This window comes from Nostoc sp. S13, assembly GCF_029379315.1.
Lineage (GTDB): Bacteria > Cyanobacteriota > Cyanobacteriia > Cyanobacteriales > Nostocaceae > Nostoc.
Genome location: NZ_JAQYWQ010000026.1, coordinates 1 through 57671 on the forward strand (window position 1 = coordinate 1; position 57671 = coordinate 57671).

At 42.0% G+C, this 57671-nt stretch carries 54 protein-coding genes and 5 pseudogenes (1 of these 59 running past the window's edge); 38 read left to right on the top strand and 21 right to left on the bottom strand.

Going from position 1 to position 57671, the window contains the following annotated elements:
- The 4 genes and pseudogenes from PUQ00_RS11020 to PUQ00_RS11035 all read left to right on the top strand — a co-directional run.
- Nucleotides 1-517: pseudogene (locus tag PUQ00_RS11020) on the top strand (hypothetical protein); the annotation flags it as partial.
- Between the two features lie 410 nt (nucleotides 518-927).
- Entirely contained in the window at nucleotides 928-1629 is a 702-nt protein-coding gene (locus tag PUQ00_RS11025) for a conjugal transfer protein TrbI (RefSeq protein ID WP_300416035.1), read from the top strand.
- A 1647-nt stretch (nucleotides 1630-3276) separates the two neighbouring features.
- A pseudogene (locus PUQ00_RS11030) lies at nucleotides 3277-3915 on the top strand (S-layer homology domain-containing protein); the annotation flags it as partial.
- Nucleotides 3916-4511: 596 nt separating this feature from the next.
- A complete protein-coding gene (locus PUQ00_RS11035) occupies nucleotides 4512-5756 on the top strand; it encodes an S-layer homology domain-containing protein (protein ID WP_300416037.1) in 1245 nt (414 codons plus the stop codon).
- A 104-nt stretch (nucleotides 5757-5860) separates the two neighbouring features.
- Here PUQ00_RS11035 and PUQ00_RS11040 read toward each other — a convergent pair whose 3' ends face one another.
- A complete protein-coding gene (locus PUQ00_RS11040) occupies nucleotides 5861-7216 on the bottom strand; it encodes a GAF domain-containing sensor histidine kinase (protein WP_300416039.1) in 1356 nt (451 codons plus the stop codon).
- Nucleotides 7217-7500: 284 nt separating this feature from the next.
- On the opposite strand from PUQ00_RS11040, the gene PUQ00_RS11045 reads away from it, so the two are divergent.
- Nucleotides 7501-7818: a DUF3155 domain-containing protein gene (locus PUQ00_RS11045; protein ID WP_041566316.1), complete on the top strand. Its 318-nt coding sequence runs from the start codon at nucleotides 7501-7503 to the stop codon at nucleotides 7816-7818.
- 447 nt (nucleotides 7819-8265) lie between these two features.
- Here PUQ00_RS11045 and PUQ00_RS11050 read toward each other — a convergent pair whose 3' ends face one another.
- Together PUQ00_RS11050 and PUQ00_RS11055 are read right to left on the bottom strand one after the other, a co-directional pair.
- Nucleotides 8266-8796 carry a cofactor assembly of complex C subunit B gene (locus PUQ00_RS11050; protein WP_300416041.1) on the bottom strand — a complete coding sequence of 177 codons (531 nt, stop codon included), beginning with the start codon at nucleotides 8794-8796 and terminating at the stop codon, nucleotides 8266-8268.
- A 289-nt stretch (nucleotides 8797-9085) separates the two neighbouring features.
- Nucleotides 9086-9433 (bottom strand): PadR family transcriptional regulator, encoded by a 348-nt coding sequence (locus tag PUQ00_RS11055; protein WP_300416043.1) that lies wholly within the window; start codon nucleotides 9431-9433, stop codon nucleotides 9086-9088.
- 758 nt (nucleotides 9434-10191) lie between these two features.
- Here PUQ00_RS11055 and PUQ00_RS11060 point away from each other — a divergent pair.
- The 5 genes from PUQ00_RS11060 to rpsN all read left to right on the top strand — a co-directional run bounded on the left by PUQ00_RS11060 (nucleotide 10192) and on the right by rpsN (nucleotide 14608).
- Nucleotides 10192-10770, top strand: a complete 579-nt coding sequence (locus tag PUQ00_RS11060) for a DUF3611 family protein (protein WP_300416045.1) — start codon at nucleotides 10192-10194, stop codon at nucleotides 10768-10770.
- A gap of 236 nt (nucleotides 10771-11006) precedes the next feature.
- Nucleotides 11007-12287 (top strand): serine--tRNA ligase, encoded by a 1281-nt coding sequence (gene serS / locus PUQ00_RS11065; RefSeq protein ID WP_300416047.1) that lies wholly within the window; start codon nucleotides 11007-11009, stop codon nucleotides 12285-12287.
- A gap of 124 nt (nucleotides 12288-12411) precedes the next feature.
- Nucleotides 12412-13512, top strand: coding sequence for an RIP metalloprotease RseP (gene rseP, locus PUQ00_RS11070; RefSeq protein WP_300416049.1), 1101 nt, complete (start codon nucleotides 12412-12414; stop codon nucleotides 13510-13512).
- A gap of 45 nt (nucleotides 13513-13557) precedes the next feature.
- Nucleotides 13558-14229, top strand: a complete 672-nt coding sequence (nth, locus tag PUQ00_RS11075) for an endonuclease III (RefSeq protein WP_300416051.1) — start codon at nucleotides 13558-13560, stop codon at nucleotides 14227-14229.
- 76 nt (nucleotides 14230-14305) lie between these two features.
- Nucleotides 14306-14608 (top strand): 30S ribosomal protein S14, encoded by a 303-nt coding sequence (gene rpsN / locus PUQ00_RS11080; protein WP_300416053.1) that lies wholly within the window; start codon nucleotides 14306-14308, stop codon nucleotides 14606-14608.
- Between the two features lie 77 nt (nucleotides 14609-14685).
- Here rpsN and PUQ00_RS11085 read toward each other — a convergent pair whose 3' ends face one another.
- Nucleotides 14686-15015 (bottom strand): hypothetical protein, encoded by a 330-nt coding sequence (locus PUQ00_RS11085; protein ID WP_300416055.1) that lies wholly within the window; start codon nucleotides 15013-15015, stop codon nucleotides 14686-14688.
- Between the two features lie 103 nt (nucleotides 15016-15118).
- Between PUQ00_RS11085 and aat the strand changes: the two genes are divergently transcribed.
- The 8 genes and pseudogenes from aat (at nucleotide 15119) to PUQ00_RS11125 (ending at nucleotide 22029) form a co-directional block, all read left to right on the top strand.
- Nucleotides 15119-15694, top strand: a complete 576-nt coding sequence (aat, locus tag PUQ00_RS11090; protein WP_300416057.1) for a leucyl/phenylalanyl-tRNA--protein transferase — start codon at nucleotides 15119-15121, stop codon at nucleotides 15692-15694.
- Nucleotides 15695-15764: 70 nt separating this feature from the next.
- The gene (locus PUQ00_RS11095) at nucleotides 15765-16934 is read left to right on the top strand and encodes a toll/interleukin-1 receptor domain-containing protein (protein ID WP_300416059.1); all 1170 of its coding nucleotides are present in this window, start codon (nucleotides 15765-15767) and stop codon (nucleotides 16932-16934) included.
- 141 nt (nucleotides 16935-17075) lie between these two features.
- The gene (locus PUQ00_RS11100) at nucleotides 17076-17354 is read left to right on the top strand and encodes a BrnA antitoxin family protein (RefSeq protein ID WP_300416060.1); all 279 of its coding nucleotides are present in this window, start codon (nucleotides 17076-17078) and stop codon (nucleotides 17352-17354) included.
- 136 nt (nucleotides 17355-17490) lie between these two features.
- The gene (locus PUQ00_RS11105) at nucleotides 17491-17742 is read left to right on the top strand and encodes a DUF3349 domain-containing protein (RefSeq protein WP_300416061.1); all 252 of its coding nucleotides are present in this window, start codon (nucleotides 17491-17493) and stop codon (nucleotides 17740-17742) included.
- 140 nt (nucleotides 17743-17882) lie between these two features.
- Nucleotides 17883-17981 (top strand): annotated as a pseudogene (locus PUQ00_RS11110) (type II toxin-antitoxin system HicB family antitoxin); the annotation flags it as partial.
- A 596-nt stretch (nucleotides 17982-18577) separates the two neighbouring features.
- Nucleotides 18578-20032 carry a glycoside hydrolase 100 family protein gene (locus PUQ00_RS11115; RefSeq protein WP_300416063.1) on the top strand — a complete coding sequence of 485 codons (1455 nt, stop codon included), beginning with the start codon at nucleotides 18578-18580 and terminating at the stop codon, nucleotides 20030-20032.
- A 161-nt stretch (nucleotides 20033-20193) separates the two neighbouring features.
- Entirely contained in the window at nucleotides 20194-21549 is a 1356-nt protein-coding gene (locus tag PUQ00_RS11120) for a 16S rRNA (cytosine(967)-C(5))-methyltransferase (RefSeq protein WP_300416064.1), read from the top strand.
- Between the two features lie 57 nt (nucleotides 21550-21606).
- Complete coding sequence (locus tag PUQ00_RS11125) at nucleotides 21607-22029, top strand: TerB family tellurite resistance protein (RefSeq protein WP_300416066.1); 423 nt, start codon at nucleotides 21607-21609, stop codon at nucleotides 22027-22029.
- A gap of 99 nt (nucleotides 22030-22128) precedes the next feature.
- Here PUQ00_RS11125 and PUQ00_RS11130 read toward each other — a convergent pair whose 3' ends face one another.
- Both PUQ00_RS11130 and PUQ00_RS11135 read right to left on the bottom strand, forming a co-directional pair.
- Complete coding sequence (locus PUQ00_RS11130; protein ID WP_300416068.1) at nucleotides 22129-22359, bottom strand: hypothetical protein; 231 nt, start codon at nucleotides 22357-22359, stop codon at nucleotides 22129-22131.
- A 115-nt stretch (nucleotides 22360-22474) separates the two neighbouring features.
- Nucleotides 22475-24754: a transglycosylase domain-containing protein gene (locus PUQ00_RS11135; RefSeq protein WP_300416070.1), complete on the bottom strand. Its 2280-nt coding sequence runs from the start codon at nucleotides 24752-24754 to the stop codon at nucleotides 22475-22477.
- A gap of 318 nt (nucleotides 24755-25072) precedes the next feature.
- Between PUQ00_RS11135 and folK the strand changes: the two genes are divergently transcribed.
- From folK to PUQ00_RS11160, 5 genes are all read left to right on the top strand, one after another.
- Nucleotides 25073-25612 carry a 2-amino-4-hydroxy-6-hydroxymethyldihydropteridine diphosphokinase gene (gene folK / locus PUQ00_RS11140; RefSeq protein ID WP_300416072.1) on the top strand — a complete coding sequence of 180 codons (540 nt, stop codon included), beginning with the start codon at nucleotides 25073-25075 and terminating at the stop codon, nucleotides 25610-25612.
- A gap of 74 nt (nucleotides 25613-25686) precedes the next feature.
- Nucleotides 25687-26235, top strand: a complete 549-nt coding sequence (locus PUQ00_RS11145) for an NUDIX hydrolase (RefSeq protein ID WP_300416074.1) — start codon at nucleotides 25687-25689, stop codon at nucleotides 26233-26235.
- 7 nt (nucleotides 26236-26242) lie between these two features.
- Nucleotides 26243-26872, top strand: a complete 630-nt coding sequence (locus PUQ00_RS11150) for an ADP-ribosylglycohydrolase family protein (RefSeq protein WP_300416076.1) — start codon at nucleotides 26243-26245, stop codon at nucleotides 26870-26872.
- Nucleotides 26873-26876: 4 nt separating this feature from the next.
- The gene (locus PUQ00_RS11155; RefSeq protein ID WP_300416078.1) at nucleotides 26877-27089 is read left to right on the top strand and encodes a hypothetical protein; all 213 of its coding nucleotides are present in this window, start codon (nucleotides 26877-26879) and stop codon (nucleotides 27087-27089) included.
- 525 nt (nucleotides 27090-27614) lie between these two features.
- Nucleotides 27615-28424 carry a prohibitin family protein gene (locus tag PUQ00_RS11160; protein ID WP_300416080.1) on the top strand — a complete coding sequence of 270 codons (810 nt, stop codon included), beginning with the start codon at nucleotides 27615-27617 and terminating at the stop codon, nucleotides 28422-28424.
- Nucleotides 28425-28608: 184 nt separating this feature from the next.
- On the opposite strand, the gene PUQ00_RS11165 is transcribed toward PUQ00_RS11160, so the two are convergent.
- Nucleotides 28609-29070, bottom strand: coding sequence for a hypothetical protein (locus PUQ00_RS11165; RefSeq protein ID WP_300416082.1), 462 nt, complete (start codon nucleotides 29068-29070; stop codon nucleotides 28609-28611).
- A 500-nt stretch (nucleotides 29071-29570) separates the two neighbouring features.
- Here PUQ00_RS11165 and PUQ00_RS11170 point away from each other — a divergent pair, with 500 nt between their 5' ends.
- On the top strand, nucleotides 29571-29843 hold the full coding sequence (locus PUQ00_RS11170) for a hypothetical protein (protein ID WP_300416084.1): 273 nt from the start codon (nucleotides 29571-29573) through the stop codon (nucleotides 29841-29843).
- 150 nt (nucleotides 29844-29993) lie between these two features.
- Here PUQ00_RS11170 and PUQ00_RS11175 read toward each other — a convergent pair whose 3' ends face one another.
- The 4 genes and pseudogenes from PUQ00_RS11175 to PUQ00_RS11190 form a co-directional block, all read right to left on the bottom strand.
- On the bottom strand, nucleotides 29994-30488 hold the full coding sequence (locus PUQ00_RS11175; protein WP_300416086.1) for a DUF6174 domain-containing protein: 495 nt from the start codon (nucleotides 30486-30488) through the stop codon (nucleotides 29994-29996).
- Between the two features lie 304 nt (nucleotides 30489-30792).
- Nucleotides 30793-31560, bottom strand: a complete 768-nt coding sequence (locus tag PUQ00_RS11180) for a phosphatase PAP2 family protein (RefSeq protein ID WP_300416088.1) — start codon at nucleotides 31558-31560, stop codon at nucleotides 30793-30795.
- Nucleotides 31561-31596: 36 nt separating this feature from the next.
- Nucleotides 31597-32838, bottom strand: a pseudogene (locus tag PUQ00_RS11185) (hypothetical protein).
- 233 nt (nucleotides 32839-33071) lie between these two features.
- A complete protein-coding gene (locus PUQ00_RS11190; protein WP_300416090.1) occupies nucleotides 33072-33806 on the bottom strand; it encodes a glutathione peroxidase in 735 nt (244 codons plus the stop codon).
- 377 nt (nucleotides 33807-34183) lie between these two features.
- On the opposite strand from PUQ00_RS11190, the pseudogene PUQ00_RS11195 reads away from it, so the two are divergent.
- Nucleotides 34184-34810 (top strand): annotated as a pseudogene (locus PUQ00_RS11195) (Uma2 family endonuclease).
- Between the two features lie 90 nt (nucleotides 34811-34900).
- Nucleotides 34901-35482, top strand: coding sequence for a restriction endonuclease (locus PUQ00_RS11200; protein ID WP_300416092.1), 582 nt, complete (start codon nucleotides 34901-34903; stop codon nucleotides 35480-35482).
- A gap of 142 nt (nucleotides 35483-35624) precedes the next feature.
- Here PUQ00_RS11200 and PUQ00_RS11205 read toward each other — a convergent pair whose 3' ends face one another.
- The 4 genes from PUQ00_RS11205 to PUQ00_RS11220 all read right to left on the bottom strand — a co-directional run bounded on the left by PUQ00_RS11205 (nucleotide 35625) and on the right by PUQ00_RS11220 (nucleotide 38811).
- Complete coding sequence (locus PUQ00_RS11205; RefSeq protein ID WP_012407317.1) at nucleotides 35625-35975, bottom strand: DUF1257 domain-containing protein; 351 nt, start codon at nucleotides 35973-35975, stop codon at nucleotides 35625-35627.
- 142 nt (nucleotides 35976-36117) lie between these two features.
- On the bottom strand, nucleotides 36118-37629 hold the full coding sequence (locus PUQ00_RS11210; RefSeq protein WP_300416094.1) for an AAA family ATPase: 1512 nt from the start codon (nucleotides 37627-37629) through the stop codon (nucleotides 36118-36120).
- Nucleotides 37630-37728: 99 nt separating this feature from the next.
- On the bottom strand, nucleotides 37729-38082 hold the full coding sequence (locus PUQ00_RS11215; RefSeq protein WP_300416096.1) for a hypothetical protein: 354 nt from the start codon (nucleotides 38080-38082) through the stop codon (nucleotides 37729-37731).
- Between the two features lie 351 nt (nucleotides 38083-38433).
- Complete coding sequence (locus tag PUQ00_RS11220; protein WP_300416098.1) at nucleotides 38434-38811, bottom strand: FHA domain-containing protein; 378 nt, start codon at nucleotides 38809-38811, stop codon at nucleotides 38434-38436.
- Between PUQ00_RS11220 and PUQ00_RS11225 the strand changes: the two genes are divergently transcribed.
- The 5 genes from PUQ00_RS11225 to PUQ00_RS11240 all read left to right on the top strand — a co-directional run bounded on the left by PUQ00_RS11225 (nucleotide 38738) and on the right by PUQ00_RS11240 (nucleotide 44900).
- On the top strand, nucleotides 38738-39268 hold the full coding sequence (locus PUQ00_RS11225) for a hypothetical protein (RefSeq protein WP_300416100.1): 531 nt from the start codon (nucleotides 38738-38740) through the stop codon (nucleotides 39266-39268). The genes PUQ00_RS11220 and PUQ00_RS11225 overlap by 74 nt on opposite strands.
- A gap of 361 nt (nucleotides 39269-39629) precedes the next feature.
- Nucleotides 39630-40784 (top strand): NAD-dependent epimerase/dehydratase family protein, encoded by a 1155-nt coding sequence (locus tag PUQ00_RS11230; RefSeq protein ID WP_300416102.1) that lies wholly within the window; start codon nucleotides 39630-39632, stop codon nucleotides 40782-40784.
- A 41-nt stretch (nucleotides 40785-40825) separates the two neighbouring features.
- Nucleotides 40826-40954, top strand: a complete 129-nt coding sequence (locus PUQ00_RS32790; protein WP_366145955.1) for a hypothetical protein — start codon at nucleotides 40826-40828, stop codon at nucleotides 40952-40954.
- Between the two features lie 64 nt (nucleotides 40955-41018).
- Nucleotides 41019-42170 carry a glycosyltransferase family 1 protein gene (locus tag PUQ00_RS11235; RefSeq protein ID WP_300416104.1) on the top strand — a complete coding sequence of 384 codons (1152 nt, stop codon included), beginning with the start codon at nucleotides 41019-41021 and terminating at the stop codon, nucleotides 42168-42170.
- A gap of 108 nt (nucleotides 42171-42278) precedes the next feature.
- The gene (locus PUQ00_RS11240; protein ID WP_300416139.1) at nucleotides 42279-44900 is read left to right on the top strand and encodes an adenylate/guanylate cyclase domain-containing protein; all 2622 of its coding nucleotides are present in this window, start codon (nucleotides 42279-42281) and stop codon (nucleotides 44898-44900) included.
- A gap of 85 nt (nucleotides 44901-44985) precedes the next feature.
- On the opposite strand, the gene PUQ00_RS11245 is transcribed toward PUQ00_RS11240, so the two are convergent.
- Complete coding sequence (locus tag PUQ00_RS11245; RefSeq protein ID WP_300416106.1) at nucleotides 44986-45249, bottom strand: hypothetical protein; 264 nt, start codon at nucleotides 45247-45249, stop codon at nucleotides 44986-44988.
- A 679-nt stretch (nucleotides 45250-45928) separates the two neighbouring features.
- Between PUQ00_RS11245 and purC the strand changes: the two genes are divergently transcribed.
- The 7 genes from purC (at nucleotide 45929) to PUQ00_RS11280 (ending at nucleotide 55038) form a co-directional block, all read left to right on the top strand.
- Nucleotides 45929-46666: a phosphoribosylaminoimidazolesuccinocarboxamide synthase gene (purC, locus tag PUQ00_RS11250; protein WP_300416108.1), complete on the top strand. Its 738-nt coding sequence runs from the start codon at nucleotides 45929-45931 to the stop codon at nucleotides 46664-46666.
- A 141-nt stretch (nucleotides 46667-46807) separates the two neighbouring features.
- A complete protein-coding gene (locus tag PUQ00_RS11255) occupies nucleotides 46808-49312 on the top strand; it encodes a BamA/TamA family outer membrane protein (protein ID WP_300416110.1) in 2505 nt (834 codons plus the stop codon).
- A 228-nt stretch (nucleotides 49313-49540) separates the two neighbouring features.
- On the top strand, nucleotides 49541-50455 hold the full coding sequence (gene lpxC, locus PUQ00_RS11260; RefSeq protein ID WP_300416112.1) for a UDP-3-O-acyl-N-acetylglucosamine deacetylase: 915 nt from the start codon (nucleotides 49541-49543) through the stop codon (nucleotides 50453-50455).
- Nucleotides 50456-50547: 92 nt separating this feature from the next.
- Complete coding sequence (gene fabZ, locus PUQ00_RS11265) at nucleotides 50548-51078, top strand: 3-hydroxyacyl-ACP dehydratase FabZ (protein WP_300416114.1); 531 nt, start codon at nucleotides 50548-50550, stop codon at nucleotides 51076-51078.
- A 311-nt stretch (nucleotides 51079-51389) separates the two neighbouring features.
- Entirely contained in the window at nucleotides 51390-52208 is an 819-nt protein-coding gene (gene lpxA / locus PUQ00_RS11270) for an acyl-ACP--UDP-N-acetylglucosamine O-acyltransferase (RefSeq protein ID WP_300416116.1), read from the top strand.
- Between the two features lie 104 nt (nucleotides 52209-52312).
- Nucleotides 52313-53479, top strand: coding sequence for a lipid-A-disaccharide synthase (gene lpxB, locus PUQ00_RS11275; protein ID WP_300416118.1), 1167 nt, complete (start codon nucleotides 52313-52315; stop codon nucleotides 53477-53479).
- Nucleotides 53480-53784: 305 nt separating this feature from the next.
- Nucleotides 53785-55038, top strand: coding sequence for a DNA cytosine methyltransferase (locus tag PUQ00_RS11280; RefSeq protein ID WP_300416120.1), 1254 nt, complete (start codon nucleotides 53785-53787; stop codon nucleotides 55036-55038).
- Nucleotides 55039-55381: 343 nt separating this feature from the next.
- Here PUQ00_RS11280 and PUQ00_RS11285 read toward each other — a convergent pair whose 3' ends face one another.
- The 5 genes from PUQ00_RS11285 to PUQ00_RS11305 all read right to left on the bottom strand — a co-directional run.
- A complete protein-coding gene (locus PUQ00_RS11285; RefSeq protein WP_300416122.1) occupies nucleotides 55382-55759 on the bottom strand; it encodes a nuclear transport factor 2 family protein in 378 nt (125 codons plus the stop codon).
- Between the two features lie 162 nt (nucleotides 55760-55921).
- The gene (locus PUQ00_RS11290) at nucleotides 55922-56767 is read right to left on the bottom strand and encodes an aldo/keto reductase (RefSeq protein ID WP_300416124.1); all 846 of its coding nucleotides are present in this window, start codon (nucleotides 56765-56767) and stop codon (nucleotides 55922-55924) included.
- Between the two features lie 22 nt (nucleotides 56768-56789).
- Complete coding sequence (locus PUQ00_RS11295) at nucleotides 56790-56996, bottom strand: hypothetical protein (protein WP_300416126.1); 207 nt, start codon at nucleotides 56994-56996, stop codon at nucleotides 56790-56792.
- Between the two features lie 70 nt (nucleotides 56997-57066).
- On the bottom strand, nucleotides 57067-57309 hold the full coding sequence (locus tag PUQ00_RS11300; RefSeq protein ID WP_300416128.1) for a hypothetical protein: 243 nt from the start codon (nucleotides 57307-57309) through the stop codon (nucleotides 57067-57069).
- A 281-nt stretch (nucleotides 57310-57590) separates the two neighbouring features.
- A protein-coding gene (locus tag PUQ00_RS11305; protein ID WP_300416130.1) for a hypothetical protein crosses the window boundary here: on the bottom strand, nucleotides 57591-57671 show its end. Its footprint extends 441 nt past the window's final position; the window shows 81 of its 522 coding nt (coding positions 442-522); its start codon lies beyond the right edge, outside the window; it ends in the stop codon at nucleotides 57591-57593.

The following is a 57671-nucleotide window of genomic DNA, read 5'->3' on the forward strand; positions in this document are numbered from 1 at the left end:
TTTGACTTTGCCACTCTTCAGATGTACGGAGCTTGTTCAAAACTCAAATAGGATTTTTATAGCTCTTACCCTTGTATGTGATGTTGACGACCACCTTACCCTTACACTTAGTGACGGCTATGAGTTTAATCTTTTCCTTACCCTTGCTATTGATCTAGCCCGTATCTTGTTTAGCCTTACTCTTGAGCCTAAAATGCAACAATCACTCCAACAACTTAAGGCTCAACTACCTTATGTAGATGGTGGCATAGAAATATTTAAACAATGGTGGAAAATCAAGGGACAGTCTTGGATTAAGCAATTGAGAACTGTGATGATTAAGTCTCGTAATATTGGTCATGATTGGCAGTTCAGCCAACACCAGAAGGAATTGCTTCAGCAGTATTATGATGCCAATAAATTACTGGTAGATTGCCTAAATAGCGATTGTTATGTCAGCCGTGAAGTGCGACAGCAAATAGAAGACACTTTGCTATTACCGATCGCAGAGATTAAACAGCGTCAGCAGCAATCTTAAATACACATATAGCAGATAGTTGATCTTTCAGTTCCACAGGTAAATAATTCGTTAAGAAAACGAAAATATTTCTCAAGTCCTAGCAAATCAATCTAGAATAAAAGTAAGAGTTCGCACTTAGCCCATTCGCCTCGATTCAATGGCTTAGATATGGGGACATAAGTAATAAAACAGGATTTGGGAACAAGATGATACTCGTTTTGCGTCCTACGAATGTCTCGCCTCTGATTTTAGTAACGCACATTAGCAAAATACAAATTCTGAGGAGTGATGTCTACGATGGTCACTGACTTGTACTCAGCGGAGTCGAAGTGCGGAATACGCCTATAGACAGGTTCAAAAACAGTCAGAAACAAACTCAGTGAATCATCGTCATTACATACATCACATACACAAAGGACAACCCTCTTATGACTCGCCTACATCAATGGAAATCTGGAACTGCTGCACTTATGGCAATAGCAGTTACTACAAGCGTCATTAGCCCCCTATTGGGCTTTGCTCCTGCTAATGCACAATATAGAAGTGGGCAATACGGAAACGTGACCATTCCTTCTGGGGTTACTTTTCCTGTCACCTACGAAAAACAGACAATTACTATTGCTCCTGGAGAAAGTAAATCTCTAACCTTGAGAATAGCGAACGACATTATCGACAGAAATAGAAATGTCTTAATTCCGGCTGGTACTAAAGTAATTGGACGCCTAGAATCTGTTGACTTAAATGATAGTTATTCAAGAGATACAGATGATAACAAAGGAAAAGGCGTGCGGTTTGTAGCTCAAGAATTAGAATTTTCCAATGGTCAGCGTCAGTCAATTAATGCAACTTCTCGGACATACACCAGAACTGAAAAAGTTACACAGGGTCCCAGCACAAATCAGGTTTTAACTGACGCAGCTATTGGTGGGGGTGCTGGTCTTTTAGGTTCACTAATTACTGGCAACCACAGAATTGACGATTTAAAACCTATTATTGGTGCGGGTGCGGGTGCGGGTGCGAGTATCCTGTTGCGGAAAAAACAAGTAAATGCCTTTGTCCTCAGACCTGGACAGGATTTGAAGCTGACACTGAATTCTAACTTGAATTTAGTACCACCATCCCGCTACTAGATTTAACTCAATTTAAGTCGTGACTTTAATCATCCCCCAGAGGCGATCGCCACTTTAAATATAGTGTGCGATCGCCCTCATTTTTAATCATAAAAAATTCTATTTAACAGCAACTATTCTATCTCTGTATCGTCTGACTCGATATCCATATTTATTGGAATACTTGTTTAATTATACTATGAGGGAGCTAGGAAAGTTGGCTCTATTGTATTACGTATTCAAAAAAGTATTCAAAATTTCTGAATATCCTGATACTTTTATTAAAGAGTACCGATAAAGGAGTATTTTATTGTGGTAATTCAAGGTTTTAGTTTCAGCGCATATCTGGCAATTCCCGTGGCGTTAAGTCTTTTGCCTCTCGGAGAAAGGATAAAAGTATCTTTAGTTGAAAACGTTCATCAGGTATCCACTACCAGCCGTGAACTAATCAGCACTAATGCGACTCCGAAAACATACTATGTTAGTGGTACTGGAAACGACAAAAATAGTGGAATTTCTTCTTCATCCGCCTTTATGACAATTCAAAAGGCGGCAGATATGACTAACCCTGGCGACACAGTATTGATTATGAACGGAGTATACACAAATTCACCTAAAGCTGGGAGTGTAGTAAATATTAAACGTTCTGGAAATGCAAAAGCATGGATTAAGTATAAAGCATATCCTGGGCATTTCCCAAAAATTCAGCACAATACATGGAACGGTATCGTAGTTTCAAATGGAGCTTCATATATCGAGATAAATGGGCTGGAGGTCATAGGAAACAATGCCAATGTAACTCTTGATTATGCGATGAGTCAAAAGACTAATACACAAAACCCACTGACGAACGGAAACTGCATAAGTCTTGATGGACGAACCAATGGTCATGTTCATCACATCCGTATTTTGAACAACAAAGTACATGACTGTGGAGGAGCAGGTATTTCAGCAATTCAGTCAGACTATGTGACAGTAGATAATAACGTGGTGTTCAATAATGCCTGGTACTCAGTTTTTGGTACTAGTGGTATTTCGATGTTGAACAATTGGAATTTTGACAACAACCAGGGATACAAGATGTTCGTGACCAACAACAAGAGCTACAACAATCGCATGTTCATTCCTTGGATTGCAGTCGGAAAGATTACAGACGGTAATGGCATTATTATCGATAGTTCTAGAAATAGTGATAAGCCAAATTTGGGTGCATATAAAGGACGTACTTTAGTAAAAAACAATCTGACATTTAATAATGGTGGTTCAGGTATTCATGCATTTTTAAGTGAGCATGTTGATATTGTAAATAACACTGCTGTTTTAAATAATCAGAGTCCAGAAATTAAAGGTGGGCAAATCTATGCTCATACGTCATCTGACATCAAGATTCTAAATAACATTCTCTATGCTTTTCCTGGTAAGGATATTAATATTAACATTAGAAATCAAAACGTTACTTATGATTATAATATCTACCTGAATAGTTCTAAGATAAGTGTTAAGGGGCCTCACGACATTGTTGCAGACTCAGAGTTTTTAAGTAAATATCCGACTCTAAAAAAAATATCTGATGATTGGAAATCGCGGCTAGATAAACAAAATCCGCCAAAGCAGCCTTATGTAGAGTCTAACTCAGCAGGTTTTGTTTGTGGAACACTGACTTATCGTTTGCAAGGGAAACTCATCAAAGTGGGATGCTCCCCGCAATCTTTGGCTCAAACGGCTCAAACTACTTTTTCTGATGTTTCATCTAACTATTGGGCAGCAGAATTTATTCAACAATTGTCACAGCGAGGAGTAATTGCTGGATTTCCTGATGGTAGCTTCCGCCCTGAAGAACCGGTTACACGCGCTCAATTTGCCGCTATGGTCAATAAAGCTTTCCCAAAAACACAGCAACGACAGGCGATCAATTTTACTGATGTGCCTAGCAACTATTGGGGATTCAGTGCGATTCAGCAAGCTTATAGCATTGATTTCTTATCAGGATATCCTGGTAATCGCTTTGAGCCTTACCAAGCTATTCCTCGCCAGCAGGTTTTGGTTTCCCTCGCTAACGGTCTGAAATATACTGCTGGCGGGAATACCGAAAGGACTCTGCAATATTTCAACGATGCCTCTAAGATCGCTAGCTATGCCCGTAGTCCAATCGCCGCAGCAACTGAAAAGCAAATTGTGGTCAACTATCCGAATGTGAAGTTGCTGAATCCAACTGCAAATGCTACTCGCGCCCAGGTAGCAGCTTTTATCTATCAAGCGTTGGTTAGTTCTAATCAAGCCTCAGCAATTAACTCGCCCTATATCGTGCCAAACCCCAGCAATTAACTCGCTCTATGTCGTGGTTGTCGGCTCTACTACCCCAACACCTGTATCAGCAAGTCGTGACTTTTATCACTCCTGATAGGCGATCGCCATTTTAACTATAGTGTGCGATCGCTTTCATTTTTAACCCTAAAAATTCTATTTTCCGGCAACTATTCTATACTTTGTATCGTCTCACTCACTATCTATCTTTATTTGAATATTTGTTTAATTGTGCCAAAAGATAATACGGTGATTAGACTAGTTCTATTGCCTAAGTAAAGCGGCGTAAATGATCGTATGTTTGTTGAGAAAAATTTGGTTCTCAGTTGTTCATGTAACGTTTCGTTGGCGCAGCCTCTCGTAGAGAATGAAGGGCTTCAGCCCTTGCTACAAAATAATCTCAAGACTTTTTATCTTACTTAACTTACTTTGTTTTATTCTCGCCTACTTACCTACTTACTTTGACAGATATTTTTTAAATGTGACTGTATATCCAAGGTAGTATTTTTTACAAAAAAATAAATAATTGGGAACCTAAGACTTTAGCAAATGTCTAGTTATTTAACAGCAATAATAGTAATTATACTGAAGCAAAAATAATGTTTACATTAAATCGTTGGCAATCTCGAACAGCTGCACTCATGGCTTTGAGCGTCACAGTCGGTACTGTAGCGCCTTTGATTACAGCTTCGCCATCTTTGGCTCAAACTACTTTTTCTGATGTTTCATCTAACTATTGGGCAGCACAATTTATTCAACCGTTGTCACAGCGAGGAGTAATTGCCGGATTTCCTGATGGTAGCTTCCGCCCTGAAGAACCGGTGACACGCGCTCAATTTGCCGCTATGGTCAACAAAGCTTTCCAAAAAGCACAGCAACGGCAGGCAATCAATTTTACTGATGTACCCAGCAACTATTGGGCATCCAGTGCCATTCAGCAAGCCTACACTATAGGTTTCTTATCTGGTTATCCTGGTAATCGCTTTGAGCCTAACCAAGCTATTCCCCGCGAGCAGGTTTTGGTTTCCCTCGCTAACGGTTTGACATATACTCCTAACGGTAATACCGAAAGCACTCTCCAATATTTTAACGATGCCTCTAACATCGCTAGCTATGCCCGTAGCCCGATCGCCGCAGCAACTGAAAAGCAAATTGTGGTCAACTATCCGAATGTGAAGTTCCTAAATCCAACCGCAACTGCTACACGGGCGCAGGTAGCAGCTTTTATTTACCAGGCGTTGGTTAGTTCTAATCAAGTCTCAGCAATTAACTCGCCCTATGTCGTAGCGGCTGTCGGGTCTACTACCCCAACAGTTGCATCAGTCACAATTTCCCAAGGGACTGCTATTGCTGTTAAATATGACAAAGCAGAAAAAATTCTGGTTACAAAGGATGAAACAGCGCCTTTGACATTGACAGTATCCCAAAATGTAGTTACGCAAGACGGAACTGTAGTGATTCCTGCTGGTAGTCAGGTTATTGGTCAACTCAAACCTGCTACAGGCGGTTCTCAATTCGTTGCCCAGAAACTAGTTTTGGCCAGTGGTCAAGAGTATCAGCTTAACGCTACTTCTGAAGTGATTACCAAAACTGAAACCGTCAAGAAGGGTATTAGTACTAGTGCAATTATCAAGGATACTGTATTGGGTGCAGGTGCAGCCACTGCGATATCTGCTGTCACTGGCGATCGCGCCATTGCCACAGAAGAAGTTTTGGGTGGCGCTGGTATCGGTGCATTGGTTGGTCTGTTCTTCGGTAAGAATAGTGTTGACTTAATTGCCATTGACCCAAATACCGATTTACAAATGACAATCAATCAGAATTTGTTGGTTTCACTTAGATAGTTATTGGGCATTGGGCATTGGGCATTGGGCATTGGGCATTGGGCATTGGGAATTAGTATTTACAAATGACAAATGACAAATGACAAATGACTAATGACTAATGACTAATTTCCAACTTCAGGCAACCAAATAATAAATGTGGTTCCCGACGCATTAGGTGAAGTAATAGCAGAGTTGATTGCGGGGCTGAAAACCTCGATTTCGCCCTGCATTTGTTCGATTAATTGTTTAGCGATCGCTAACCCCAAACCTGTACCAGGGATTTCTGTTTGCGCTTGTACACCCCGATAATGCCGTTCTCCAAGATGCTCTAAATCTTGAGGTGGAATGCCAGGCCCGTTGTCACTGATGACAATTCCCTGAAAATTAGCTTTTTCTCGCCCCGCCTGAATCAAAATTTTGCCACCAGTGGGAGTATATTTCAATGCATTATCGATGATGTTAGTTAACACCTCTCGTAATGCTTTGACGTTGGCACGTACTAGGGGTAAATTGTGTTGAATTTCAGTTATTAGTTTTAGCTTTCGCTCTTGGGCGATCGCTTTAGCTGATATTAATAATGGTTCTAATATATCTGCTAGCGAGCAGTCAACTGCTTTATCTCCTGTTCCGGGCAATAATAACAGTGGTTTAGCGTCTTTTTGAATAGTTGCTTCTACAAATACTTCATCTTCGGCCAAATGTAGTGGTGCTAAATCTGCCTCTGTCAAGTCGATTACTTGCTCAAATTGTTGCAGCAATTCTTGGAGGCGATCGCTTTCCCGGACAATACTATTTGCCACATTTCGGTTAGGGTCTGCTGGTCTTAGTCGTTTCAATAGCAGTTTACCAAAAGTCCGCAACGCTGTTAATGGGTTACGAAACTGATGCAACAGGTTATCCAGCAAATCGCGCTGTTTTTCTTGAAGAATTTGTTGCTCACGTAACTGCTGCTCAAACCATGCTCGCCGTTGATCTAAAATACAAGCGATCGCTAATGTTTGGGCTATCCGTTGAATCTGACTTTCTTCGTGTTCATTCCATGCGCGGTCTTCCCTACCTGTCACCAGTAACCCCATCATCACACCCTCATAAATCAGAGGTAAAACAATTTGGTTGCCACTAAATAAATATTCCTCATTTAGATAGGGTTGAGACGCATCTGGTATCTCCGACTCCCGTGACGAAGTTGGAGATTCTGACCCTCCTGTCAATAACCTTCTCTGACGATTGGGTAATACAAACACATTTCCAACTTGAAGTTGCTTGTGTACTCTCGCTTCAGCAGTCTCCTCCCCTGGCGGTAATAATGCTGTTTCCGGGTAAATCACCACAGGAATCAGTTTAGCCTCACCTGAAGGAGTCTCTACCAATTCTTGTGTTAGGTACACAATACTTAAAGTTGCTCCCAGCCCTTGGGTTAGCAGCGCTATTTGCTCTCGACACAGAGCAAGAAAATCGGAACTGGCAGACATTAACATTTTTTAGCTCTTGCTCAAGATTACAGATTTTGAGGCATGATTAAGAGAAGATTCTTAGTTTTTACCTCAGTCATTTAATAAAGCTTAACTAAAATCTTCTTACTGATGGTTTGTACTAAGGGATTATATCCTTAGCTGCTTTTGTTTTATTTATCTTCAAAGATATTAATTTTCTTATATTAAAAGCTGAAAACCTATTGATATTTTGAACTAGAACTTATATAATGGCGACGGATTTTGTAGCTACCACTACAATCTATAGCTTGAAAGAGGAGGACAATAGATTGGCAAGGAGACGCAAAAGGAAAAGTCGTCGTCGTCAGGAAGGACGGCGGATTCTGGAACATGTGCCTCAATATAGCATCGAAAGTGGCGAAGAAAAGCCTGTGACAGCAGCGAGAAGATTCATTCAAGCTGAAGGTATTTTGCCACCGGCGTTGCTACTTGTAAAGCGAAATGAACACACAACAGATCGTTATTTCTGGGCAGAAAAGGGACTGTTTGGTGCTCAATACGTAGAGGAAAACCATTTCTTGTTTCCTAGTTTGAGGGTGTTAGAACCTTCGCCAGGTCAAGAACCTCTTGCTTTAGCTAGTCGGTGAAGCAGAGATGGTCATTTTAGGCATTGAATGTAGCTCCTGACTATCATTAACTGGCAAAATTGCTAAGTTTATGCCAAATTTAATTTTTTTTTAGTTTGTAGCTGATTTGCCAGTAAATCTAGTCCAGGTAGTTGGAAAGTAAACTTGTCTCAAACCACGCTAGATTGCATGGGTTGATGCTATTTTGATGATGCAGAAGGGAGTGGTATAGAGCCAAGCGCGTCAAAAGCGCTAGTGGAATTGCGCTCTTATGCCGTAGATTGTTAAGTAAGCTCTGTCAACAAGTTTAAGTTAAGAAATTTAAATTTTTCCCCACGCCACAAGTTGTGGGGAAAATTGACAAAGCAGCAGCATTGATTTCCTCTTTCCTACTTTCCATTGCCTAAAGAGTAGGTCAGGACAGAAGTCTGCATATCATAGTTAAAAGATCATTACAAAAATCAACAATTATTCACCAGACTTTAGGTGTAGAGTCGTCTGTAACTCACTGAGTTCATCTCGATGAGCAACTACAGTTATCTTACTTGAGGAGGTTTGTTCGCTCTGAGTTGTTTCTACTTTGAGCGACACCTTTTCAAGTCTTCCAGATTTTTGCCAATAAAACAGACCGCTTAAAGGCGACAGCAGTACCATAGCCAGAACAAGGGTACTAAGGCTAGGAAAAAGCATGGACACAACCAGAGATAGACAAACAATACCAGTAGCTGCTAGTAAAGTTAGAAATATAGCTAAGAACCAGCTGGGGCGAACATTACCTTCAAAAGTCACCTGGTTTAGTTCTCGGTTTACCGCTACCACTCGGTAAGACCGCGATCGAAAATACTCTTTTAATTGAGGCATTAAAGCAGCTTCACTTTGCTCAGATACCAGTTGTGCTGTTTCTGTGCGGTCTTTAGTTGAGGCACGAATAAAGAAAAACAGCCCAACCGATAACAACAAGGTTAGCAGGAACGTAGATGGCAGAATAGCAGTATCCATAACTAATTGTTAGTGTTTGACTGGAGGAGACTTATTCATTATCAATTATTCGTTATACCAATTTGAACAATGATTGCGACAAATGGAGCGCCAAAAAGCGATTACCAGGGACTCTTCCACAATCCAAAATCTAAAAGCGTTCGACTGACTTGTACTGAGCTTTGTCGTTGGCGCAGCCTAAGAAGAGAAATAGCGCTTACGCCGTACTCCTTCTCTACGAGACGCTCCGCGAACACACAAGCAAGCTACGCGTAGCGTTCCGCAGGAAAGTCTAAAATCTAAAATGCTATTACTTTGTCCTCCCGTTAATGTAGTCTTGCCAAAGAAAAGCTAAATTCTGGGCTTGAACTTGCCATTCTGGAGAAACTTGGTACATCCGCCTGGGGCGTCCCCGTCCTTCGAGTTTCTTCCAATATCCACTGATTGCCTTTTGGTCTTCCAGAAATTTGATTGCACTATAAAGTACGGTATCTGAAAGCCTATAGGTGGAATATTCAGTTTCTAATTGCTCAATCAACTCGGTTCCGTAGGATTCATTTTGTAACAAAACAGACAGTATGTAACAAACTGCTACTTCCTGACAAAGGTAAGTTGGCGGAGGATTTTCAAAGAATTGATATATATCCTCAAGTTTCATGGTTAGTGAATGGCTAAAAAAATGCCTTAGGGTAAAATATACAATCCTTGTAGTCAGTATACAGTGCTACTGCTAAGTGAGTAATATATATAAAGCTACTTAGACTAAATTTCCAAAGCGTAAACACCAAGTAATTACCCACGCCTGTGAAGTTGTGGAACGAGTTTGCGAGTTTTAGGGACACACAATAGTGTACCCCGACCCAAGCTCGATACGGTGTAGTGAGGAGCGAACAGACAGTGGCGAAGTCACTATCTTGGTGTTAAGTGATGCCGAGGTGGTTAGAACTGCTTAAGCAATAAAATGCCATCGAAGAAATTTTACAGGTAAAATGCTATTTTGTCTGCAAAACTTAATAAACACTTTGTTTTACAGTGATTTTCCCAATGCAGATTCTCAAAGCTTAGGCTAAAGGATATATCTGAGTTAAAGCTGCTACGCCTGTGGATACACCTAAGCAGTAAGCATTTCTGATTTCCTCGACAAGAGAATTTCTTGTCTTATTTGGTAAGTGTGATAGTAAATTTATCAAAGAAGACGCAAAGATTAGGAAAGGAAGAGACGCAAAGTGCGATACTTCTCAACAAGGCTTTCCGTATCCCCCGTACCCCTACGGGGAAGCAAGCTACGCGTAGCGTCTCCCTGAGGAGAAGTTCTGTTCGGTTCGGTGTCAGCCGCCGCACCCTGCGGGATCTTACTACAGACTTCTCTCCCTGTTTTTGTGTCCTTTGAAAGCGCCCAGCACATTGGTTCACAGTATGTCACAAACTCCCGATGCCCCATCATCTTCCTCAACTCTTAGGGCAATTGCCCAAACTTTTCGCCTTACAGGTTGGATTAGCTTCTGGATTCAGCTAGTGCTAGGCGTTGTGTCTAGCATAATTGTGCTGCTATTCGCCATCTTTAATCAGAGAACTGGCAGTTCTAGCAATAATCCTGGGACTGGCTTTGGCGTATTTTTAGCAATTTCTGGACTGGTTATTTTGGGTGGGGGCATTTATTTAGCTTACCGTTACACAAGGATTGGCAAGCAATTGGAATCCTCCAATCCCAGCAACCGCCCTCGGAAAAGCGAGACTGTGCAAGTATTACGCTTAGGGCTGTGGGTGAATTTAGGAGGAACGCTGGTGACTCTTTTGGGGGCGCAAGCGATCGTTGGTACACTGGTAGCAAGATCCATATCTCCTCAAGCTATAACTACCCAATTTTTTGACCCTACCCGGATTATTAGCGGTCTAGATATGCTTGTGGTACAGGCAAACACCAACACTGTATCAGCGCACTTTGCAGGGCTGGTGGGGTCGCTTTGGCTACTTAATCGCATCAACAGACCCTAGAAACAAGAGTCCCAAGCAAAAGATCAGCCAAAAATCAGTACTTCTTTTAACTTATCGTCAAATAAAGCGTTTAAGACCACACGTCTATACGTAGCTACAGTTTCAGTGCGGGTTTAAATGCCCGACTGAAACTCTTTTAAATTTTTTATGTTTGCTTTTCTGCTAATGGCAAGCCAAAATCAGTATATGCTGATGTGTTGGCAGGTAGATAATAGGCTAAAAACTGAGAATAATCTGTGCTGGATATCAAGCAAATACGGGAAAACCCGCAATTAGTTCAAGAACGATTGAGTAGTCGTAGTGGTAAATACGATATTGAACCGATATTACAGTTAGATCGGCAACAACGAGAACTTGAGGGGACACGTAGTCAACTCCAAGCTCGTAGCAACGAAATCGGTAAAATTGTCGGGCAAAAGATAAAATCTGGGATCAATCCTCAAGACCCAGAAATTCAAGCTTTGCGGGATGAAGGTAACTCTGTCAAAGCTACGTTGAGCGAACTGGAACCTCAGGAAAAAGAACTCAAAGCTGAAATTGCCCAACTTGTGTTGGCACTTCCCAACTTACCAAGCGACTCTACACCCCTTGGTAAGAATGAGGAAGATAACGTAGAAGTGCGCCGTTGGGGTGATGAGTACATTCCCCAAAATCCGAATATTCTCCCTCACTGGGAAATTGGCGAAAAACTAGGTATTCTGAATGTTGAGCGAGCTGTAAAAGTGGCCCAAAGTCGCTTTGTGACATTAATAGGCGCTGGTGCGGCATTGGAGAGAGCATTAATTCAATTTATGCTGACTCTCCATACTCAAGCTGGGTATGTGGAAGTCAGTCCGCCCCTGTTAGTGAATACCGAGTCTTTGACGGCGACCGGTCAGTTACCCAAGTTTGCTGAAGAAAGCTTTAAATGTGCTGATGACGACTTGTGGCTGATTCCTACGGCAGAGGTTCCAGTTACAAATCTCTACCGGGGTGAAATTCTCGCTGCTGAAAACTTGCCTATTTACCACTGTGCTTTTACTCCTTGTTTTCGCCGCGAAGCTGGTAGTTATGGGCGCGATATGCGAGGATTAATTCGCCTGCATCAATTTAACAAGGTGGAAATGGTGAAATTTGTCGAACCAAGTACGTCTTTTGATGAACTGGAGAAATTGGTGGGGAATGCAGAAGCAATTTTACAGGCGTTGCAGTTGCCTTACCGAGTCGTAAATTTAAGTACTGGGGATTTGGGATTTGCCTCTACCAAAACTTATGATTTAGAGGTTTGGTTGCCCTCTTCTGACAAATATCGCGAAATTTCTAGCTGTTCCAATACTATAGATTTCCAGGCGCGACGGGCTGATATTCGCTTCAAAGAGGCGGGGAAAAAAGGTACCCAGTTCGTACATACTCTGAATGGTTCGGGTTTGGCGGTGGGAAGGACGATGGCAGCAATTTTGGAGAATTATCAACAACCTGATGGGACGGTGAGGATACCAGAAGCGCTGCAAGCTTATTTGGGACGTGAAGTTTTGTAATTTGTAATTTGTAATTTGTCATTTGTTATTTACCAATGACCAATGACCAATGCCCAATGCCCAATGCCCAATGCCCAATTAGAATGGAGATAACTATAGCTTAATATCTTCACTAATTTACTCTATGTCAGTTTTAGCAGCGATCGCAGTCTTGGCTGTTTTGATTTTGGTACACGAGTTGGGACATTTTGTTGCAGCACGTTCTCAAGGCATTCTGGTTAACCGTTTTTCTTTGGGTTTTGGCCCGGTTCTTTTGAAGTACCAAGGTTCACAAACCGAATATGCTATCCGCGCCTTTCCCTTAGGCGGCTTTGTGGGCTTTCCCGATGATGACCCCGATAGCGATGTTCCACCCAATGACCCAAATCTGCTGCGTAACCGTCCAGTTTTAGACCGGGCGATTGTTATAAGTGCCGGAGTGATTGCAAATTTAATATTTGCCTACTTGGTGTTGGCTCTGCAATTGGGTATCGTTGGCATTCCCAAGGAATTAAATTATCAAGCTGGTGTGCTTGTACAGCCTGTTAATCAAGAATCTGTTGCCTATCAAGCCGGAATTCGAGAAGGAGATATTATTCTGGCTGTGAATGGTCAGGAACTTCCTGCTTCTGATAAGTCAACTCCTTTGCTGACAAAAGAGATTCAAACTCATCCTAATCAGCAAATCGAACTGAAAATTCAGCGTGAAAACCAACAAAAAACCCTGAAATTAACACCAAAACTGGGGGCCGATGGCAAAGGTGTAGTTGGTGTGGCACTCAGTCCAAATGCTACAGCAATTTATCGCCGTCCTAATAGTCCTTTTGAAATTTTCGCCATTGCTGCTAACAGATTTCAACAACTATTTGTTGGCACACTCGCCGGTTTTGGGCAGTTGATTACTAACTTTCAACAAACTGTTGGACAAGTTTCTGGGCCAGTTAATATTGTCAAAATAGGGGCAAAATTAGCTGAGGACAATAGTGTAAATCTGTTGTCTTTTGCCGCAATTATCAGCATTAACTTGGCTATTATCAATATTTTGCCTTTACCAGCTTTGGATGGTGGACAACTCGCTTTTCTGCTGATTGAAGGTTTGCGCGGTAAGCCTGTGCCTGCACGCATTCAAGAAGGTGTAATGCAAACTGGTTTGGTGTTACTCTTAGGGTTAGGAATTTTTCTGATAGTCAAAGAAACTACTCAATTAACTAGCCAGTTGGAATGGGTGCAAAGATTGTTTCAGTGAAAATAGGGAGGGGAGAGACGCGATTAATCGCGTCTGTACTAAGGAATGGGGAGTAGGGAAAAGAAACTTTTACCTTTAAGGAAGCGATCGCTAGAAATTTTAGCTCGTCTGAAGCGTCTTTATCCAGATGCTACTTGCTCTTTGAAGTACTCAACACCAGTACAATTATTGGTGGCAACGATTCTCTCCGCTCAATGTACTGATGAGCGGGTGAATAAGGTGACACCAGCTTTATTTGATAAGTTTCCCGATGCTGCTAGTTTAGCGATCGCTGACTTAGTAGAATTAGAAAACTTGGTACGTTCAACTGGGTTTTATCACAATAAAGCTAAGAACATTCAAGCCGCCTGTCGGATGATTGTCACTGAGTTTAACTCTGTTGTCCCCAACCAAATGGAACAGTTATTAAAGCTTCCAGGTGTGGCGCGGAAGACAGCAAATGTAGTCCTGGCTCATGCTTATGGCATTCATGTTGGAGTGACGGTAGATACTCACGTCAAGCGCCTCAGCCAACGTTTGGGTTTGACTGAAGCAAAAGACCCCGTTCGGATTGAGCAAGATTTAATGGGTTTATTACCGCAGCCTGATTGGGAAAATTGGTCAATTCGGTTGATTTATCACGGTCGTGCTATTTGTAAAGCCCGCTCTCCCGTCTGCATTGCTTGTGAGCTTGTTGATTTATGTCCTGCTGCTAATAAGCCAGTGATTGTAGGGTAAACGAAACGAGTAACCCCAGAATTGATGGGGAGACTGTAGAATGGAGAACGGTGTCTTTAAATAAGTTAGAGAATATATGGCAAAAAAGAGCTTGATTGAGCGCGAAAAAAAGCGCACCAGGTTGATAGAAAAGTATGCTGACAAGAGAGAAGCTCTTTTGGAAGAGTTCAGAAGTGCACCATCTCCTCTGGATAAGCTGGAAATCCACCGGAAGATTCAACAGCTACCCCGGAATAGTGCGCCCACCCGCCACCGCAACCGTTGCTGGTTAACTGGTCGTCCTAGAGGTGTTTACCGCGATTTTGGACTGTCTCGGAATGTGCTGCGAGAATGGGCGCATGAAGGTCTTTTGCCTGGAGTCGTTAAGTCTAGTTGGTAGTCAAGAGTCACGTAGAGACGCGATTAATCGCGTCTGTACAATGGTCATTGGTAAAGAACAAATGACAAAGGACAAATTTATTGACCACAACATTTATCAATTCCCAGACTTTCTAAGAGTAGATCGCTGACGGCGTTGGCGATCGCAAACTCTCCATAGAAACTATTGGAAAAATCATACGACTGCATCTCTGTGACAATGGCAATTACCAGAGAACCAAGGTCGTTTTCTCCTTCCATCCGTTGACGCATAAAAATCTGTGCGGCTCGTTGGGCAATATTTTGGTTGACTGCTTCGGGGATAAATTCGGTATCTAGCCAACGTTGTAAGCGCTCTCGTAACCATTCACCTTCGAGCAAAGGATTTTCAGGCGGTGGTAGGGTGATGGGTGGTATTGGTTGAGTCATGTTTTTTAAACGCAGAGGGAGGCGGAGGGAAACGCAGAGGAACGCTAAGGTTGACTGTTAGCATCAAATTGCGTTTCTAAGAGTGTTTTTTTTATATTTATTTATGCAATATGATATCGCCGCTATTGTTGAGGGTTATGCACAAGGCTATTTTCTCATGGCTGATGAGCGCGATCGCCTGAGTTGGTACGGAAGTCGCGATCGGACTTTTATTCCTTTGGATGAGCGATTTCGTTACCCCAAGTCTTTACAGCGCGTTCTGAATCAAGAACGGTTTACTGTGGACATTAATCGGGACTTCCAAGCTGTGGTAGCTGGGTGTGCTGACAGAGAGACAACTTGGATTTCACCGGAATTGCAAAAGATTTATTGGCTACTTTACCAGAATGGTTATGCTTATAGTTTTGAAACTTGGCAGGGTGACGAATTAGCTGGGGGAATTTTAGGGATTATCATTGGTGGCGCTTTCATTGGCGAGTCGATGTTTTACCGCATTCCCGAAGGTTCAAAGGTAGCGATGGTGAAGTTGGTGGAAAGATTGCGTCAGAGGGAATTTGTGTTTTTTGATGCCCAAATGATGAATCCCCATTTAGAAAGATTTGGTGCTTATCGGGTTGGGGATAAAGAATATCAAGTTTTACTCAAGCAAGCGTTGCAATGTCGTTGTAACTTAATATAAAAAGTAGATACAAAACTTTTAACTTGATATAACTGAATCAAAAGTAATACACCTTTTAGCAGATATGCGAGTGGAATCTAAAGAAGTTTTTCTTTCCTATGCTTGGGGCGGTGATAGTGAGGAATTTGTCAATCGATTAGATCAAGCATTTCAGGGAAAGGGCATTACTATTGTCCGTGATAAACGTGACTTAGGTTATAAAGGGCTGATCAAAGAATTTATGAAACGTATTGGTTGCGGTAAATGTGTAATTGCAGTAATCAGCGATAAATATTTGAAGTCACGCAACTGTATGCTTGAACTCCTAGAAGTCTCAAAAAACGGTCAATTTTACGATCGCATTTTCCCAATTATCTTCCCAGATGCCAAGATTTATGATCCTGTTGATCGAGCAGACTATATCATTCATTGGGATAGTGAAATTAACAAACTAGATTCCAAACTCAAAATGTTGGTTTTAAATGCTAATTTGGCTAGCTTTCAACAGGCAGTAACTCAATATACAGAGTTCAGAGCAACATTTGATATCATCATTTATATGCTTCAAAATATGAATACATTAACTCCAGATATTCATAGTGACTCAAATTTTGAGGCATTATTTGAGGCAGTTGAGCACAAGTTATCAGATTCAGATCTAACTCCCAATGCGGTTTGTTCAAACTCAAGCGGCTTAACTGCTAAGACGTTAAGTACAAGTGGCAGAATTACAGACCAACAATTTGTTGGCAATCAGGCTACTATTGTCGATCAGCTTGCCTTTTTCGTTCAGCAGATTGGCTTTCAAAGCCCAAGGCAAGATTATACTAGATCCCAATTTGAGGCTTATTGCAATACTTGGAAAAGCCTAAAAAGATTGCGATTAATAGGAGATGACCTATGGGCCAGAGTGAGTGAGGATACCCTTATTAAGTTTGCTGAACAACTAAAACTAACTAAACAAGTAGCGCATGAAAATGAAATTTTCTTTGAAGAATTAGATCGTACACAGTTGTTTTCAATCTTAGAGGAATTTGAAAATTTTAGATTAGGAAAGCGGTGTTTGATCGAAATCCGTTCTAGAGACGATTTTGAGGAGTTTTTGCGTGAAGGTTCTATTCATTTAGAGGAAATTACTAAGCAAATTGAGCGAAACCAAAAGTATAAATGGGAGTATGAGCAAATCCTTGACAAAATCCGAGTATCCTTTCGAGAAAAACTATCAGGTAAACCTAGCGATGCCGTCCTAGATGCAAACTGATAAAGCTCTGATGAGCGTTTTGATTATGGCGAAGATCGCTGGATCGGAATCGGCTTTTTAGGCAACGGTGTAGCGGTTGTCGTTTGGACAGAACGCAGAACAACATAGTCCGCATTATCTCAGCACGAAGGGCAAACCGATATGAGCATCAACGACTTGAACAATACCTCACGTACTGATTGGGCTGGATTAGAGGCAATGACGGATGAGGACATTGATTACTCAGACATCCCACCGTTGAGCGATGAGTTTTTTGAAAATGCCACGCTGAGGATTCCGGCAACACGAGCCAGTGATCTGATTCAGTTAGATTCAGAAGTAATAATGTGGTTTCGTAAACAAGGTGCAGAGTACAAAACACTGATTAACTCAGTTTTGCGCCGTTACATTGAAAACAGTGGCCATCGGGGCGCGGGTTGACAGTGGATGCAAAATGCTGTTTGCACAGCCAGTGCCCAAGGGGTTGATTTTAATGTCTATCTTCATCTCCCCTTTTGATTAACAGGTAGTTGAATTATGCAGAAGACAATCCCAACCTATTTAGAAGTCTTATCAGTTGGTTCAGTGTGCTTTTCCCCAAGGCATTGATGATCAGAGATATTTACCCTTGCTGTCAATACTCTACACAAATATGTCCGATCGCAGTTTAGCTCAAATAATTACTGAGTATACGGGAAAAGATTACCACGTTGTCTTAAATGACGTTTACCGAGTTGGGTCAATGACGGCTTTTTCATCTGAGGTCATTGATTCGGTTAAGCAAAAGCTGATGAGTTGCAACTACCAAAAGTGGTTAGCAGATGAGTAATGAAGCGATCGCAGTCTAACAAACCTACTGCATTGTAACATAGTCAATCTGTTATTTTGAAGTTTCTTGGGCTACCCTTTAGAAAAGCAGTTAGGAAAGTTATTAACTGAATTCAAAGAATTAAGGGAGGAAGAGGATTCATCAGTCGATATACCATGATTGTTTAATGGTCTGATGAAGATCAGCTTTTCCTAGTCACGATTCCAGAGTTTGCTGATCGTGTTATCATGCCCTGTACTCAAAACTATTAGCACAATGTTTGATTACAAGCTACTGTCGGTAGGGTAAAACATATAACTCTTCAGAAATAAAACATATAGCTCTTCAAAAGTATTGATATTTTAAATTTTTCAAGCATTCATCTTGCATATTCTGATAAAAAGTTATAAATTATTAGATTATGGGGGAAGAATCTGACTTCTTAGTGTCAAAAAATAATCCGGCTCAAGTAAATATACTGCAACCAGTTTTAACTTCACGCAAACTCTAAACAGCACTGAAGATATTTTTTTGTTTGGAAAAGCAAAGATTCCAGACATGAAAGGGAATAATAAATAATCTCAGAATATATCTTTTGTGACTGTTTTGAAAAATCATGTTAGTACTTGCGGTGAAGAACAACAAAATTAACCAAAATAGTAATCGATTATAAACAAACTAACTAGCAATAAAGTGCATAAATGTCAGCAGATTCATTTCTTGTTAGTTGATTAATTTTTCTCGCAATTATATTTGCTATTCAAAGAATCGTTTTTGCTATGCTGAGAATAGCAAAAACAATAAATGAAGACACAATCTCCCACAAATTCACAATCCAAATGGAGTTATTCTGGCGATGCACCTAAACGAATTGGAAACTACTGAAAATTTAAAAGAAGTGGAAGAAGCATGGCGAGCGCTAGAAAAATCAATTCTCTACTATCAGGGACGCCCCGTTGGTACAGTAGCCGCTTATGATGCATCTGTAGAGGCGCTCAATTATGACCAGTGCTTTGTCCGGGATTTTGTCTCTTCAGGTCTAATTTTTCTGATCAAAGGTAGAACAGATATTGTTCGTAATTTCTTAGAAGAAACCTTAAAGTTACAGCCTAAAGAAAGGGCATTAGATGCCTATAAGCCGGGACGAGGATTAATCCCAGCTAGCTTTAAAGTTGTATCAGAAAATGGGCAAGAATATTTAGAAGCAGACTTTGGTGAACATGCGATCGCTAGAGTTACACCAGTAGATTCTTGCCTATGGTGGATTATTTTGTTGCGTGCTTATGTAGTCGCCACAGACGATTTTTCTCTAGCCGATAAACCTGAATTCCAAAATGGTATCAGGTTAATCATGGAAATCTGCTTGGCGAATCGTTTTGATATGTACCCAACGCTGTTGGTTCCAGATGGTGCTTGTATGATTGACCGTCGTATGGGCATTTATGGGCATCCTCTAGAACTACAAGTTCTTTTTTACACGGCATTGCGTGCATCTCGTGAACTGCTAATTTGTCAAGGGAATTCCGATATTGTTGCAGCCATTGATAACCGTTTGCCTCTTTTATGCGCTCATATTCGCCAGCATTATTGGATAGATATTAATCGCCTGAATGCAATTTATCGCTTCAAAAGTGAAGAATATGGCAAGGCTGCTGTTAATCTGTTCAATATATATGTAGATTCTGTTCCCTATTATGAATTAGATAAGTGGCTGCCAAAAAAAGGTGGTTTTCTAGCAGGTAATGTTGGCCCGTCGCAGTTAGATACTCGCTTTTTTTCACTCGGAAACTTAATGGCAATAATTTCAGATTTAGCCACCGAAGAACAGTCACAAGCGATTATGACTCTCATTGAGGAACGATGGGATGACTTGGTGGGAGATATGCCAATGAAAATTTGTTTCCCAGCTTTGGAAAATGAAGAGTACAGGATTGTCACTGGATGTGACCCCAAAAATATACCCTGGTCGTATCATAATGCTGGTAGTTGGCCAGTTTTAATGTGGATGTTAGCGGCGGCGGCGGTGAAAACTAACAAAACAAGTCTTGCACAAAAGGCTATTCAAATTGCCCAACCACGTCTCGTTGATGATGAATGGCCAGAGTATTACGATGGTAAGAAAGGGCGACTGATTGGGAAACAAGCTAGGAAATATCAAACTTGGACAATTACTGGGTTCTTATTAGCAAAAGAACTGATGGCAAACCCCACTTATTTACCATTAATTAGTTTTGGAAAGTTACCAGCAGAACAAGTTTCTAGAGCATGTGAGTTTGAAATTGCCAGTGTAGACCCGTATGTGACTCGATAGGAAGTTCAAATAATTCGTAATTAAAGATAGTTCCGAACGTCGATTTAGACCTGGATTGAAACAAAACCACTTACAAGGGAGAATTAAACCCGACAATTACGAATTACGAATTATTTAGGAGTTGGGAGTTAGAATACAAAAGCCTCCTGAATCATCTTTCCATGACAAACCCCCGTCAAATAGCTTTTACCGCCTTACGAGATGTTCATAAGGGGGCTTATGCTGATGTTGCCCTAGATAGAGTGCTGCAAAAAGTTAATTTGGCTGATTGCGATCGCCGCTTGGTGACAGAATTGATTTATGGGAGCGTCAGAAGGCAACGCACTCTTGATACTCTCATTGATCAACTCGCCAAAAAGAAATCTGATCAACAACCACAAGACCTCCGCACTATCTTACATCTAGGTTTCTACCAACTGCGTTATCAAGAGCGTATTCCCGCCTCAGCTGCTGTTAATACCACCGTCCAACTTGCTAAAGAAAACGGTTTTTCTGGACTCACAGGTTTTGTTAATGGTCTATTACGCCAGTACATCCGCCTTGCAGAGAAGATAAAGACAGATCCGTTACAACTTCCAGAAAACCCAGTGGAACGCTTGGGTATTTTACACAGCTTTCCTGACTGGATTATTCAAGTTTGGTTAGAACAATTGGGTTTAGCCGACACAGAACAACTGTGTGAATGGATGAACCAATCACCAACAATTGACTTGCGTATTAACCCTCTTCGCACTTCAATCGAGGAAGTTGAGGCGGCTTTACAATCTGCTGGTATTTTGGTGAGGCGCGTTTCCCATTTACCTCAAGCTTTAAGATTGATTGCTAGTGCTGGGTCAATTCAAAAACTACCTGGTTTCAAAGAAGGTTGGTGGACTGTACAAGATAGTAGCGCTCAATTGGTAAGTCATTTACTCGACCCCCAATCAGGTGAAGTGGTAATTGATGCTTGTGCTGCACCAGGGGGTAAAACAACCCACATCGCTGAATTGATGGCGGATAAAGGGAAAATTTGGGCTTGCGATCGCACTCCTTCTCGTCTTCGCAAACTCCAAGAAAATTCTCAACGCCTGAATTTACAATCTATTCAAGTTTACACTGGCGACAGTCGTCACTCCCCCCAATTTCAAAACACCGCAGACCGTGTATTACTCGATGCTCCATGTTCTGGGTTAGGAACCATGCACCGTCATGCTGATGCGCGTTGGCGACAGACACCAGAATCTGTTCGAGAACTTTCGGTGCTGCAAAAAGAGTTGATAACACATACATCTAATTTTGTCAAGCTTGGTGGTGTACTAGTTTATGCTACCTGTACATTGCATCCAGCAGAAAATGAACAAGTGATTTCGGCATTTTTAGCTGAGTCACCTGATTGGCAAATTGAGTCTCCCAGAGGTTTTGAGTTTCCTGATTCTGCCCAGAGCACGCCTCAAGGTTGGTTTAAAGTCTGGCCCCATCGACAGGACATGGATGGCTTTTTTATGGTGCGCTTAAGAAAAACCAATAATTCCGAGTGAATACTGTTTGGGATTGTACGATTTGGTGGAGGACTGAATCTACCAGAGGAGGCAGCAATGGTTTCCCCTTCCAATGTGAAAAACTTAGTTAAAATCCTGATTGGAGCAGCCTGGATTGATGGCAAAATCCAGCCAGAAGAACGGCAATATTTGCGCGAAATAGCTCAAGCAAAAGGTTTGGCTAACGATCCAGAAATTAAGCCTTGGCTGTATGAATTAGTTCCTGTAGAACCAAAAGAGTGCTATGACTGGGTGCGGGAGTATTTAGGCGATCGTCCCAGCCATGAAGATTGTGAAAATCTGATTGAAGCCATCAGTGGGTTAATTTATAGCGATGGCGAAGTTGCCGTCGAAGAAGCCAGACTCCTGACCCAATTGCAGGATATAGCCAAGCCTACTGACTCCAGTCAACCAGCTCACAATCTGCTTCTCAAACAAATTCAAAAGCTCTACCGCCGTTGGGTTGAAGTGCAAAACTAACAGGGAGTTATGAGTTGATAAGACGCGAAGAATCGCGTCTTTAGATGATTTTTTTAAGTTTGGCAATTAAACTCAGCACTCATCACTCATCACTCATCACTACTTTGACTTCGGTTCACCTAGACCCGGAGTTTCTTCTTTCTCTATCTTAGGCACAAAATCAGGCCGCTCTTTGCTTTCCCAACCTGCGGGGCGTTTCGAGTTGTACCAAGCTATTGAACCAATGCTGACAGCAGCAATAAAACCAACGACATACACCAAGGTGAAAGCGAAGGGAAAATGAGGAGCAGCATCTATGGCTGGTGCTGCTGTTTGCATCAATAAATCCATGATTATATCCTCCAAGGCTAAGTAACAGTATTTAATACACTATAAGATGAGCGTATCACCTAACATCCCCCCGGAGTTTAGTTTGAGCAAAAGTAGAATGCCTAATGTCCACTGCTCATTGCTGAGGAGGTCTAAGTTTATCCCGCCAGCTAGGCTGTGATGATGAAGAACCTGAAGAACCTGAAGAACCTGAAGAACCGGAACTATTTGCGGGAGAGGAAGATCGCCGAGTTCTTCGAGCCGGGGAAGAATCAGATTCTACTCTTCTAGTTCGCCGCCGTGAACTAGATGATTCTGAAGAAGAGTTACTGGAACTTGATTCTTCGCTGCGATCGCGCCTTCTCCGTCTTGAGGTAGAATCGCTAGATTGCTGTTCTTGTTGAGAATAGCTCCTCCTGCTTCTACGTCTGTTAGATGAACCACTATCTTCAGAATTAGAATTTCTAGAACTTTTCCCTTCTGAGTCATCATCAGAGGATATAGAACGATTCAGCAATTGTTTGGGCTTAATGGACTGGGCTTTGATAGTACCTTTACGACCTTCTAACTTGGGTCGTTTGGGAAATTTTTCTACTGGCATCCCCTCTGCCGCTTTTTCCATAAATTCGTGCCAGGTATAAGCCGCACTACCACTGCTGCCGTCTGTGGGGTGGTTGTCATCGTTACCTAGCCAAACCCCTGTCACCATCTGGGGAATGTAGCCAATAAACCATAAATCGCGGGCTTCGTCAGAGGTGCCGGTCTTGCCAGCAACTGCTCTATTACCTAATTGGGCAGCACCACCAGTCCCCGCTTCTACGACGTTGCGTAGCATCCAAGTCATGATGGCGGCACTGTCAGCGTCAAGGGCCCGTTTAGACTTGAAATTAGCTGACCAGATTACTTTGCCTTGGCGGTTGATGATGCGGCTAATACCATGAGGCTCTGTATGCAATCCTTGAGTAGCAAAACTGCCATAAGCGCTGGTCAATTCCAGTAGATTCACTTCATTCGAGCCGAGTGCTAAAGAATAGGTGGGCTTGAGTTCAGATTTTATCCCCATATCGTGGGCAAGTTTAATCGTTGGTGTAAATCCCACATCAATCAACACCTTCACCGCAATAATATTGATAGAGCGGGTGAGGGCATCTCGCATGTTCATTGAGCCGTGGAAGTTTTCACCATAGTTTTTTGGTTCATACCCATCTACTACAAGGGGTGCATCCTCATAGCTATCGTAGGGGCTTTTACCGCTAGCGATCGCAGTGGCATATACAAACCCTTTAAATGTCGAGCCTGGCTGCCGTTGTGCCTGAGTAACGCGATTAAACTGGTTTTTACCAAAGTCTTTTCCCCCAACCATTGCCTTAATTTCACCGTTTCGGGGGTCAATGGCCACCATTGCTGCTTGCTTAAAGTTTTCCCAGCGTCCTTGATTTCGCAGTGTTTTAGCTACTGCCTCGTCTGCCACCTTCTGCCAAGTTGGATTTAGCGTGGTTTCCACAACTAGACCTCCACTTTTTAGCACATCCTGGGAAACGTACTTCGGCAATTCTTTTTGGATGTAACTGGTAAAGTAGGGTGATTCTACTTGCAACCTCTTAGGTAAACTGCTTTTGAGGGTTAGTGGCTCCTGAAGCGCTGCCTGCCTTTGTTCTGGCGTAATAACTCCATCTTCTTGCATCCGTTGCAATACTAAGTCCCGCCGCCGTTTTGCCGCTACTGGATTCTTGTCTGGGGCGTACAAGCTGGGGGCGGGAGCTAATCCCGCAATCGTTGCCATTTCTGCCAAAGAAAGCTGATCTGGTGATTTACTAAAGTATACCCAGGCTGCATCTGCCACACCATAAGCTCCAGAACCCAAATAAACCAGATTTAGATAACGCTCTAAAATCTGATCTTTGGTTAATTCTTGCTCCATTTTTTGTGCTAGGCGGACTTCTTTGAGTTTGCGCCAGATTGTCTGCTCTTGTTTCAAAAACAGAATCCGCGTTAGCTGTTGAGTAATAGTGCTACCACCTTCTACCACACCTTGCGATCGCAAATTATTCCAACTCGCTCTCACAATCCCTTGAGGATCAACTCCGTTGTGTTGCTTAAACCTTCTATCTTCTGAGGCGATAAAAGCTTTTTTTAAATTATCTGGGATTTGTTCTAGTTTTAGCTGTTCTCTAGTCGCTTCACCTTGTTGTTGTAATATGGTGCCATCAGCAGCTTTGATGGTCAGTGTTTGCTCTCTCAGCACGGCATTCAACTGTGCCTGATCTGGCAAAGTCTGATCGATTAAACTTACACCGTAGAACAAGGCAGCTATGCCACCACCTACACCCAAGCCTGCCCAAAACCAGATGCGACGATAGAGTGGTTTACCGCCAGTTGCCTGATTGCCCCTCTTTTTAGATGGTAAAATTTTCATTTTGCTCAGTAACTGCCTCGGCTGCGCCACATGTGCTGGTGGTAAGCTCTCATTTGTTCCTCCTTGTCCAGAGTCACTCTAATTGGTTGGTCTTCGCTTGAACCAGGAGGTAAGCTTCCCCACGTCAGTTCCTCGCTCAAAGTAGTAAAAACTATCTAACCACCATTAATCAGTTTTGGGGTTAGCGGACTACCATAGTGTTAGTATAATATCCTATAAATAATTAATTAAATTTACCAGAAAATAATGTTTTTTAGATTTCGTCAATTTAGTTTTGTAAAAATGCTGCAATTTTGATAACTAATTAAGGAGAGTGCGATGCCTGGGGTGGTCACTGAGCTTTGTCCAAGTGCTGGTTATGCCGAAGCAAAGCCGAGACGCAGCGCCCTTGCACTTGGTAGTAATATCGGCGATTCACAGACAATTTTAGAAGCAGCTATAGAGACTTTAGCCCAAACGCCAGGTATTCTCTTAGAAGCCAAATCCAATTGGTACAAAACCAAAGCCGTGGGGCCACCACAGCCAGATTACCTAAATGGCTGCGTCACATTGCAGGTAGAAATCACAGCCCAGCAGTTATTAGAAATTTTGTTAGGAATTGAACAACAATTTGGGCGTGTGCGTCAGGAACGCTGGGGGCCACGAATCCTAGATTTGGATTTGTTATTATACGATGACTTGATTATCGATACACCAAAACTCCAGGTTCCCCATCCACGAATGCGCGATCGGGCCTTTGTGTTAGTACCACTGGCGGAAATTGCCCCAGACTGGATAGAACCTGTTTCTGGGTGTGTTATTAAAGAACTGCTGAAAGAGGTAGACTCTTCTGATGTACATTTATTGATGGGCAATTAAAATTACCATCCCTAAACGTAGAAGAACGCTGATTTGGCCTCTGTATTCATATATAAGATAATCAAGATTATACTATGCCATTAGGTAGAGAATTACCACAACTGCTTAAACAACGCCTGTTTTATAAAGGACGTAAGTTTGATTTTGAAGTCAATCGCTTGCGTTTGCCGAATAAATCGGAAGGAGAATGGGAATGTATTCGTCACCCTGGTGGCGCTCTAGCAGTGCCGGTGACACCAGAGGGCAAACTTGTACTTGTGCGCCAGTATCGTTTTGCAATTCAAGGACGAATATTAGAATTTCCAGCGGGAACTGTGGAACCAAATGAAGATCCCTTAGAGACAATACAGCGTGAAATCGCAGAAGAAACTGGGCATAGTGCCCAAAAATGGGACAAACTAGGCGAATTTTTCCTAGCTCCCGGCTATTCTGATGAGATTATCTATGCTTTTCTGGCGCGAGATTTAGAAAAGCTGGAGACACCACCACCACAAGATGGAGACGAGGATATTGAAACTGTGTTTTTGACTCCCGAAGAATTAGAGAAAGCTATTCTGGAGGGAGAGCCGGTAGATGCTAAATCAGTTTCTAGCTTTTTTCTGGCGCGTCCGTTTTTAGTCTAATACCCATATGCTGCTAGAGTTAGCAATCGCAGATGCCTACGGTGCAGGCTTTGAATATGCAGACGAGATGATCGTTAACAACCATTTGAGTCGATACGTCGAACATCCGCGTTTTCGACTCATCCCTGGCACTTACACTGACGACACCCAGATGAGCATTGCCATTGCGGAGGTGATTGTTGCTCAAGTGCCTTGGACACCAGAAGTTTTAGCCGATAGTTTTGTTAAAGCCTTTAAACGCGATCGCAGAGAGGGTTATGCTAGAAACTTCTACGATTTTTTAGTAGAAATTCAGGATGGGCAAGAGTTTTTAACCAAAATTCGCCCTGACAGCGATAAAAGTGGGGCGGCGATGCGTGCAGCGCCCATAGGTATTTATCCTACAGCAGAGAAAGTCATTGAAGTGACAACAATTCAAGCGGCAATTACCCATAATACACCTGATGGGATCAATGCTGCCGTTGCGGCTGCTTTGATGTCACATTATTTTATCTATCGACTGGGAGCAAAACGCAAATTAGGACAGTTTCTAGAAGGTTATGTATCTGGGGAGTGGTCTAAACCGTGGGAAGGTAAAGTTAAAGTCCAAAGGTTGGATGAGTGTCAGGGCAGCGATTACTGCGGTGATGCGAAATGACACTATGAGCGAACTTTTACAAGATTGTATCGCTTTTACTGGGGATGTAGATACAGTAGCTGCCATCGCCCTAGCTGCTGCTTCTTGTAGCGAGGAAATTAGACAAGACATTCCCAATCATCTCGTTACAGGCTTAGAGAATGGAGCTTACGGTAGAGATTACCTCATGGGCTTGGATAAGCAGCTGATGAGTTTAGTAAACAAAAAGATCAGCTAAATGTAATACATGGATTGCGAGCGTTGCACCCTCATCCATTTATCATAAAAATACTGTCGCCTATAGCCTTCAAAAACTGTCATTGCTGCTCCCATTGCTTCATGACAAATTTCTCGCCAATGATCATATTCTCCATGCTTGGGGAAGCATCTGGGCACGTTTTTTGATTATTAGCAGTGTGATTGCCCTGCCGCTTTACTTAATTAAGGGCAAACTTATCTTTTCAAATACTACGGTTTTTCGATATTATTACAGTGATTTAGGTAAACATAAAGCTACCCTAACCTTCACTATTTCCAATTTGGGGTAGTAAAGTACACATTGGTGGCTTACCTATATGCCTGTATATTGAACAGATTAACTGCTCAATCAAGCACTTGCTACCTATTGGTAATACTGATTTGTTAGCTTGGCTAGAGTGACATAAAAATTGACTTAGAGCCAAAGTTATAAGACCATGACAGGAAGAAGCCCACAACTCCTAAATATGTGCCTCTATGCAAGACGCATATATGTTTCATACACATGAGAAAAATTACAACTTTTAATAGCGCCGGTAAACTGACTGCTCTTTTGTTCCTGATAACTCTCTTCCTCACACCTTGTGTAATTGTAAATGCAGGTGAACGTGGTGTATTGATGAAATTTGGCGAAGTACAAAACCAAATATTAGGAGAAGGACTTCACTTAATTATTCCTGTAGTCAATACGGTGAAAAAATTGAGTATTCGAGTCCAAAAACAGGAAATTTCGGCTGAGGCTTCTTCCAAAGATTTACAAAATGTTTTTACCGATGTAGCTCTCAATTGGCATATTATTCCCCAAGAAGCAAATACAATTTTTCAAGAAATTGGAGATGAACAAGATGTAGTCATTCGCATTATTAATCCAGCAGTTGAAGAAATACTAAAAGCAGTAATGGCAAAGTATACTGCTGAAGAAATTATTACTAAACGAGCAGAGGTAAAAAGTACAATAGATGATGCATTGTCCACACGACTGGCTAGCTATCACGTTGCAGTTGATGATATTTCTCTAGTTCATGTCCATTTCTCAGAACGATTTGGTGAAGCGGTGGAGGCGAAGCAGATTGCTGAACAAGAAGCAAAACAAGCAGAGTTTATCGCGCTGAAAGCAACAAAAGAGGCTGAGGCAAAAGTTAATTTAGCAAAAGGAGAGGCTGAGGCGCACAGATTATTACGTGATGGCTTAACTCCAGAAATCCTGCAAAGGCAAGCAATAGAAAAATGGAATGGTAAGCTGCCATTAATTGTAAGTAAGGAGGCTCCAAAATTGTTTAATTTAAGTGAAATTTTGAAATTTGATAAAAATTGAGATTCTTTTTAATCAAATATCTGCTTATACATAGAGACGCACAGATGTGCGCCTCTACAATAGACATCTCCGAAAAAGAATGTAGAGACGCGAAAGTTCGCGTCTCTACAAGGGTTCTAGATAATGCATATTTAATTTCACCAGATGTCTAATCGATTCATTTGTATAAAGGTGAGAAACTAAATTAACCGTTGGAGAATAAAATGGGAGAATCCAGAATCTTCAACTGGATTAATAGCATAATTAACAGAGTATAAACTGTTGAAGAAATTAGACCCGTGACTAATTCTTTTTTGAGGTTATGTTCTTGAGGTTTTTTTTGCAAAATGTCCTTAGAACCGAATTGCATCAAGAGAATTCCCACAATATTAGAAAGCCAGTATCCGATAATTGAACAAGGTAGAAGTAATTTTGGGGAAAGTAAACTACACGCATACCCAAAACCATAAGCTATTGGCAGATTGAATAGTAAGTCATTCCACCAACATAGTGGTGACAATAAATATCCCAGTACCAGAAAAAATCCACCTCTGAGTTTTTTGAAAATGTCTTTTTTGAACACTTCTGGGGTAGACTGTTGTAAGTCTTCCAGAGTTGTGTCTCCTGCTACATTCAAGTCTTGACTGACGTTTTGGACGCTTTCCATAAAAACCCACTATTCCTATCGGCTTAGTGTAGCTTAATCTATAAAATAAAACAAAGTCTATTACAGGAGTGATAACATTTTGGCTTTTTGATGCTGAAAGTTTTACCACTGCATAGTTTCAGCAAAATACTAAAAAGTAAAATTCAGGTTTGAATCAGCTGCAACTTAACAATAGCTGATTTCTCCTAGAGGTACATCAGTCAGTTCGCTTCTGGCTAAATCTGGTTTGTCCTTCGGTATCTAAGCCAAATAGAAAGATTTATATACAATTGAGACAATCAACGGTATTTATCGCTCAATAGGTTTCAAAATCAGAATATATCTTTCTAAATCATAGCATAGGATGAGATCTAGCACCGAGATTGGAATAGCTAGAGCCTCTTTAGGGTAGGGTGTGTAGATGTTGAGTAGCAAAATTTTTATGTTTTTGCATATAGCCGGGGCAAAAATTTGAACTCATAATAGCTACAATAAAAGTACTGAGGCATCTTAAGAGGAAAATGACAGATTTAACTCCAAATAGCACATTTTTAATAGCAGGAATTGTTTTTATAACGATTGCTGTCATCGGGCAATCTAAATTAGGTTTTATTGAAATTAATCCCGGTTGTTTTGGGAGATTTTTGGCTCTATTTATTGGGATTTCGAGCCTATTATATGCTTTGGGATTACTCAATTTTTCAGCCGAAACCCTTAACTTATTAAGAACTTCTCTGACAGAACAAATTAAACAGAGTATAAGTTCCATTAATGACCTTTTTCAAGGTTCATAATTTATTTGTGGGTGTATTTCAATATCTTGAGGGTATGGGGAAAGGTTTGGATTTCCCCTTAACCTTTGAAAATATTACTAATAACCGAATGGGCTGTATTCTATGCAATTGAGAACTGCTATATAATATGAATGCTCTCGTTAGCCATATTTAGTTGATTTTTTGCAGATTCTTAATTGTGAAAAAGATTTCATCATCAGCTATTTGACTATTATAATCAATGTTAATTTGAGTTGGGTAGCCAATTATCGGAGCATATTGTACAGTCAGATTTGCCGCTTTCTTAATGAGCGCATTTTTAATGATGTTAAAGAGTTTAGGAATAGTATTGTATTTTTGAAACAATTGTCCATCTACTGGTAAACCAGTCTCATTAGAAGTAATAGAAGTTGTAACACCATTCCGTACTTCAATAATCACTGGTTCTGTGGCTTTGGGGAAACAAAAGCAACTTCTAGTGAATTCATAGCGATAGTTAGGGATTCTTTGCCGTCTCCATAATTTGTAATTAATCTTAAATTGTTCAAAGGTGAAACTAGTCAATGCTGGTGTTTGCGCTACCTGTATAAGAGGTTGAGACATAACAGGTGCATTCAAACCTAAAGATGCCACTAAAAGGGCACTAATTGCGATTGGCAAACGCATATAAATCTATCCTTGACTCCAATTGCTGACTTTAATGTGCTTCAATGTGATTGCCAAAATAGTAAAATTATTTGTGACGCTCACTTTTTGTGGTATTACAGATTCTCTATTCGTTTCTTAACCACCCCTATTGATGGTTAGAGAAATCAACGTGATCTTCTGTTCATAATCTGTATATGTAAATATATCTTGTTAGTGATGGATACAGCAACAAGCTTTCATATCATTTATCATTAAAAAAATCTTTTTGTGTTTCCGTATTTGTGCGTCAGCCTAAATAATAAGTCTTTAAGCGGACATAATATCACTCGTCAGTTATTAACTTTTTTTCTTCAGGGAGTAAGCTAGTTTCATCTTCAAGGCGTTCGCCATCTACGGATTTGGCTTTAGTTCTATAGGGTTTGATAATTAGACTGACGCCAATTGTCCAACCTAATGCAACCATCCAACCCGCGAGAATGTCACTAGGAAAGTGAACCCCCAAATAGAGACGACACCACGCAATAGCTATTACATATAAGCTGCCGAATATGAGAAGCAACCAGCGCCAGGAGCTAGCCCAAGTTAAGAATAGCAAAATTGCTACCAGAGTTATACTCGTCATGGCATGAGCGCTGGGAAATGCAAAACTAGACTCAGGTGCAATGGACTGCCACAATTGTGGACGGACTCGATGCATTAATTCCTTTGTTGTGCGATTGATGATGATGCTTCCGACTGAGGCGGTTAGTAAATAAGCTAGCGATCGCCAGTGTTTTTGAAGTAATAATATGAGTGCGATCGCACCTAAAATCGGTATGGCCGTCCAAGGCAAGCCAATTATCGCTAGTGTCACTGCTAAAACATCCAGCTGTGGGTTGACTGTAGAATGAACTGCTAACAGAATAGGCACATCCCACGGTAAGCCAGCTTGATTTTGCCATATCTTCACTGTCAGGATTTCAAACGCCTGCAAAGGTAAATATACTCCGATCAAGAGGAGTAAGAGCGATCGCCAACGCGCAATCAACAGGTTTTTCAGAAAAGAAACAGGCGACTGACTCTCTTTCTTGGCTGTTTTCACTTTTTCCATATCTAAGTTAAAAAGACTAATAAACGACTTCAGTGATTACAAATTACTGGAATCTTGAGAAGTTCCACAAAGTTTACAATACGACAAATGTTTATAAGTAAGATTATGACAGTTTTGGCATTCAATATATTGATAATAACCACAGTACGGACAGTAACTATCAAGATGTTGAATTTTCTTAGCGCAATTGACACAGCGTGATTTTTGAACTCTGCTAGCTGCCTGGACTTTAGCATTAAAGACAAATTTTTGAAAAAACTGGATAATTCCAAAACCAATAATTGGAATCATTAAGATATAAACATAATTGAGCAGGAAAAGCAAACCACCAAAAAGGATGCTAATAATCTTAAAGAGAAATTCAAATATTGCACCTATTTGAAGAAATTAAAATATTTTAACGATTAGTGGGATAAAAAAGATAACTAGCAAATGCCAGCTAATTAACGAGACGAGTCCATATCCTCTTCCTTGGGCAAATTTGTGAACTGATAAGGCAATAAGAATCAGTGGTAGAAGAAAGAGGGACTGAAAAGCAAGCTGGATACCTGGATACTGAAATGACGCCTTTTTATAGCCTTTCTCAACTTCCCGGAATTGATTGTTATCTTTAAGAAAGGTTATAAAACTAATGCTTTCCGGTTTGGCAAGCAGTTCATTTTTAAGAGTAGAATTTTCTTGATTAAGGGTAGAAATTTGGCGATTATTTTGTTCTAATGCCTGTTTAGCTTTTTCAGCACTGACTTGATTAATTGATTGTTCACGACCATGACCGGCAATTTTTTCTAAAAGCGTTGAGTCATATTGGGCTTGAATAGTGCGATTGTCTTGTTCAAATGTCTTGATTTTCGCTTGTTTCTGATCAATAGTTTTGACGATTTGCTGTTTTTCAGGATTGTTAATCTTATCTTTGTAATCGGCATATTGCAAGCAAGTTTTAAAAACCTTACCCAAATGTCCTACTTCGACTTGTTGATAGTTTCGCTGAAAACTGAGTTGATACTTCGTGTTATTTGGCAATGAAAGTCTAACAATTTCATAGTCTTTATCTTTAGTGGTTTTTGTCTGGTAATCTTGCCACTCTGAATAACATGGATAAGCCTTATCCGGGCTGATATACCATCTGCTAATATCATCCAGTCCCGCAAAAACATTCATCAAGATAAAAATATCAATTAAAATAATGACAATTAAGCTAACTTTATTCAGTGGTTCGTTGTTGATTGTCCGTGATTTACTAAAAAATTGACTCAAAAGACGGCGGATTCTGGCAAACATATTGTCTTTTAAATAAATGGAAATTTAATCCGAATCAATTTTATATGATCAGTATTGAGTAACTGGGCAAAAATACACTTACTCATCTAAAGATTTGTTAACTGCTGACTTTTGAAAAAAAAGATCCCCGACTTCTCAAAGAAGTCAGGGATCTGTGACTCTCAATTCTCAAAAATCAGGCTGCGGTAAAAAATACCATGATTTTGGTAACGCCTGTGCGCCGCAACTGAAACCTATTTAGCAGCGAAGTAGGCTTCTAGTGCCTCAGAACCACCAATTAATTTACCATCGATAAACACTTGGGGAACTGTTGTCGCACCTGTAACTGCTTTTAACGAACGTGTGGTGATATCCTTACCCAAGGTAATTTCTTCGTAGTTAATGCCATGTTCCTTGAGCATCGCTTTAGCACGGGCACAGAAAGGACAACCGACTTTCGCAAATAGGGAAACTACTTCAGGCTTCACTGCTTGGGGGTTGATGTATCTGAGCATTGTTTCGGCATCGGACACCTTAAAGGGATCTCCTGGCTCGTCTGGCTCAATAAACATCTGGTTAATTACACCATCTTTCACCAGCATAGAATAGCGCCACGATCGCTTGCCAAACCCCAAGTCTGATTTATCTACCAGCAGACCCATGCCTTCAGTAAATTCACCATTACCATCAGGAATTAGTGTGATATTTTCTGCCTCTTGATCCTTTGCCCATTCGTTCATCACAAAGGCATCATTCACAGAAATACAAATAATGTCATCGACACCATTTTCTTTGAAAACCTTAGCCAATTCGTTGTAGCCAGGGAGATGAGTTGATGAACAAGTTGGAGTATAAGCACCCGGTAAAGAGAAGACAGCCACTGTCTTATCAGCAAACAATTCATCGGTTGTCACATCCACCCAGTCGTTATTATTGCGAGTATGGAAAGTGACATTGGGTACTTTTTGTCCTTTGCGATCGGTGAACATAATTTTGCTTGCCTTTAGTAATCAATTCCAGTCATAACCTATCATGGGAGAACTCGTATAATCTTAGCTTTTAAGCTAGCTTGGACAGGAATACGTTATGAAAGACATTCACGGGCTAAAACACTAAACTCAATTTCTGTCATATTCAGTCCAATGTATTGGCAGGTTTGTTGCAAGCCCTTCATTACTAAGTTTAAGACAATCTCCCTTCCCCATGTCCGATCAGATGGGGAAGTTTGGACAATTGTCAACCGGATTGTTTAATGTCAGCATTTCTAAATTCTAAATATGAGGGGAATAAAGGGGTGGTTACGAAACCACCCCTAAAATTTTGCCAAGATATATCCTGAAGACAGGTGAAGTCCCCAAAAATGAATATGAATACAAACTTACCTGTAGCCACAGAAATTATACCAATGGTCTTGCAATTGCAACCTGCGATCGCACTAACCGAAGACCAGTTTTACGAGTTTTGTCAGCTAAACCGTGATTTTCGCATCGAACGTAATCCTGCTGGAGAATTACTGATTATGCCCCCTACTGGTTCCGAAACTGATGAACGCAATTTTAACTTAGTTGGGCAGTTGTGGGTATGGACAAAGCAACATGGTACAGGTGTAGGGTTTGGTTCCAGTGGTGGGTTTACTTTGCCTAATGGTGCGGTGTCTTCTCCAGATGCGGCGTGGATAAAACGCGATCGTTGGGAAGCGATACCACCGGAACTGCGAAAAAAGTTTGCACCGATTTGTCCTGAGTTCGTGATTGAATTGCGTTCCCAGAGCGTAGTTTACGGCCGTAGGCATCGCTTGCAAGTTTGACAAGACAAGATGCAAGAGTATATAAATAATGGGACGCAACTTGGTTGGTTAATTGATAGAAAACAACCCCAAGTTTTGATTTATCGTCCTAATATTGCAGTTGAAAAATTAGATAATCCTAAGACACTTTATGGTGAATCGTTGCTACCTGGTTTTTTTTTGGATTTAAGTCAGGTTGTTTTGTAAAGGTTTTATCTGAAATATTGTTCAAAAATCAGATATGAGTCCTATAGTTGGTAAAACTATCCAATAAACGATGTTCTGAGTAAATAATTTATGTCAGCAAAAAAAGAATGGGAAAGGTATGAAGATGTTGCCAGGCAACTTATTGACGATATTAAATTTCATTTAGGTTTATCTTTAGTCAACGAGGATAAAAGGAAATTAAAAAAGAATGATGGTGGCGAGTGCGAGGTAGATGTTAGTGCTTATGATATGAGTGATGAGAAACTTGTCTTAGTTGAATGCAGGAAAAAGAAAGAGTCTTTAGCTCAAGAGGAAGTACACGGATTTGCTTACAGAATTCAGCAGACTAATGCGAAACGTGGAATAATTGTAACGACAATAGGTCTTCAACAAGGAGCGCGAATAGCAGCGGATGGAGCAAAGATAACGCTCATAAGGTTAGATGGTAACTCTACTAAAGAAGAGTATATTGCCAAAATCACACAGCAAATATTTGTTAAAGTGACTGATACATTTAACGGAATTAGTTGTGGTGGAGGAATTTCTACGGTTACTCATCATCTTCCTATTATGGAGCAAGCACTAAAAAGGCTTCAGCAACAGACAAACAGAACACAGTTTTCAAATATTGAGTTAGAAGAAGAAATGGCAAATATCCAAAAGGAACTATAAAGCTTTTCAAAATAGGATATTCAAAACTAGCTTGATGAAAAAAATTGGGACTGAGAAATAAATCTCAATCCCGATAAAAAAGCGGGTTAACCGCTATTTAGATAGTTAACCCGTGCAGCTTTGGGAACGCGCAGAGAAATGGTTATTGCAATACCAACTTCACATTGGCGTTTTGTAGACCGCGTTGTTTTACTTCAGCCAAAGTTTTGTTAACTGCATACTTTTGGTTGATAGAGTTGATCAACTCGGTTTGGTTGTGCTTCTTAGCAACTCCCCACAAGTCAGCGATTAGGTCAAAAGAACCATCGCTGTTGCGAGACCAGCCGAGGTCATATTCGCCATCCAACATAGCAACGATGTCAGAACGGACACGCTGACCGTTATAACCACGGACATCAGCTTCAGTCTTTACGCTGATACCTAAGTCGCGCAAGGAAGCCTTGAGGATTTCGGCATCGGTGATTTTGGTACGCAGGGTGCTAAAGTGAGACATTTGGGGTTTCCTCCAATGAGAAGATTGAGAAAAACGACAACGGTTTGTTTTGGGCGAAGCCGCGCTTAACAGGATGCGGCTTTTCTTATAACTGCTAGCATTAAGAGCTAGCCTTTCCCCCTGGGATGGCAGAGGAAAGCTTTTAAAACTCCATTCGCTGATATTCAGCTACGGAGGATGCTGCGGGGCGTGCGCGCTGTCTGGCCCAATCTCTCAGAGCCGTTACTTGTTCTTGCATCGTTCGAGACAGCGGCAATGTTGCCTTTAGTGCAGCAATAATATCTAGTTGGGTGAACTCCCGATCTTGGGCAAAAGCTTCGTACATTGCCGCAACGATCGCTTGCTCAACTTCTGCCCCAGAAAAGCCATCAGACATCTTCGCTAGTTGCTCAAGGTCAAATCTAGAGATATCTTCACGGCGCTTCGTCAGGTGAATATTGAAAATCTGCTGCCGTTCTTCTGGTGTTGGCAGATCCACAAAGAAAATCTCATCAAAGCGTCCTTTCCTCAAAAACTCGCCAGGTAAGCGTTCTACTCTGTTGGCGGTTGCCATCACAAACACTGGTGATTTCTTATCTTGCATCCATGTGAGGAAAGAGCCGAAGATTCTACTTGAAGTCCCCCCATCAGAATCGGAGGAACCTCCACTACCAGCAAAGGATTTATCCAATTCATCGATAAACAAAATCGCTGGGGAAATAGATTCTGCTGTTTTTAGGGCGTTCCGCAGATTTGCCTCACTTCGTCCCACCATTGAGCCGTCGTAGACTCGCCCCATATCCAACCGCAACAGTGGTAAACCCCACAGCCGGGAAGTAGTTTTGGCGATTAATGACTTACCGCAACCGGGAACTCCGAGAATTAACATCCCCTTTGGTTGAGGCAAACCATACTCTCTCGCTCTTTCTGTAAAAGCGTTAGAGCGTTGCTTGAGCCATCTTTTTAACTCTTCTAAGCCACCTACAGCATCAATGGTTTCATCTTCTTCAATGTATTCTAAGATCCCATTGCGCCGAATTAGTTGCTTTTTCTCAGATAAAACGATATCTACTTCATCTTCCGTCAAACGCCCTGTAGTTACCTGTGCCTTCCGATAGACTTTCTCAGCTTCATCTTTAGTTAGACCCAAAGCGGCTCTGAGAAGTTTTTCTCTGGCTTCTGTTGTCACCCGCCGACCACGATTTTGCTCTATATGGTGAGTTAGTACTTTATTCAACTCAGCCATATCTGGCAATGTAAAATCGAGAACGACAACTTCCTTTTCCAGTTCTATAGGCACTTGCTGCATCGGCGACATCAAAATAATATTCTTTTGCGTACCTTTGAAGCTAGCGATCGCATCACGCAACGATCTGTTGGTTGCAGGCGCATCTATAAATGGATGTAAATCTTTAAGAATAAATATACTAGGTTCCTTTTGCCGGATTATCCACTCAATCGCCGCCTCTGGAGACACGGTATTATGTTGGGTGACATTTCGGGGTTGACCATACTCCACAATCCCGTGTGTTACTGTCCAAACAAATACGCGACGCTGGGGCTTTAACAACTGGGCAATTGTGGAAACTGCTTGCTCAGCCCGCTCTTCCTCGGAGGTCACAAGGTAGATTAAAGGGTATTGAGCTTGAATTAGGATATTGAGCTCTTCTTTCATACATCGACCTACTTGAGACCTTATAGAGACAGTAGAGACATTGCTTCTGGTAAAAACAACCTAATCATGAATAATTAATTCATAATTGCTATCTATTTTCTAGCAAGGAACTAACTCTTCCTCACCTTTGGGATAGCTTTCATCTTCGTCCATCTCATCAATGGAAAGATGGTGTTGACCAACTAATCCTGGTTGATTGCCCAAAACAACCAGTTCACCATCACGTAAGACTAGTGAGCTATCACAAGTTGGACACGAATAAACTCTATGAGTCCGCCCATAAGAAGAATCTTCTGCCTCGTCAACCAATTCTGCATTAGATAGGTAAAACACGATGGCACGTTCGGCAAGTTCTGACATTGGTTCGCAATCGACTGCTGAACGAATCTTCAGTTTTCTGTGCAACTCTGGCGATAAATACAAAGTGACCTTTTGCTTAGTTTGCGTTTGCATATAACTCTTTAACGGTCTTACCCGGGTATGTATATCAAGTTATCGGTTCTTTTATTGGTTGTCAAGACGGCAAAACGTTTTGCCGCTATTTTCGTTACATTTCTTTATATTTTCAGATGAAATGCTGTTTAATTTACTGATAAATCGCTGACTAGGAAGCTCTCAAAATCAGGACTTACGCAATCAACACCTGAAACCTCAATGGGAATTGAGCAATTCCGATCCCAATCAACACCCATCCCAGCAGTTTCCGATGATCGCGCCCACCCCAATTCAGAGCTACCATACCTCCCATACATAGCAAAATTCCAGGTGTGCTACGTAAATAAACACTGATATAAATGCTTATACTTAAAAATGTAATCCTGCTAGGATTAGTCCTAAGCTAATAAGCTTACTGGCAAGGATTACTTGATCTTCCTCTTCTTTAGCGATGGTAGGTGCTGTAATTTCTGTTGGCGCAAAGTTGGGTGTAGGATTTTTTGTGGCAGATGCAGAGTGTTGCTGCACCCTAAACATGAAAGTTATTTTGTGTCCCTGCCCAAGGGAAACTCTGTCTCCCGTTTGCAGTGGGGAAAAAACTTGAGGTTGAAGTTTCGCGCCGTTAATATATGTGCCATTAGAATCAGTAACTTTGGCAAAATGTGTAATGTAAATGGCTACTGCTAATAAAATCTGTAGTTTAGGGCGAAGAATTAATCGCTTTGCCGCCTGCGTTAGCGGAGCCATTACCCTGTTTATAATTCTGTGGGGTTGTACTGCATCTGATTTTAATGCTGGAGCGATCGCGTGGAAAACTTATACCAACTCTCGTTATGGCTTTGAATTTCCATATCCGAGTAACTGGACTTCTTTAGCAGCCCCAGCAAATGATGATGGAATTGCGTTTATTTCACAACAGGATAACTCAGTGGAAATTCGGGGGTGGGCAAGCCAGCAGTTACCAAATTCGATTGTTACAAACCAAGAGTCCGTAAAAAAGATAAAACCCAACTTTCAGACCGCCCAAGGGGTATCTGGGGTGATGGTTGTAGAAGTTGATCAACGAATAGGTTCGATGACACTGACACTAACTCAGAGTCAAGTGAAATACTGTTGGCAGGGACGAAGCAAAAGCCAAAAATTTCAATATTACTATCGTTTGTTTTATTACATTGCCCAGCAGTATCGGATTTCCAAGTCTTGAAATATCGCGCATTGGGCAATTCAATTTTGGATTTTGGATTTTAGATTTTGGATTAAATTACGCGATGTGCAACTTATTCTTAAAACCCCGCTTCCATTCCTCTCCCCGTTGGCGTCAGCCTGCCGTTAGGCAACCAGAGAGAGGCTTTAAGTCTTGCTCCCCAACGCTAGTAGGGAAGGGGTTGGGGGTTAGGTTTGAGAAAAAGTTGCACACCGCGTTAAATTTCAATCTAAAATCCAAAATCTAAAATCTAAAATTCTCACTCCCCATTCCACTAAAATCCATATCTCCGCCACAATGATGATTGAGAGGGGACAGAAACCTGATAGATTTAGCTATCAGCAAGTAAAAACTGGTGAAGATGAAAGTCCTGGTTATTGGTGGTGATGGATATTGCGGTTGGGCAACTGCTCTTTACCTTTCCAATCGAGGTTATGAAGTTGGAATTTTAGATAGTTTGGTGCGGCGGCACTGGGATAATGAACTTGGTGTCGAAACTCTCACGCCGATCGCACTGATTCAGCAACGCCTCCAGCGCTGGCAAGATTTGACTGGTAAATCTATCGATCTGTTCATCGGCGATATTACTAATTACGAGTTTCTCCAGAAAACATTACATCAATTTCAGCCAAACGCCCTAGTACATTTTGGTGAACAGCGTTCGGCTCCATTTTCCATGATTGACCGAGAACATGCAGTTCTCACCCAGGTCAATAATGTAGTTGGTACGTTGAACTTACTGTACGCTATGCGGGAAGATTTCCCGGACTGTCATTTAGTGAAGCTGGGGACGATGGGTGAATACGGTACACCCAACATCGACATAGAGGAAGGGTACATCACCATTGAACACAATGGACGCAAGGATACCCTGCCTTATCCCAAGCAGCCCGGTTCGATGTACCATTTAAGCAAAGTCCATGACAGTCATAATATCCACTTTGCTTGCCGGATTTGGGGATTGCGGGCAACGGATTTAAATCAGGGTGTAGTTTACGGCGTCTTAACCGAAGAAACGGGGATGGACGAACTATTGATTAACCGATTGGATTACGATGGTGTGTTTGGTACAGCACTGAACCGCTTTTGTATTCAAGCAGCAATTGGACACCCCCTAACCGTCTATGGTAAAGGTGGGCAAACTCGCGGATTTTTGGATATTCGGGATACAGTACGATGTGTGGAATTAGCGATCGCTAACCCTGCCGAAGCTGGTGAATTCCGCGTATTTAACCAATTTACCGAACAATTCAGCGTCAGCGACTTGGCATTGATGGTAAAAAAAGCTGGTAACGCTATCGGATTGAACGTAGAAATCAATCACCTAGATAATCCCAGAGTTGAGAAAGAAGAACATTACTTCAACGCTAAAAACACCAAATTGCTAGATTTAGGTTTACAGCCTCACTTGCTCTCTGATTCTTTACTTGATTCTCTGTTAAATTTTGCCATCAAATATCAGAAACGAGTTGATAAAAAACAAATTCTGCCTAAAGTCTCTTGGCACAGAAGTTAGGATAAACCCCGGTAAATCGTGGGTCTAAAAATGGTCATCATATTGTACTAGAATATGATGACCATTCAATTGGTGTTTATCAGGCATATCGTACAGCTATTACTAAATTTGCGGTTTCCCACAGTTATTTTGACTGTGCAGAATTGATTACAGCACACGAGACAGTTTAATCTGTGTTTAATAGCAAAATGCACTCTTAAGCTGAGATTATCTGCCTGGATTGAATAGTTTTATATGAGAATTGCCCTATTCACCGAAACCTTCTTGCCCAAGGTTGACGGCATCGTAACGCGCCTACGTGATACTGTTGACCATTTACAGCGCAGTGGTAATCAAGTGTTGGTGATTGCCCCTGATGGAGGCATCACAGAATACAAAGGCGCTAAAGTTTACGGCGTTACTGGCTTTCCTCTGCCATTGTATCCAGAATTGAAAATGGCATTACCTCGCCCAGCCATTGGTTACACCTTAGAAGAATTTAAGCCTGATATTATTCATGTCGTGAATCCAGCAGTTTTGGGTTTGTCTGGCATATTTTATAGCAAAATCCTCAAAATACCCTTAGTAGCGTCTTACCATACCCATTTACCCCAATATCTCCAGCATTATGGTTTGGGGATGCTGGAAGGGTTTCTTTGGGAACTGTTGAAAGGCGCTCATAATCAAGCGGCTTTGAATCTGTGTACCTCAACTGCAATGATGGAGGAACTGACAGCACACGGTATTGAACGTGTAGATTTATGGCAGCGCGGGGTGGATACGGAATTATTTCACCCTGATTTAGCTAGTGTAGAGATGCGATCGCGCCTATCGCAAAATCATCCAGAAAGTCCATTGCTACTTTACGTTGGGCGGCTTTCTGCCGAAAAAGAAATTGAGCGCATCAAACCAATTTTAGAGGCAATTCCCCAAGCGCGGTTGGCATTGGTTGGGGATGGCCCCCACCGTCAAGCATTGCAAAAACACTTTGCTGGCACAAACACTTATTTTGTTGGGTATCTCATGGGGAAAGAGTTAGGTTCTGCCTTTGCGAGTGCTGATGCCTTTATCTTTCCTTCCCGTACAGAAACATTAGGCTTGGTACTACTAGAAGCGATGGCTGCTGGCTGTCCAGTGGTAGCAGCCCGTTCGGGGGGAATTCCCGATATTGTCACAGATGGGGTAAATGGATATCTTTTCGAGCCAACAGCAGATGTTCAAGCAGCGATACCTGCGGCGGGCGGAGCCATCGCTGCTACTATTCGCCTCTTAGGACAAAAACAACAACGAGACATCATCCGTCAAAATGCTCGCCAGGAAGCAGAAAGTTGGGGTTGGGCGGCTGCCACTAGGCAGCTACTAGATTACTATCAAAAGGTGATATTTTCTGAACAGTTGACAAAATAGGGGAGTGGGGATGAGGGAGATGAGGGAGTGAGGGAGAAGAATTAATAACCAATGCCCAATGCCCCATGCCCAATGCCCAAAATCCAAAATCTAAAATCTAAAATTCCCATGACACTCCCCAACCCTGGCAGCGTCTTGGCTACATTAACTGAACTGACTCAAGTTAATCGTACTCAGGCCCTACTGCATCGCGTAAAAGACTTATCTGTTAATGAATTTGTTTGCTTACTCGACTTCATAACTGCTGAATTTCAGCAATTTCTTAGAGCCATTGAACTGATTAATAATGAAGCTCTAGAAACTATGTTGGAGAAAGTCCTAGAAGCTATCACACTCAAAATTGGTCAAATACTGCAAGCAGAACATACAGCAATTTTTTTAGTTGACTATGACAAAGGTCAACTTTGGTCAAAAGTCCCCCAAGATAATACTCAAAAATTCTTAGAAATTCGTACTCCGATCACAGTGGGTATTCCTGGTTATGTTGCTAGTACAGGTCAATATCTAAATATATCTGAAACTTATACTCACCCTTTATTTAGCCCAGAACTTGAAAAACAAATGGGCTACAAAATTCATAATATTTTATGTATGCCCGTTATCAGTAGCAAAAACCAGACCGTAGCGGTAGTGCAACTGGCTAATAAAACCGGGAATGTTCCCTTTAATCATGATGATGAAGAACGTTTTCGAGACTTTGCCGCTTCTATTGGGATTATTCTAGAAAGCTGCCAATCTTTTTATGTAGCCGCTCGCAATCAACGAGGTGCAACGGCTTTGTTGCGGGCAACTCAGACTCTGGGGCAAAGTCTGGATTTAGAAGCAACTTTGCAGATAGTCATGGAACAAGCTCGAATTTTAATGCAAGCAGACCGCAGCACACTGTTTTTATATCGTAAAGAGATGAGTGAACTCTGGACAAAAGTTGCAGCGGCGGCAGATGGCACAAACTTGATACAAATCCGCATTCCCAGTAACCGTGGTATTGCTGGATATGTAGCTTCCACTGGAGAAGCCTTAAATATTTCCGATGCCTATAAAGATCCTCGCTTTGACCCGACTACAGACAGAAAGACTGGTTATAGAACTCGCAATATCCTATGTTTACCAGTATTTAATTCTGCAAATGAATTGATTGGTGTCACGCAATTAATTAATAAGCAACAAAACAGTTTTACTGCTTCTGATGAAGAGTTTATGCGGGCTTTTAATATCCAGGCAGGAATTGCTTTAGAAAATGCTCGCCTGTTTGAAAATGTGCTGTTAGAAAAACAGTATCAGAAAGACATTTTGCAAAGTCTGTCAGATGCTGTGATTTCTACAGATATGGCAGGACGGATTGTCACGATTAATGATGCGGCACTGGAGTTATTGGGTTGTCCGATAAAAGACGCTAATACTAAGAACAACAAGCTTTTGTGGGAACAAAATTTGATTGGTCGCCTAGTTTGGGAAGTTGTGCCAATTGAAAATCTCCAAATGCGGCTAGAAGATAGTTTAAAAACTGGAGCTAAACATTATGTGCCAGAGCAAAGTTTGATGGTGGGACTTTATCAAGTTATCAGTGAGGAGCGATGCCCTGAGCCTGCCCAAGGGTTAGGAATTAAAAGTGAGACTCACTACTCAGCACTTAGGACTCAGCATTCAATTTTAGCAGTGCGCGATCGCACTAATCCCGATGTTTTCATTCCCTGGAATCTAACCCTCACTCCCCAATCTGAGTTTCTCACTTTTGATCAGGTGCAACAATTAGAACGCAGTATTAATCTCACTGTTAATCCCCTAACTAACCCAGAAGGCAGTGTCCGGGGTGGTTTGGTGGTGTTGGAAGACATTAGTCAGGAAAAACGGATGAAAACTACTATGTCCCGCTACCTAACGCCTCATGTAGCCGAACAAGTTATGGCTCTGGGGGAAGATGCTTTAATGGTGGGTGAGCGCAAGGAAGTAACCATTTTGTTTTCTGATATCCGGGGCTACACAACACTTACGGAAAATCTTGGTGCAGCTGAGGTGGTATTGCTGCTCAATCAGTATTTTGAAACGATGGTGGAGGCGGTTTTTAATTACGAAGGCACTCTCGATAAATTTATTGGTGATGCTTTAATGGCGGTATTTGGTGCGCCGCTACCACTTACAGAAAATCATGCTTGGAGGGCTGTGCAGTCGGCATTAGATATGCGATGCCGCCTAGAGGAATTTAACCATCGGCGAATTATCCAGGCGCAACCACAAATTCGTATTGGCATTGGGATTAGTTCTGGGGATGTAGTTTCGGGTAATATTGGTTCCCGCAAACGGATGGATTACACCGTAATTGGAGATGGTGTAAATTTAAGTTCGCGTTTGGAAGCGGTAACTAAGGATTATGGTTGTGATATACTTTTAAGTGAATTTACTTACCAGCTTTGCAGCGATCGCATTTGGGTGCGCCAGTTAGATAAAATTCGCGTCAAAGGAAAACACCAGGCGGTGAATATCTACGAGTTAATTGGCGATCGCACTACTCCCTTAGATGCTAATACTCAAGAGTTTTTGTATCACTATCATACTGGACGCTCGGCTTATTTATCGCGCAACTTCTCACAAGCGATCGCCTGTTTTCAAGCCGCCAAATGCATCCAACCCCAAGACCAAGCTGTTGATATCCACCTAGAACGTGCGCGTAATTATCAACAAATCCCACCCCCAGAGTCCTGGGATGGTGTTTGGACAATGCTTACTAAGTAGTTATTGGGCATTGGGCTATTCAATTTTGGATTCAATTTTAATCTAAAATCCAAAATCTAAAATTGAATTGCCCCTCATTTCCCCTTCAATCTTGAGCCTCCCCCTGATCATCCTGAAACGAGTCTTCGCCAATTCTTAGCTCTTTTTTTGAGTGTTTCAACTGTTTCCATAGATCCTTTATTTGTTCGTAAGCTGCACCTGGAGGCACTTTTCCACCTGTTTCTAAATTGCAAATGTAGCTTACTCTTTGGGCAAATTCCTGTAGATTGGCATTAAAAACCAAGTTCTCTGGCTTTACCTGACCATAGTAGCGACCACGAGGGTACAGAAAATCATCCTTGTTCACCATTTTGTTCTCCAATTTATTTAACTCCCTTTCTCTTTGAATCTCTAAAGCTGAATCACTAGCTACCCTAATCTTTCTTTTGTCAGACTGGGGGAAATCAAATCATCCAACTCATTTTCCAACAGATAGTGCGGGAATTGGTTAATTCAGATTTTGAGACTAGAAAATTAAGCTTAAAATACTTTTGTTGTAACATTTACAACAAAAGTTATTGCAAAAGTAACTAGAGGGAATATTTGATTTTCCTCCTGGTTGTCAATTTATCTCTATCTAAATTTATGAAGTTCTAACTGTAATTGACTTCAGTCTAAACCCTGAGTTACAAACTATATAAAATATAACCGTATTTCCTAATAAAATGTTTTTAGCAAAAATAATTACTTTTTATCTAAGTATATATATTTAGGTAAAGATACCATATACTAAAGCCAATTGTCCTCTGTTAAAAGTTAGAGATTCAGTTGTGAATCTTTAGTAACTGGGGCAAAACAGTTGCGAGTTCCGTTAGCTATCCGCGAATAGCACTACTGCTCCCTCATTTTACTTTGCCCCTCTGCACAATCATCGGCAACCCCGTGTCCTCTTCAATAATCACCAATGGCTAATAGTTAATAACTAAAGATAAAATGGTGAAGCCTCAAAGGACAACCTTTGGTTCATCGCCTAGAACTTACCTGCCACCATGTCTGTTAATTCCAAGTTATACGAAGGCAAAGCGAAAATTCTTTATACAACGGACGATCCGGAAGTCTTGTTGGCTGATTTTAAGGACGATGCCACGGCGTTTAACGCTCAAAAGCGTGGCAGTATCCAAGGGAAAGGAAAAATTAATTGTAGCATTTCCAGCCAGCTTTTTAAACAGTTGGAAGCGAATGGTATAAAAACGCACTTTATCGACAGCCCTGCCCTGAATCAGATGCGGGTGAGAGCAGTAAAGATTTTACCCTTAGAAGTAGTTATCAGAAATATTGCTGCTGGCAGTCTGTGTCAGCAAACAGGGTTAGTAGTGGGTACAATTCTGAAACAGCCTTTGGTTGAGTTTTATTACAAAAACGATCAGTTAGGAGATCCTTTATTGACACGCGATCGCCTATACCTCCTAGAACTAGCTACTGCGGAACAAGTAGACGCAATTACACATCTAGCATTGCAAATCAACGAATTTCTCACTAACTTTTGGCAACTGTGCGGCATTACCCTAGTAGACTTCAAACTAGAGTTTGGTTTGGACTCACAACAGCAGTTGCTCTTGGCAGACGAAATTAGCCCCGACACCTGCCGTTTGTGGGATACAGCAGAAGAGGACTCAAACCGCCGGGTAATGGACAAAGACCGCTTTCGTCGAGACTTAGGAAATGTAGAGGATGCGTACCAGGAAGTTTTACAAAGAGTGCTAAAAGCAGTAGAGAGTAATAGTTAAGTGGGTAAAAATCAATTAAACTCGTGTGGATTGTACTTTGTCACTTATCCTTCGTAACTGATAGCCAATAACAAATGACAAGTGACAAATGACAAATTTGTCATGGTGTGTGTGTGGTCGTGAATAGGAATCATAAGTAAAATGCGTTTATCTCCCGTATTGCTGGCAGCAGTAGCAATTGCAGTCCCTTTGGGCGGCTCAATGAGTGCAAATGCAGAAGCCGCCAAAGGTTCAAAACAGACAACAGAAGTTTTGACACTAGAAACAAATCAGCAGCCAGAAAAGGACACTGGTCAGGGTAACACTAGTGAGAGTCTAAAATCTCGACCTAATTCCACAGGGGTTACAGAGGCGGAACATCTTCAATCCCGCGTTGTCCCAGTTTATACTGCCAAACCAGCAGCGATGCCTGCGGCGGGCGTAGATGCAGCGACATCAGAGGTAATAGTACCAACCTCCATAACCCCAAGAACTGCACAAACCCCTCAAATAAATCCCAACCCTAATCAACAGCCATCTCCTGCTCCAGTCATTCCACCCCCAGGTAGTCAACAACAAACACCTTCGCCAACTCTTGAGACTACTCCAGTCCCAGAAAATGTCAATCCACCGACAACGGCACCTTTATTACCCACAACTCCAGAACCATCTCCCACTCCAGTCATTTCACCCCCAGGTAGTCAACAAAGAACACCTATCCTAAGCCCAGGCACGACTCCAAGTCCGCAGAATGTTAACCCGCCGACAACTCCGGGAAATACTCAACCCAACACAGCCCCAGAAGCCAATGATCCCCGCGTACTGGTGTCGGAAGTAGTAGTTAGATCACAGGCTGGGCAACTATCACCAGAACTCGAAGACCAAGTTTATAAAGTAATTCGTACCCAACCAGGACGAACGACAACTCGCAGCCAATTGCAAGAAGATATTAACGCCATCTTTGGTACTGGCTTCTTCTCCAACGTCCAAGCATCACCAGAAGATACCCCCTTGGGAGTGCGAGTCAGCTTTGTTGTACAGCCTAACCCCGTCCTGACCAAGGTACAAGTACAAGCCAATCCAGGCACTGGTGTTGCTTCCGTACTACCAGCTAACACTGTAGATGAAGTCTTTCGCCAACAGTATGGCAAAATCCTCAACTTGCGTGACTTGCAGGAAGGCATCAAGCAGTTAAACAAGCGGTATCAAGACCAAGGTTACGTGCTAGCCAACGTGATTGGAGCGCCACAAGTCTCTGAAAACGGAGTTGTTACCTTGCAAATAGCAGAAGGGGTAGTAGAAAACATTAGAGTCCGGTTCCGCAATAAGGATGGTCAGGAGACAGACGAGAAGGGACAACCGATTCGCGGACGGACGCAAGATTACATCATTACACGAGAATTGGAATTAAAGCCAGGACAAGTATTCAACCGCAACACCGTGCAAAAAGACCTACAGCGCGTGTATGGACTGGGACTGTTTGAAGATGTAAATGTCTCCCTTGACCCTGGTAGTGACCCCAGCAAGGTAGATGTAGTGGTGAATGTAGCTGAACGCGGCAGTGGTTCTATTGCGGCTGGGGCAGGGATTAGTTCAGCTAGCGGACTATTTGGCACGGTTAGCTATCAACAGCAAAACCTGAATGGTAGAAACCAAAAACTGGGTGCAGAGGTACAGGTGGGAGAGCGGGAACTGCTGTTTGACTTGCGGTATACAGACCCCTGGATCGCAGGAGATCCTTACCGGACTTCCTACACGGTCAATCTTTTTCGCCGCAGTTCCATTTCGTTGATTTTTGATGGCAAAGATCAGGATATTAGAACATTTGACCCAAAGAATCCCACTAATACAGATTCTCAGGATAGCCCCCGCATTCTCCGTCTAGGTGGTGGTGTTACCTTTACCCGTCCCCTGTCCTCCAATCCCTACAAAACTTCCGTATGGACAGCCTCAGCCGGTTTACAGTATCAACGAGTTTCCGCCCGTGATGCCGATGGCAATCTCAGAAAAACAGGAGCGATATTTGATGATAATAATGGGAACCGCATCAGCCAAGAAGTTCCACTTACTTTCTCTGGTGGAGGTGAAGATGACTTGGTGCTATTGCAACTAGGGGTACAGCGCGATCTCCGTAATAACCCCTTGCAACCTACCAGTGGTTCTTATCTCCGCTTTGGCATCGATCAGTCAGTTCCTTTGGGACTAGGTAATATTTTTCTCACCAGATTACGCGGTAGCTACAGCCAATATTTCCCCGTCAAGTTGATTAGCCTCACCAAAAAAGGGGCACAAACTCTAGCATTTAACTTCCAAGCAGGAACAGTTTTCGGTGACTTGCCTCCCTACGAAGCTTTTACCCTTGGGGGCAGCAACTCCGTCCGAGGTTATGAAGAAGGAGCATTAGGTAGTGGACGCAGTTATGTGCAAGCATCAGTTGAGTATCGGTTCCCAGTTTTTTCAGTAGTCAGCGGCGCACTATTTTTTGATATCGGCAGTGACCTGGGTACTAGTACCCAGGCAGCTGAAGTGTTGAACAAAAATGGCAGTGGCTTCGGCTATGGTCTCGGCGTTCGCGTCCAGTCTCCACTAGGGCCAATTCGGATTGACTACGGTATCAACGATGACGGTGATAGCCGGATTAATTTTGGTATTGGCGAAAGGTTTTAACCAGTTAGGAGTAGAGACGCGATTAATCGCGTCTGTACAGGAGTTATGAGTTTTAATTCCTCACTCCTCACTGTTAACTCATAACTTTTCTGGATTAGCTTGCTAATTTTTACATTTACCTCAATACTGTTCCGATAAAGGGATTAATGACATTTTTAGGGGAATATCAGGGATTTTACCAAAACAGACGATGAACAATACTAAAGGAAATATATTGACTTTTCGGTTATGCAACAGCACACTTTAGCAGATCAAATCACTCAAACTGGAGTGGGACTGCATAGCGGTGTGAGTACCCAGGTGCGGATACTACCAGCTGAGGCGGGAAGTGGACGCTACTTTGTGCGGGTGGATTTACCGGATTTGCCGATCATTCCAGCCCAAGTTGCGGCAGTTAGTCACACTGTTCTCTCAACTCAGTTGGGCAAGGGTGAAGTATATGTTCGCACGGTAGAACATTTGTTGGCAGCACTTTCAGGTATGGGTGTAGATAATGCCCGTATTGAAATTGATGGCCCAGAGGTTCCACTTTTGGATGGTTCAGCAAGGGTGTGGACAGCCAACATTGCCCAAGTTGGTTTAGTATCACAACCCGTTAACAACCAAGTTGCCTTGGCTGTTACAGAACCAATATGGGTCTATCAAGGGGATACCTTTGTATGTGCCCTCCCAGCACCAGAAACCCGCTTTAGTTACGGTATTGATTTTGACCTACCCGCTATTGGTAATCAATGGCATAGTTGGTCACTACCTGCCGAACTAGGAAAAGCTGCTGCTAGCTTTGCTGCGGAAATCGCTCCTGCCCGTACTTTTGGGTTACTGCATCAAATTGAACACTTACAAAAAACAGGGTTAATTAAGGGTGGCAGTTTGGATAATGCACTCGTTTGTGGGCCAGAAGGCTGGCTAAATCCACCATTGAGATTTGCAAATGAGCCAGTGCGTCATAAAATATTGGATTTAGTAGGAGATTTAAGTTTACTAGGAACTTTTCCTAGTGCTCATTTCTTAGCGTATAAAGCCAGTCACTATTTACACATTCAATTGGCTCAAAAAATTTTAGATTTGGGACTTTCCTGCGGAACGCTACGCGAACGGCTTCTCTCCGAGACGCTAGGCGAACGCTCAGTCGAACGATTTTAGATTGGAGCTAAAGCCTAAAATCCAGGATTATTAAGGCTTTCGAGATACGCCTGCCTACTCAACTTTCAAATGAAAAATTAACCACACGGCCAATGTCAATCCTGACTCAAGTGAATACCATCGATACAACTACACCTATATCTACCGAACCACAGGCTATAAATGAGACTAAAATCATCTCTGAGATTAAAACAACTTTCACATGTGAAGAAATTCAGAAATTGCTACCACACCGCTACCCATTTTTACTTGTAGACAAAATAATTGACTACGTTCCAGGTAAAAAAGCTGTTGGTGTTAAAAATGTCACTATCAACGAACCCTATTTCCAAGGACATTTCCCTGGACGTTCACTGATGCCAGGGGTGCTAATTGTCGAAGCAATGGCACAAGTTGGGGGCATTGTTCTAACTCAAATATCTCCGGCAGAAGGCGGGCTGTTCGTCTTCGCTGGTATCGATAAAGTCCGCTTTCGCCGCCAGGTCGTACCGGGTGATCAACTAGTAATGACGTTGGAACTGTTATGGGTAAAACAACGTCGTTTCGGTAAGATGCAAGGTCGTGCCGAAGTTGATGGTCAACTTGCTTCTGAAGGGGAATTAATGTTTTCTCTAATTAATTAAAAGTTTGCTTCGTGGTATGGGCATAGCCGTGAAATGCCCCTACTGAATCCTGAAAAAGGATAACAGTTAAAAAAAATCCACAACAGCATCTGATAATTTCTTGATTTTCGACGCCCTCTTTACGAGATGCACTCACAAACACACTTAACTTGCTTTGCCCGACACTTTCGTTCACTGAAAGACTTCACGCTCAACAACGCCAGTCGCCTGAATGGGACGGCAGTCGCTATAACTCTCTTAACCAGAGTAACACGCTGCCTCAGAAACCCGGCCCGGCGCTGGATTATCAAGACAGTTCTGGAGATTCACCCTTGAAAACGCTAATTCATCCAACTGCTGTAATTCATCCGAAATCGGAACTCCACCATACAGTGCAAGTCGGTGCCTATGCTGTGATTGGAGCGCATGTCAAAGTGGGCCCTGAAACAATAATCGGCGCTCATGCAGTGCTAGAGGGGCCTTGTGAAATTGGGGCGCAAAATCAGATTTTTACAGGTGCAGCCATCGGTATGGAACCCCAGGATCTGAAGTTTGTGGGAGAACCAACCTGGGTCAAAATTGGTGATCACAATTTGATTCGTGAGTACGTTACCATTAACCGCGCTACCGGTGCCGGTGAAGCAACGGTAATTGGTGATGGGAACTTGCTGATGGCTTATGTCCATGTGGCTCATAACTGCGTGATTGAAGACCAAGTAGTGATTGCTAACTCTGTGGCGTTGGCAGGTCATGTCCATATAGAGTCACGCGCTAGGCTGAGTGGGGTTTTAGGTGTCCATCAATTTGTGCGTATTGGTAGACAGGCAATGGTGGGAGGCATGGCACGTATTGACCGGGATGTGGCCCCATATATGCTCGTGGAGGGAAATCCGGCGCGGGTACGAACCCTCAACCTTGTCGGACTTAAACGGTCTGGTATGGAATCAGTAGATTTGCAAATGCTGAAAAAAGCCTTCCGCATTCTCTACCGTTCTGATTTGTCCTTTAAGGATGGTTTGGAACAGTTGGAATTGTTAGGAGATAGCGAAGAATTGCAGCATCTGCGCCGCTTCCTGCTACTTTCTCAGATGCCAGGAAGGCGTGGTTTGATTCCCGGTAAGGGGAAAAAAGGCGTGAGTGATGAATCGTGAATTATGAGTTAGGAGTTATGAGTTATGAGTTGATGAATTAAATTTTTAACTATTCACTCCTAACTACTCACTCCTAACTGCTAACTCCTAACTTTAATTATAAAATGCGGATATTTATCAGCACTGGGGAAGTATCTGGCGATTTACAAGGATCACTGCTAATTACAGCGCTGAAGCGTCAAGCTGTGGCGATTGGGTTGGAATTAGAGATTGTAGCGCTGGGTGGCGAAAAAATGGTAGAGGCTGGGGCAACTTTGCTGGGCAATACCAGTAGTATTGGCTCAATGGGTATTCTAGAAGGGCTGCCTTATATTTTACCGACTCTCCAGGTGCAACGTCAGGCGATCGCTTCTTTAAAGCAAAATCCACCTGACTTGGTGGTGCTGATCGATTATATGAGTCCGAATATCGGAATTGGGACTTATGTGAAACGGCATCTGCCAGATCTGCCTGTGGTGTATTACATCGCTCCACAAGAGTGGGCTTGGTCAGTAAATTTACGTAGAACTAACAAGATTGTTGGCTTTACAGACAAGCTGTTGGCAATCTTCCCACAAGAAGCCCGTTACTTTCAAGAACAAGGGGCAAAAGTTATTTGGGTAGGGCATCCTTTGGTTGACCGAATGCAGAACGCTCCTAGTCACCAAGCAGCCCGTGTAAGATTGGGGATTGCACCAGAACAAATTGCGATCGCACTTCTCCCCGTCTCTCGCCACCAAGAACTAAAATATCTTTTACCAATTATTTTTCAAGCTGCCCAGACTATTCAAGCTAAATTACCTGAAGTTCATTTTTGGATTCCTCTATCTCTGGAAGTCTATAGACAACCAATTGAGAAAGCCGTTAAGCGTTACGGTTTGCGGGCTACAGTTCTATTAGATCAACAAAAGGAAGTTTTTGCAGCTGCTGATTTAGCCATTAGCAAATCTGGTACTGTCAACCTGGAACTTGCTTTGTTAAATGTGCCGCAAGTTGTAGTTTACCGTCTAAGTTCCCTGACTGCTTGGATAGCTCGTAAAATCCTCAAAGGTTCTTTAACTTTTGCATCGCCACCTAATTTAGTAGTGATGAAGCCGATTGTGCCAGAATTTTTACAAGAGGAAGCCACACCAGAGAATATTATCCAAGCGGCGATGGAACTGCTACTCAATCCCAGTCGGAGAGCGCAAACTTTGCTAGATTATGAGGAAATGCGGCGGTGTTTAGGAGAAATTGGGGTGTGCGATCGCGCTGCTCAAGAAATTTTGCAAATGCGACCAAATAATTCGTAATGACGCTCTCTACGTTCGCGCAGCGTGCCGAAGACAGACGCTAAAAGCGAACTAATACTCGCTCTTTGTGACGCTAACATAATTCGTAATTAAAAATAGAGAATCAATCAGTTTATTAATGAGTAAAATTAAGTGCGAAGCATCTGTTTTTGCCAGAAGCCACATTTCCAGCAGAATTCAGAAATAAAACAGGCTTTAGATCTGGTTTTGAGACGAATAATTGTGTACTTCACTAACTTGAAATCCTCTGTATCCATAGGGTAATTACGAATTACGAATTATGTTGAGGTGTCATGGCTTATGAGATGAGAAAACAACGAGCGATCGCAGTTGACTTATTCGCCGGAGCGGGCGGTATGACTCTTGGCTTTGAACAAGCTGGTTTTGATGTGCTGGCGTCTGTGGAAATTGACCCGATCCACTGTGCAACACATGAGTTTAACTTCCCTTATTGCTCAGTGTTATGTAAAAGTGTTGTGGATACAACCGGCGAAGAAATTAGAAGTCGGTCTGAGATTGGCGATCGCGAAATTGATGTGGTAATTTGTGGCTCACCGTGTCAAGGATTTTCCCTAATTGGTAAACGGGCTGTTGATGATCCCCGAAACTCTTTGGTGTTTCACTTTCATCGGCTGGTTTTGGAGCTAAAACCGAAATTCTTTGTGATGGAAAATGTGCGGGGAATCACAGTTGGCGAACATAAACAAATCCTCCAAATCTTAATTAGCAAGTTTAAAATTGATGGCTATAAAATAGAAGAAAATTACCAAGTTCTTAATGCTGCAAATTACGGAGTACCACAGTCCCGTGAGAGATTATTTCTCATAGGTGCAAGGGAGGATGTAGAGTTACCGAAATACCCTCAGCCGATTAGTAAACAAGCATTACTAAATAATTTAACTACTAAAAAAATATCTGATATTCCATTGAGTCCTACAGTATGGGATGCAATTGGAGATTTACCGGAAATAGAAAAATATCCTGAGTTACTAATAAAAAATTGGGTTGTAGCAGAATACGGAAAGCCTAGTAATTATGCTCTTGTACTTCGCGGTATCAAATACCTAGAGGATGATTATTCTTACAAACGTGAATATGATTTGCGAATACTTTCTTCAAGTTTAAGAACAAAACATTCTGCGGAAACTATTAAACGTTTTCAGGAGACTCAACAAGGCGAGAGAGAAAAAATTAGTCGTTTTTATAAACTACATCCTGCTGGTGTTTGTAATACTTTAAGGGCTGGAACAGACAAGTATAGAGGTTCTTTTACATCTCCTAGACCGATTCATCCAATTACGCCCCGTTGTATCACAGTCAGGGAAGCGGCGAGATTGCATTCTTACCCCGATTGGTTTAGATTTCATGTAACCAAATGGCACGGATTTCGGCAAGTTGGTAACTCTGTACCACCGTTACTAGCAAAGGCTGTGGCAGCGGAAATTATTCGCAGTTTGAATATTTCGCCTTTTAAGCCGAGTTTGCAATACAAGTTGCCAGAAAAGAAGCTACTACAATTTAATATGTCGCAAGCGGCACAATATTATCAACGGGACTGATAAGAATCATCAGTGATAAATTAAGGTCATGAATAATTTGTCAATAAGTAATAGTGCTTAAAATGAAACCAAAAATCCGGTTTGAAAACACAATTTTCGCTCCTGCGATCGCCTAATGTTTAAACCGAGCATTCGTGTGGTAACCTAGCTTCTCATGTCACCCTGCCTCAATTCTTGCAAAGCTTTGTCTAATCTCGATTTCACCCACTTCTGTCAGGCAGTCAGGGTGTAGTGAAGGATATGCGGCAGAACCTAACGGCTAGAAGATCAGCGACGGCGGGAGGAAAAGCAACCTCTCTGCGTCAGACATTACTCCGCCGTTCGTTGTAGCGCCTTGTTAGGTTCAGTGGCCCGACAATGAAGGTGGATAGATTTCCATGCTTTGAATCAAGCCATGCTCAATGGTATAACGATGACCAACGTGCTGATCAAAAAGAACTGTTCCAGCTAGATCGCGCACGACTTGATGCACATCGACTAAAATACGCCCGGAATCCTCCCGGTGAAAGGAAATCGGCTCAACATGCGGATTGATGCCGGACCATTGCCTCGTCCAGTAAGCGCGGACTGCTTGATGTCCATGGACATAACCGCCTTCAAACGCTTTCGGCCAAGCCACGTCAGGAGTAGTTGTGGCGAGGGCGGCATCAATATCTCGCGCGTTGAAGGCAGCGTACGCCGCGCATATCAGTTCAATTTCTGGTGCAGATTTATCTGGCATAAGAGGTGTGGTGAAGGACATGCAGTAGGGCTTAAGAATTCTTATACAGAATGCTTCCGTATAAGATCCCGCAGCGTGTGGATAAGCTGAATGATTTTCTATAACACCATAACACCTTACATCACCTAGACATTCCGACACCGCTTTTAGTGCAAGGTTGACCTAAGTCCAGGCACGAAAGAATGTACTATCTTCCCAGATATTAGCAGTCCGCCCTGCGATCGCTGTCAATTCTTTCTTCTTAAGAGGCACAAAAGCCCGCGCTATCTTGACATTATTCTCTAATTGTGCAATATTCTCTGCGGCAATCACGCAACAATGAACTCCAGGCTGAGACATTGTGTAACCTAAAGCTTGCTCCATACCTGTCAACCCACCTGATTTAAACAGCCGATCATAAGCCGGGACTTTCATCGCAATCACACCGACATTTTTTTCTTGAGCAACTGGTAGAACTACCGGGATAAATGGACGTGGGTGGTGTTTGTCGGCGGCATTCACAGGAATCAGTGTAGTGTGGAAAGGATAACGGCGTAACCCTTCGGCAATCACTTGAGGGTCGTGATGTCCGGTAATACCTGCGAACCGCACCAATTTTTGTTGTATGGCTTCTTCCAAAGCTTTAATTGCGCCAGATGCACTAAAAATGGTATCGAGTTCTTCGGAAAAAGAAACGCGATGCAACTGCCACAAATCGAGATAATCTGTATTGAGACGTTTAAGCGATCGCTCCAATTCTCGCCATGCACCATCCCGATCTCTTTTATCAGTCTTGCTTGCTAGAAACAGCTTTGAGCGATGGGGTGGTAGCACTTTGCCTAAATAATCTTCACTCGGCCCATAACTAGTTGCTGTATCAAAGTAGCGAATGCCAAGTTCTAGCGCTCTTTGAATTATTGCAGTAGCATCACTCTCTTTTCCTTCCCAGGATAGCGGCGTTTGTCCTGCTCCTCCTAACCCGAAGATAGGCAGTTTTACTTCAGTGCCTCCTAACACCCGTTCTGGCATAGTTGCTGGCGGTGTTGCGGTGTTAGTAGTATTTTGCTGAAAAGCATTTGTGGCAATAACTGCCTCTAGCAGATCCGATAAAGCTAGTTAGAGGCTTTTCAGAATACTTTGGGGGTGACTCAATAAGTACTATTACCTCCACAGTTACACCTGCTGGAAGTTCTGGAGAAGAGATTTCTACTACACCACCAGGCTTGACGATCGCCTTTTGCCTGAGTCCATTAAGCATGATAATTTATCCTGATGAGTGTCGGAATATCGCACTCCTTTTTCTAGTTTAGCTTTGAGGTGCGATCGCTTTACTTTTTACCGACAGAATTTTTCTCGGCATAGTTTAAATTTTTCTGATATTCTTTAATTTTTTGTTGAGCAACTACATAATTAGGGCTAGAAGATGGCACAGTTTTCATAAGTGCGATCGCAACTTCCCACTGACTCACAACTGTTTTCCACTCATCTGGAGATTTTGCTGATTGAGTCAGGTTAGCTGCATTGATTGCTTTATTTACTGCCTCTCGGAATGTATCAGTTTGAAGTAACACAGTCGGCGATTCTGAAGTCACTGGGGAGGGTGTAACTAATACAGACTTTGATGATATTTGTGTTGGAATTTTAGAAGTTAGGGACTATTCGGCTGTGTCATAACCAATAAATCCAAAAACCTGAGATAATATCTTCTATCTCAGGATTCCCCATTTACAGAGAAAAGGAACATTTTCCGAATATTTCCAGCCCTATGTTTAAAATTTACATAATTTTATTAAACTTATTACAAAAGCCCCTATTTTATACCCTCTCTGTGACTCTGCGTGAAACAAAAAAATTAGCGTTCCTTTGTAATTACAGAACTACCATTACTAATACTTACTTTTTGAATAAAAACGTCTGTACAAGATGATAAAAT

What these genes read in the sequence shown, in the direction of transcription:
- PUQ00_RS11180 (WP_300416088.1), bottom strand. Translation starts at nt 31,560, where the DNA reads ATGGAAAAAGTGAAAACAGCCAAGAAAGAGAGTCAGTCGCCTGTTTCT.
- PUQ00_RS11255 (WP_300416110.1), top strand. Translation starts at nt 46,808, where the DNA reads ATGCGTTTATCTCCCGTATTGCTGGCAGCAGTAGCAATTGCAGTCCCT.
- purC (WP_300416108.1), top strand. Translation starts at nt 45,929, where the DNA reads ATGTCTGTTAATTCCAAGTTATACGAAGGCAAAGCGAAAATTCTTTAT.
- PUQ00_RS11280 (WP_300416120.1), top strand. Translation starts at nt 53,785, where the DNA reads ATGAGAAAACAACGAGCGATCGCAGTTGACTTATTCGCCGGAGCGGGC.
- PUQ00_RS11220 (WP_300416098.1), bottom strand. Translation starts at nt 38,811, where the DNA reads ATGGCTCCGCTAACGCAGGCGGCAAAGCGATTAATTCTTCGCCCTAAA.
- PUQ00_RS11035 (WP_300416037.1), top strand. Translation starts at nt 4,512, where the DNA reads ATGTTTACATTAAATCGTTGGCAATCTCGAACAGCTGCACTCATGGCT.
- aat (WP_300416057.1), top strand. Translation starts at nt 15,119, where the DNA reads ATGCAATATGATATCGCCGCTATTGTTGAGGGTTATGCACAAGGCTAT.
- PUQ00_RS11135 (WP_300416070.1), bottom strand. Translation starts at nt 24,754, where the DNA reads ATGAAAATTTTACCATCTAAAAAGAGGGGCAATCAGGCAACTGGCGGT.
- nth (WP_300416051.1), top strand. Translation starts at nt 13,558, where the DNA reads ATGGGGAGTAGGGAAAAGAAACTTTTACCTTTAAGGAAGCGATCGCTA.
- PUQ00_RS11230 (WP_300416102.1), top strand. Translation starts at nt 39,630, where the DNA reads ATGAAAGTCCTGGTTATTGGTGGTGATGGATATTGCGGTTGGGCAACT.
- PUQ00_RS11145 (WP_300416074.1), top strand. Translation starts at nt 25,687, where the DNA reads ATGCCATTAGGTAGAGAATTACCACAACTGCTTAAACAACGCCTGTTT.
- PUQ00_RS11050 (WP_300416041.1), bottom strand. Translation starts at nt 8,796, where the DNA reads ATGGATACTGCTATTCTGCCATCTACGTTCCTGCTAACCTTGTTGTTA.
- lpxC (WP_300416112.1), top strand. Translation starts at nt 49,541, where the DNA reads ATGCAACAGCACACTTTAGCAGATCAAATCACTCAAACTGGAGTGGGA.
- lpxB (WP_300416118.1), top strand. Translation starts at nt 52,313, where the DNA reads ATGCGGATATTTATCAGCACTGGGGAAGTATCTGGCGATTTACAAGGA.
- PUQ00_RS11290 (WP_300416124.1), bottom strand. Translation starts at nt 56,767, where the DNA reads ATGCCAGAACGGGTGTTAGGAGGCACTGAAGTAAAACTGCCTATCTTC.
- PUQ00_RS11235 (WP_300416104.1), top strand. Translation starts at nt 41,019, where the DNA reads ATGAGAATTGCCCTATTCACCGAAACCTTCTTGCCCAAGGTTGACGGC.
- PUQ00_RS11170 (WP_300416084.1), top strand. Translation starts at nt 29,571, where the DNA reads ATGACAGATTTAACTCCAAATAGCACATTTTTAATAGCAGGAATTGTT.
- PUQ00_RS11285 (WP_300416122.1), bottom strand. Translation starts at nt 55,759, where the DNA reads ATGCCAGATAAATCTGCACCAGAAATTGAACTGATATGCGCGGCGTAC.
- PUQ00_RS11040 (WP_300416039.1), bottom strand. Translation starts at nt 7,216, where the DNA reads ATGTTAATGTCTGCCAGTTCCGATTTTCTTGCTCTGTGTCGAGAGCAA.
- PUQ00_RS11100 (WP_300416060.1), top strand. Translation starts at nt 17,076, where the DNA reads ATGAGCATCAACGACTTGAACAATACCTCACGTACTGATTGGGCTGGA.
- rseP (WP_300416049.1), top strand. Translation starts at nt 12,412, where the DNA reads ATGTCAGTTTTAGCAGCGATCGCAGTCTTGGCTGTTTTGATTTTGGTA.
- PUQ00_RS11120 (WP_300416064.1), top strand. Translation starts at nt 20,194, where the DNA reads ATGACAAACCCCCGTCAAATAGCTTTTACCGCCTTACGAGATGTTCAT.
- PUQ00_RS11210 (WP_300416094.1), bottom strand. Translation starts at nt 37,629, where the DNA reads ATGAAAGAAGAGCTCAATATCCTAATTCAAGCTCAATACCCTTTAATC.
- rpsN (WP_300416053.1), top strand. Translation starts at nt 14,306, where the DNA reads ATGGCAAAAAAGAGCTTGATTGAGCGCGAAAAAAAGCGCACCAGGTTG.
- PUQ00_RS11245 (WP_300416106.1), bottom strand. Translation starts at nt 45,249, where the DNA reads ATGGTGAACAAGGATGATTTTCTGTACCCTCGTGGTCGCTACTATGGT.
- PUQ00_RS11150 (WP_300416076.1), top strand. Translation starts at nt 26,243, where the DNA reads ATGCTGCTAGAGTTAGCAATCGCAGATGCCTACGGTGCAGGCTTTGAA.
- PUQ00_RS11055 (WP_300416043.1), bottom strand. Translation starts at nt 9,433, where the DNA reads ATGAAACTTGAGGATATATATCAATTCTTTGAAAATCCTCCGCCAACT.
- PUQ00_RS11025 (WP_300416035.1), top strand. Translation starts at nt 928, where the DNA reads ATGACTCGCCTACATCAATGGAAATCTGGAACTGCTGCACTTATGGCA.
- PUQ00_RS11295 (WP_300416126.1), bottom strand. Translation starts at nt 56,996, where the DNA reads ATGCTTAATGGACTCAGGCAAAAGGCGATCGTCAAGCCTGGTGGTGTA.
- PUQ00_RS11215 (WP_300416096.1), bottom strand. Translation starts at nt 38,082, where the DNA reads ATGCAAACGCAAACTAAGCAAAAGGTCACTTTGTATTTATCGCCAGAG.
- PUQ00_RS11085 (WP_300416055.1), bottom strand. Translation starts at nt 15,015, where the DNA reads ATGACTCAACCAATACCACCCATCACCCTACCACCGCCTGAAAATCCT.
- PUQ00_RS11060 (WP_300416045.1), top strand. Translation starts at nt 10,192, where the DNA reads ATGTCACAAACTCCCGATGCCCCATCATCTTCCTCAACTCTTAGGGCA.
- PUQ00_RS11165 (WP_300416082.1), bottom strand. Translation starts at nt 29,070, where the DNA reads ATGGAAAGCGTCCAAAACGTCAGTCAAGACTTGAATGTAGCAGGAGAC.
- PUQ00_RS11160 (WP_300416080.1), top strand. Translation starts at nt 27,615, where the DNA reads ATGAGAAAAATTACAACTTTTAATAGCGCCGGTAAACTGACTGCTCTT.
- PUQ00_RS11225 (WP_300416100.1), top strand. Translation starts at nt 38,738, where the DNA reads ATGGCTACTGCTAATAAAATCTGTAGTTTAGGGCGAAGAATTAATCGC.
- folK (WP_300416072.1), top strand. Translation starts at nt 25,073, where the DNA reads ATGCCTGGGGTGGTCACTGAGCTTTGTCCAAGTGCTGGTTATGCCGAA.
- PUQ00_RS11190 (WP_300416090.1), bottom strand. Translation starts at nt 33,806, where the DNA reads ATGTTCACCGATCGCAAAGGACAAAAAGTACCCAATGTCACTTTCCAT.
- PUQ00_RS11240 (WP_300416139.1), top strand. Translation starts at nt 42,279, where the DNA reads ATGACACTCCCCAACCCTGGCAGCGTCTTGGCTACATTAACTGAACTG.
- PUQ00_RS11175 (WP_300416086.1), bottom strand. Translation starts at nt 30,488, where the DNA reads ATGCGTTTGCCAATCGCAATTAGTGCCCTTTTAGTGGCATCTTTAGGT.
- PUQ00_RS11125 (WP_300416066.1), top strand. Translation starts at nt 21,607, where the DNA reads ATGGTTTCCCCTTCCAATGTGAAAAACTTAGTTAAAATCCTGATTGGA.
- PUQ00_RS11115 (WP_300416063.1), top strand. Translation starts at nt 18,578, where the DNA reads ATGCACCTAAACGAATTGGAAACTACTGAAAATTTAAAAGAAGTGGAA.
- PUQ00_RS11200 (WP_300416092.1), top strand. Translation starts at nt 34,901, where the DNA reads ATGTCAGCAAAAAAAGAATGGGAAAGGTATGAAGATGTTGCCAGGCAA.
- PUQ00_RS11155 (WP_300416078.1), top strand. Translation starts at nt 26,877, where the DNA reads ATGAGCGAACTTTTACAAGATTGTATCGCTTTTACTGGGGATGTAGAT.
- PUQ00_RS11205 (WP_012407317.1), bottom strand. Translation starts at nt 35,975, where the DNA reads ATGTCTCACTTTAGCACCCTGCGTACCAAAATCACCGATGCCGAAATC.
- fabZ (WP_300416114.1), top strand. Translation starts at nt 50,548, where the DNA reads ATGTCAATCCTGACTCAAGTGAATACCATCGATACAACTACACCTATA.
- PUQ00_RS11130 (WP_300416068.1), bottom strand. Translation starts at nt 22,359, where the DNA reads ATGGATTTATTGATGCAAACAGCAGCACCAGCCATAGATGCTGCTCCT.